This is a genomic window from Paenibacillus sp. J22P59, assembly GCF_059383895.1.
The window spans coordinates 173,015-230,685 of sequence record NZ_JBXENX010000008.1; the positions used below are offsets into that span (position 1 = coordinate 173,015).

The following is a 57,671-nucleotide window of genomic DNA, read 5'->3' on the forward strand; positions in this document are numbered from 1 at the left end:
TCTCCACGTCTCGCGTTTTAACTCATCGTAACGATTCTTCATGCTATCACTTCACCACCTGATCTAGGCCCATATTCATAAATTGCAGCAAGGAATCATTCATAAGCTTCAATTCATCGGCACTCAGGGGATGATTGCCCATCAATAAAGATTGCGTATAGAATAACTCAATACATATCTTTTGAAGGCTGGAATCATTGGAATCAATAGCCTTACGTACAATTGGGTTATTGTAGTTATAGCACAGCCTGGCGAATGGCTGTTCATATAACTCTGTTCTAATCACTTGGACGATATCGGCGAACAATGAATTAGCTGTTTCTTCACTTTCCTCCGCCAGCTTAAAAAAGTTAACTTCTTGGTTCGTATTATACAGAACAGGCAAATCTGCGGGCTCGAACCATCTTACTAAGCTACGGCATTGATAACGTTCTAGCAGCTTGTCAGAGAAATCAAGGAAGGGCTGGACCTCCTTCTGCTCGATCTGATTTAATTTCTCGAAACGATTAGAGAATTCCAGAATATCCACAACGTTGAGAGTCACATGCTCTATTACTGTGGAAACCTTGCGGACAAGCTCAAAATCGTGAACATATCCTCCATTAATAACCATTAGATTCTGGGATTTAGCCACTCTGGCAATCTGTCTAAATTCATCGAGGTTGGAAGTAAGCATAATAGAGCTGTGGCTATTGCTTATATCCTCCATACTCATATCCCCAAAAGAGGTCTCAAAACTAAGATGACGGATAAAGAGCTCATACAAATCATCATCTTCAACGGCCATTGCTTTAATAGAAGCATAATGAACGAGAATAATCCGCTTTAACAGCTCTGAGTTGTTCTCTGCTAGTGAAATAAGATATCGTTTGATGCATTCTCCTAGTTCTTCTCTTACTGTGTAGAATAAATCATTTTCTTGGAAGGACTCCCTTGATGCGGTCGGCCGTAAACTATTGGTGTTGATAATACCGCTCACAAAAAAAGCCCATGAAGGCAATATGTTATTCATCTTGTCTGAAAGCAGCATGTTCTTTAGATACACTTTATGCTTCTTTTCATCCTGCAAGCTGACGGAATAAGGAAGGATGTAAGCAACTCCTTCTATTCCTCCTAGAGAAGAGTGAAGTGGAATAATATCCATCACTTTATTATAGGTAGACTGCTCCAAATATTGCACAGCAGCTTCTTTATCTAATTTCCATGGAGGCAGGGACTCATTAATTCGCTGCTCGTAATTTTCCTCCTTCAAATAGATGGGCGTCTCTAGAAATTGTCCGAATTTCTCCAGCAGTCCTTCTACTTGATAGAACTCGAAATATTCTTCGTATTCCGGCTTCGCTTTTATATATACCGTTGTGCCAATGGACACTTCTTTTTCCAGCTTTTTTATATGGTAAGTTCCGTCCGGTCGGCCTCTCCACTCTAGTGAATCGCCCTCCAGCGCGGAGCGAGTAATCAACACAATCTCATCGCTAACTACGAAGCAGGATAAGAGGCCCACGCCGAATTGACCTATAAAATCATCTGACGAATCCAGGTCTTCTTTTTTGGTTGTACTTCCGATTCGTGCCAAAAACTGTTCGATCTCCAATGCTGTTAAACCACATCCATTATCCTGGAATGATAATGTATTAGAAGAGAATATCTCCACTGATACTTTCCCATCGAAAGAATGACCCAGCCTCTTCCTAGCCGTGATCGCATCCACTCCATTCTGAAGCAGCTCTCTAATAAAGACGCCTGGATCAGAATAAAGATGGTTAGATAATAGGTCAATAATTCCCTGCAAATTCACTTGAAAATTGTTATTATTCGTCATCATATCCCTCATCAATTCATTATTTAATATTTAAAATAGGATAATACTAACATTCGACATACTTTATTTTTATCCTGTTAAGTATTATTTACTTTTGGTTAATTATAGGATAATGAATGGAATTTATAATAAAAAAAGCCCCCCATATCGGAGAGCAGACAAATTCATGCCTCATGCTATTGTATATAAATCATTATATCTTTTTCACAAATTCGGATTTCAATTTCATGGCACCGAAGCCGTCGATTTTGCAATCAATATCGTGATCGCCATCTACCAGACGGATACTTTTTACTTTTGTGCCTATTTTCAAGACAGAAGAGCTTCCTTTTACTTTAAGGTCCTTGATAATTGTTACAGAATCACCATCATTCAGGATATTTCCGTTGGCATCCTTAACAACCTTCGTATCTTCGCTATCATCAGCTGCTGATTCCAAACTCCACTCATGTGCACATTCCGGGCACACCAACAGATTATTATCTTCGTACGTATATTCTGAGTTACATTGCGGGCAATTCGGCAAGCTAGACATAACAGCATGTCCTCCATTCATTATTTAGAAAAGCATATATAGGAATTATGCCTATCTACTATATGACAATTGTTCCAGAGCTGTAAAGCTTTGAACGCGCTCTGGCAAGCATCTCCTCTGTAAAAAAGGACTGCCTCAGCACCGAATCTGGCGCCGCAACAGTCCTTCTTCCTTCACCAATAGCTTATTTCATATCATCGCTAAGATTGTTGCTCCATTTCTCGCTTCCATCCTCATTACGGGAGGATTCATGCGAGACCGTTGCTTCCTGTACCTCTCCAAAGCCCCAATGGCTCTCTGGCATATCAGGGAATAATGGCGCAAGTCCTAGTAACGGACCACGGTACAGCATACGGTTAATCATCGTAACAGCTTCTACCCGAATAATATTATTGTCCGGCTTGAAAGAGCCATTCGTATAACCGGTTAGGAATTTGCCATTATACAAAGATTCAATTATATTACCTGCCCAGTGGCCTGTAGTATCCGTGAAGTGAGCATTGGCAGGCTTGCTAACCTCCAGATCGAGGAACCTTGCCATAACGGCAGCTAGCTCGGCGCGTGTTATCGGTTCATCCGGACGGAACAGTCCATCCTTCCCTCCACCGAAATAACCATGCTTCGTTGCTATCTTGATATAATTGGTTGCCCAGTGACCAGGACGAATATCCTTGTAAGGCAGCTTGTAATCAACTTCAACGTTCTCTGTCAGACGCGCTACAATCGCAGCTACCTCAGCACGAGTCATAGATTGGTTCGGCTTGAACTCTTTGTCCGGGTAACCAAGAATATAACGATAATGCTTGAGTTCGCCGAAGCGATCTGAGAATACATTAACCTTCACTGTTGAAGTTACGCTCTTGCCCGCAGTAACGAATCCACCCGGAATATCGTAGATCTTCTCAGCTGTATCAATCAGTGGCCATTTCACAACGAGCTTGAATTGGCCTGCTTGTCCAGCGGTCAGATTCGAGACTTTCCATACGATTGTATTTCCTGTCACGATACCGCCTGCCGCATCTATAACTTCTGCGCCTGCAGGAAGAGTGACTTTAATTTCCCCTGAAGCTAAAGGCTGGCTGGACTCATTCTTATACGTAACGGTAATCTGAGATTCGCCGCCTTCCTTCACTTTGTTCTTATCCAAAGCAAGATTCAGCGCGATATTCGATTCTGGAACCGGAGTAGATCCTCCTCCTCCTGTCTGAATCGGAGATAATGCCAGATCATGTCTCACAATATCCCATTCAACGGACAAGGTCGGACTCGTATAGCTCTGATAGCCTGTCTTCGTTACGACGATATAATAATCCGTTTCTGGATAGACCATATAGGCATAGAGGCCGCTAACGTCGCTAAGCTGTTCGGGACTAGCGTTGTTATTAGGAGCAAACCCAACGAGTTCCGGCAATGTTACTGTTGCTCCCGGAGTTAGGCCCTTTCCAATATTTCTTGCTGTATTCGCATAATGAAGAACGACTTTAGCGCCTTCAATCGGTTGATGAGTTACTGCATCTGTAATTGTTCCGTACGGGTCAACAAGCACCTCGCTAATGTTCAGCTCACCAGAAGCTGTCACATTCACCTGAGTGCGGTTAAGAACAATTGCTTTGCCTGGCTCCATTTCGTAACGAACCTCTAGCTCGTATTTGCCCACGGCTAGTCCATCTGCATGGAATATGCCGCCATCCTTCAACGCAAAGGCAGTCGATACGCCATTGCTAGATACGTAAGTGCCATCTTCTTTTTTCAAATAAACGCTCGCGTTGCTCAGAATCTTATTATTGAACAAAAAGGATTGCCCATTAGGCAGCTTGAACAGTACAAGGCCGGTAATGGTCTTCTCGGAATCAAAGCTCTCTTGCCCGGCGCCTGTAACCTTGTCGACCTTAGCTGTCTGTTTGTAAGTAACAGGTGTAGCTACTCCGCCAATATTGACCGACTGGGTAACTTCCAGCTGATACTCATCATCTCCCTTTGGCACAATAACAGTATAAGATCCATCCCATGAGGTAATAACCGTCTCGTCAAAATCAACACCTGGTGTAATAACACCATCACCATCAAGATCAAGCGTGACTCTTACGGTAGCATTAGCTACTGGTGTATTGGTCTCACCCTTTGTGATAACTCCATGAATCACAGCAGGCATGAACGTAATACTAACATCATCCTGTGCATGTAAGCCCAGAGTAACATCATGAGCGGTTGCTGTAAGAATAATCGTCTGCTCACTCACCCCTGTGATTTGAGCGGATTGATACGTTACAGTTGCTTTACCCTGCGCATCAGTTATTGCATGGCTAGGGTTCCCCGGTCCTATGAATCGGCCTGTACCAGGAGGAGCAGTAAAGACAACCTCAACCCCTGCAACTGGAGCGCCATTCTCATCAAGCAGCAAGGCAGTTAGATCCGTCGTGGAATGACCGTCGCCTAATAGTTTCTCTGGATTGGCCGTTAAGGACAGATTAGCGCCTGCTACCTTGAAGTGGTTATCCGTTAATCGAGATGCTGCTTCCGTCTGCAGAAGATTACCCGCTCCATTCAGAGCGACATAGGTAACCGTATAGGAGCCTGTTGCTGTGCTTGATGGCAGGATGAAGTCCGATTTCCCCCATACCTTATAGCCATCCGTTGCCCAAGTAGCTGTATTCTGTAACGTTAATGCTACCTCCACACCAGCTACCGTTGCTTTTACCTCATTCGCCGCTTGAGAGCTTATCGCGGATAAAGGAAGCGCTTCGCCAGGAATAGCACGTACAATTGTGGAATCACCTTGATTCTTATTGCCTGCCCATCCGTCGAGCGCCTTATGAATATGAATCGTAATCTCAACGGGATTGCTGACAATGCCTTCAGCGTCTTTTATCGTATAAGTGAAGCTGTCTGTTCCGAGCTGGAAGTCAGCATTCGGTGTATACGTCCAAGTTAGCCCTGAAGGATCAGCAGGATCTTGCAAGAGAACACCCTTCAAAGGATCAGCAGCAATGCTGTTATAAGTAGAGTCTGTAACTGTACCTCCGCCATTGCCTCCAAGGACAATCGTAATAGAGGAGACGCCTTCTTCTTCATTGATTGTGGACGGTTCAGCAGTTGGAAGCTGCTTGTACGTTAGGATTACATTAGCTGGACTGTTCGAGAAGTGCATCCCGTCAAATCCATACCAAGGGAAGGTAACGACACTGTCCTCTGGCAAGCTCGAAGCAGGCTCGAATTGCAAGCTGTTCAGTTCAGCTGCTGTAAGGATAGCTGTACCGCCTGGTGTAATATATACTTTCTGTGAACCTGACAGATAGCCCAGACTACCGCTAGCAGCAAAGCCTGCTGGCAATGTAATTTTCACTTGGGATAAAGCATCTGAATCTGGATCAACATAAGCCGGAGCTGCTGCAAAGTTATTTGCGGTAAAGCTGATCGGTGAGCCCACGATACCCGTTCTTGTTATATCTCCTACAACAGGCGGGTTGTTAATTGTAATGGTCACCGTCTTATCGACAAGAGCATATTGCAAGCCATCAGAGCCGTTCCAGTCAAACGTAACCTTACCCGTTACTCCTGGAACTGGAACGAACTTCAGGCTGCTTAGATCAGCAACGGCAATCTCTTGCCCTGTCGTAACGTCTGTTTCTCCACCTTCACTATCTACCAGAACAAGCTTGCCCTTGGCTGGATCCGGCAGTGTATTAATCTGAACCTTCGCCATCGTTTCATTACCTGGATCTACATAACTAGGAATGAAATCGTTAACCCCAGTGAATGGGAAGTTCAGTTCGCCCGCTTTCATATAGACATGAATATCCTGTACTTCTGGAGAGCTATTAATCGTCACCTTGGCATCCTCGGGAGCGAATAATTGCCCATTATTGCCGTTCCATAAGAAATCTACCGTACCATCGAAGCCACCCGCTACAGGGACGAAAGCCAATTGGTCCAGCTCAGCCACTGGGATGAGCTGCCCAGCATTAACTGGAACTCCATTAAGCTCCAACGCTCCTTTGGCTGCGTCTGGAAGGGTAGTAACTCTCACAGCTTGCAGCTGCTCTCCGTTTGGCGCATTGCCATTGACCTTCAAAAATTTATTCTTGAAATCATTCTTCGTGAACGAAGTCGGAGCCGCGCGGAAGCCCGATTTGGTGATATCCTCCACAATCGGATCCAGCGTAGAGAAGGTTACAATATGCTCCGCCATTCCTGGATTTGTATTATTCTCCGACTCTACTCCGTTGCCACGGTCATCAAATAGAATAATATTAACCGAATATTCTTTGGATGGATTAATGCCTGCATCACTAAGAACAATTTTGTTCCAATCTATCTGCTGCCCTTCTTCGGGATTAGTGAATAGCTTCTTATCCAAGCCGATATTTCTTTCCACGACTTGTCCATTCACGGTCGTTTTTTCAATTACGTTCACTTCCATAGAGAAATCATTGCCCGATAACTTAGGAATAAAGCTTGTGTCGATTGTTACCTTGCCTGCTTCGACCTTTAGCTCAGCCTTAGTGATTTCTCCGGTATTCCGACCTCCTCCATCAATAAGAAGCTGACCCCAATCCACTTTCATACTCCAGTTGGTGTTCGCTCCTGCGCTTCGAACATCCTGATAATAATGGTGAATAGTCACACCAACGTAATTATCGCCTAGCGCAATTCGGTTAAACTCTTCTGGCTTAAATGTCAGAACGGAGGTATTCCACAGTTCGTTTTTACCTGACAACGCGCCCAGATAGGCTTCTTCTTTGATCTCTTTTTTATAGTCTTGTCCATTCACGCCCACCATGGAAGCCTTGATCTTATCCTCCCAAGTAGCCTTCACGGTTGACCAAGGCGTATAGGCTGCACCAAGTGCAATATCAGCTGGATTGGAGGAAAAATAAACACGATCCCACTCCCCATTCGCTGGCGATGTTATCGGTTGGTTATATTCATCCACATCAAACGAACGAATGAGAAATTGCGCACTCTTCGTTGGAAGCTGATCGACATTCTCAATCTTGAATTCTACCGGATATCTGGCATAGTTATCTGCTGTCACTTTATTCTGGTTCTTGATGCTAACATCCATATCATCATCTGCTGGAGTAGAACCTGCGCCGCCACCCCAATTATCTATGTCCGTAAAATAGGTGCCTCCACCTCCTGCTGCTCCTGCTTGTACCACCGGAGGCCCTACAATCCATTGACCACTAGCTATGATAACAGCCAGCATGAGCATAGCTATTCTTTTCCCCCAGCTTGCTGTCCTCCTTGCATGCACGCTCGAACTCTTCTCTCCCATGATGTTCTCCCCTTTGCAAAAACTATCTTTCATTAATAAGCACATAGTCCTAGTATATCAGTGAGCAATGTACAAATTCTGAACAAATAGCGACTCTATACCTATAAAATCCATAAAAACACGATTATTCTTCAAAGACTGCTAGTATTTTTGTCATATTGGCGTAACATCCAGTCAATAGAATAAGAGTCATTACCGTCTATACATGCTATATAGGGAGGAACAAAGCCGTGTACAATAAAACAATATTAGTTGCTGCAAGCGTGAAGAACCGTATGAAAAGCTGATAACATGCGCATTTTAGTAAGGAATTGCACATGACATTCCTAATTAAGGAGCTCGTTATGAACATATTAATCGCGGATGATGAGCCCTACATGCTCAAGATTCTACAAGCTTATTTGGAGAAGGAAGCCTTTACAACCTTTCTAGCACAGGATGGAGAGGAAGCGCTCCATCTTTTTTATACGAATAAAATCAATTTGGCTATTATCGACTGGATGATGCCTAAGCTTAACGGCATACAAGTGTGCAAAGAGATCAAACAACAAAGTAAAACAACGAAGGTGCTGCTGCTAACCGCCAAGGGTGAAGCTGAGGATGAATTCATTGCCTTGCAATCAGGTGCGGACGAATATATCAGCAAGCCCTTTGACCCGCGCATATTAATTCTAAGAGTAAAAAAACTATTGCAGCTTGAGAGTCAGGTTCATATTGGCGAGCTTATTATTGATATGGAGGGACAACGCATTTTCAGGAATAAACAGGATATACAGGCCACGAATAAAGAGTTCCACTTAATGAAATATTTGATTGCGAATAAAGGAATCATTATTTCGCGAAAAGCGTTGCTGGATCATGTATGGGGCTTCGATTATATAGGGGAAGAACGAACGGTCGATACGCATATTCGCAGACTACGAGCGAAAATTGGGGATTCGATCATTACAACTCATAGAGGGATGGGCTATAGTCTGGATGAAGCGCATGAATAAGCTGAATAAAAAGCTGATCCTGCGACTTTCGCTCGTTTTTTTGCTTGTCGTTATTTTTTCTTTTATCATGAATACGTTCTTCTTGCCCAAATATTTGCTGTATCAAAAAAAGCATGAGCTGGCCAGGCTGACTGAGCAGCTTGAGACGATGGATACCCAGCATTTAATCCGGGATGTGGAGTTCCTTGAGAATGAGCATGGCGTGACGATCGTATATACGAGCTCGAATAGAAATATTAACGAATTAAATGACGTAATCATTACCCTTTTGAATAAAAAAGGCATTACGCTCAGCAAGTTCTGGATCACCGATGAGAGCATGAATAGGCTTAACGAAAACAAAGTCGTCAGAAAAATATATAATCAGCAAAAGCTCAAGTCGAGCTTTCTCGTTACTTTCATGAAGAAAGAGGATAACGTTTTTGTTATTGGTGAATCCATCTCGCATTCCACAGAAACATTAGCCATCGTTAATCATTTCAATCTCTATATTTATGCTGGTGAGCTGCTGCTCCTCATTCTGCTGTCAGGGCTCTTCACTAGGCATATCGTCCAGCCGCTTGCCAAGATTCAAGAAGCAGCCGATGGAATAGCCAAGCTGTCCTTCACCAAGGTGCATATTAAGACGAACGATGAGATTGAATCTCTGGCCAGCAGCATCAATCAGATGAGCGATAAATTAGAGCAAGCCCATCAAGCCTTCGAAAGCAAAAATCAAAATTTGAGGACGTTCATCGCCAATATTTCACATGAATTAAAGACACCGCTCGCCCTGATCAAAGCCTATTCGACCGGAATAAAGGACGGCATGGATGATGGCACTTATCTCGATGTGATTCAGGAGCAGACGGATGAGATTACGAATTTAGTGAATCAATTGCTTGAGCTGTCCAAGCTTCAGACGGAGTCCTATAAGCTAGGGCCCTTTGATTTCAAGCTGCTGCTCTATAGAACGCTGCAGAAATATCGTATTGCTATAGAGCAGCAGGGTATTGCCCTCATTGTAGATGATAGCTTGCTCCTCGATTCCCGAGTATGGGCAGATGAACACAAAATAGAGATGGTTCTTAATAATTTCATCTCCAATGCAATGAAGTATACAACGAACGGACAGATTCGCATTTCACTGGAAAATAAAGCTGGCAGCGTTGCCTTCACCATTACTAATGGAGCTCCAGACGGAGTGAATTGGGAGAACATATGGGAGCCATTCTTCGTGCTGGAGAGCTCTCGCAACAAGCAGCTTAGCGGTACAGGATTAGGCCTGTCGATTGTTAGAACGATCTTGCACAAGCACAGCTCTCCCTTCGGCTTCCATGCGCATGAAGGCGAAATCACCTTCTATTTCTCCTTGCCTATAGCTCCAGAGAACCTGCTGTCACATTGACGTAACATACGGGTACTATGATGATTCTATCGCAATCATCCCTAATACCCGGAGGTCGCCATGCTCTCAACACCTATGAGTCGACGCAAATTTTTGAAAAAGAGTGTGCAGTGGAGCTGCGCGCTAGTTGGCGCAGCCAGTTTATCCGGTGTCTACTCCCGCTATATCGAGCCCTATTGGATTGAAGTGACTGCGGTTGAGGTCGCGATTCGCAGCCTGCCCCTTTCCTTCGATCAGCTTCGAATCGTTCATTTCAGTGACCTGCATCTCGGGTTTCACTCATCGCCAGAGCTTCTAGCCGAGCTGGTGGAGCAAGTTAAGCAGAGCAAGCCCGATCTGATCTGCTTTACGGGCGATCTGCTGGATCACTCAACAAGCTATATTACAGAAGCGATAGATGTATTATCCAAGCTGCAAGCCCCATTCGGGCAATATGCCGTGCTAGGCAACCATGACGCATTCGGCAATCGCAAGGCAGTAACTCGCGGCTTGTCGCAAGCCGGCTTCCATGTCCTCCATAACGAGCATATCGCCCTCAGCAGGGGAACAGATCAGATTTATGTTGCTGGAATAGATGATCCTTGGGTAGGCAAGCCCGATATTGCACAAGCCTTACTTCACATACCGGATGAGGCTTGTACGATTCTGCTGGCACATGAGCCCGATTTCGCAGATGAATACAGCAGGCTCCCAATAGATCTGCAATTATCCGGCCACAGCCATGGAGGCCAAGTGCGAGTCCCCTTCCTCGGAGCCTTATATACACCGCCCCATGGCAGCAAATACTCTCATGGCTTGTATCGAATTTCACACAGCCGGCTGCAAGTCTACACCAATCGCGGCATTGGCATGACTCGAATGCCGGTACGCTTTAACTGTCGCCCCGAGCTTACGGTCATTACCTTGAAGAGGCAGGCAGAGTAAGCTCTTTCCCCTCTGCCTGCTTATTGGCACAAAAAAAAGCAATAAACGACGATATTCCCGTTTATTGCTTTTTTATAACTTAGCGGTATAGTACTTTATCTACATTGTATTTGGCTTTAAGCTCATTAATAATGTAGGTCTCATAGATTTCTCTATGCACGGGATCTTCGATCACGCATACATCGATCTTGGTTACTTCGTCTCTGTACTCTTTGATTACGGATACAGAATCCTCAAAGTGCTTCTTGATTCTTGGTCTTAGCTTCCTTGCCTTGCCCACGAAGAGCAGCTCATGCTTCTTGTTATAGAACATGAAGATACCACCCTTGTCTCTCGGAATCAGGTGGAAATCAGTGAATCCATAAATGTTGCTTAGCTGCGGCGCCACTTGCTTGTCAATGCTAACATCCGGCGTTGGAATCGTTATGTTTATCATTAAAGGTCACTTCCCTTATCTATCTATATAGGTGTACATATTATCACAAAACGCCATGTGTTGAAAGGGCTGGGAGCACCGCCATCATTGTGCTGGCAGTGGCAGTTGCCCCATCCCTGTTCGAGCCTCAATCTCATCAATAAAGCATTGCAGCGTATTGGTTACCTGCGAATCCTTGCGCCTTATGAAGATCGTTGTGACCTCACGATACGGCTCCGGCAAGCTATGGGCAAATACTGTACCATTAGCAACCAGCTCCATAACCGAGGATTCAGGCAGGATCGTAATGCCGATCCCTGCCGCGACACTGCCAATAATGGTCCCAAAGGTGCCGAATTCCATGATTTGCTTGGGGACGATCCCCTCGACCTTCATCCAGCTTTCCAGTCTTCCGCGATAGCCGCATCCTTTTTTGTACAGTAAAAGAGGCCTTGTCGTTATATCCTCCATCGAAAAGGTATCCCCTTTGGTTACAAGAACTAGCCTTTCTTGTATAACCTCGATCTGTTCGATGAGAGGATGGCGGATCGGTCCTGTGACAAATGCTCCATCCAGCTTCATATCTATAACCTCTTGCAGCAAGTGATCCGTTACTCCGGCTGCCAATGACAATTCAACATTCGGGTATTTGCTGTGGTAGGCGGACAATATAGCAGGAAGGGCGATTACCGTCTCCACAATCCCAATCTGAAGAATGCCAGAAGGGTTCGAATGATTGTGAAAGGCGCTCTTTAGCTCCTCCATCTTCAATATAATTTCCCTGGAATGCTCAAGCAGCCGTTTTCCTTCTGTATTCAGAATCATTCCCCGCTTGTGCCGATAAAATAAGGGCGTCTCCAGCTCTTTCTCCAGCAGCTTAATTCTTGCGGTTACGTTCGATTGCACGTAGTTAAGCTCCAATGCGGCTTTACTGATGCTTCCATGTGCAGCAACGCTCTGAAAAATCTTCAAGTCCTTGAACTCCAATGCGCCCGCCCCTCTGCTCGTTATTCTATTATCATTATAAATGATGATAAACTTTATTTACATTCATTTTACTAAATTGTTTCAACCCCCTATTATGGGCTATATACAACAACTCGGCAGATTATGGTTAGGGAGAGAGCATCAGATGCTAAGCAAACAAATCTTCAAAGGGTCACTGCTATGCCTTATTGCAAGTATGTCTTGGGGGGCGATGTTTCCTGTAGCACATGTCGCGATGCAGCAAATTGACCCCTTTTACTTTTCATTTATTCGCTATTTGGTCGTTGGCATTATTCTCAGCGTACTGCTGTGGATAAAAGAGGGGAAATCGGCTTTTCGCTTAGAGGGAAGAGGCAAATCATTGTTGTTCTTTGGGACAATGGCCTTTACCGTCTATAATATGTGCGTCTTCTTCGGCCAGCAGCTAATGGGCGAGCCAGGCACTGTCGCCGCCTCAATCATGGAGGTGCTCATGCCGATGATTTCTATTATGGTTCTGTGGATCACACATAAGAAAGCGCCCAAAAGCTACACCCTTACGAGTACAGCAATCGCGCTTATCGGTGCACTACTGGTCATTACCAACGGTAAACTAGCTTTCTTCATGATGGCAGGGCAGCATCTTTTCCCACTGCTGTTGATTTTTATTGGCGTTGTAGGATGGGTCGTGTATTCGATGGGAGGAAGTCGATTCAGAGATTGGTCGATTCTCCGCTATTCCACTTTAACCTGTCTGCTCGGCAGCGCCGTCTCTTTTGTCATTGTGGCGCTAGGCTCCAGCTCTGGGGTTATGCCTGTACCAACTTGGGACACCCTACTGTCGATCAAGTACGAGATGTCCTTCATGATCCTGCTGCCAGGGCTGGCAGCCTTGCTCAGCTGGAATATGGGGATCAAGCTGCTATCACCGCTTAATGGAATTTTATTTATTAATTTTGTTCCGATTACTACCTTCCTGGTCATGGCTGCTCAGGGCTATGCCATCAGTTACTATGAGTGCTTCGGAACGCTGCTCATCATATTCGCACTTATTCGGAACAATGTATATCAGCGGAGAGCAGATCGTGAGCTAGGTTCAAAATTGCACAAAGTAGCTGCCGATCCTAAAGGCAAAATTGTGGAAGCAACCCCATGAATAAATGAAAACAAGGCTCACCGTTAATCCGGTGGGCCTTATCAAAATTCAGTTTATGAATGAGTGCATGTAAATCACCATTGATATGTAAAGCTTGAACAATCCTTATGCCCACTGCTAGTCATTCCTAACTTGTCTATTTCTTTTCAACCGCCTGACTGTATAGTAGACCAGAACTCCAAGCAGCATTACGGCTAATCCTTCAGCGGCTCCCCATAATGGGCCTGCTGCTAAACCAAATGTAACCTTATGCTCGAGATGATCCACGGATTGATAGGTCTCAATCATATCTGGCACATACGTCGTGGTAAGATACATGCCTCGCACCATTTGAACTGCATAATAAAGCACAACAAACAGCAATCCTACAATTAATGCTTTGATAAAGGGTTTCCTTATTCCCATCCCTAACCTCCGTCTACTTTATTTATCCTTATATTACCATGTTTAGGAGGCGGAACAATATCCGGTCCTACAAAATAATTATATTAAGAAAAAAGAAGCATCATTGAACCACAGCGGTTCCCGATGCTTCTTGGTCATTCAGTAATTGAACGTAAGACTATTCACCTCTTAATGGGCTACTACCGTATGATCAACATGCCTGATATGCTTGTAATTGAGCCCCACGAACACTATCGAGAGAAGGACAAATCCTGCAGCTACATAGAAGGGAAGATGGGAATTAAAGATCTCTGACAGCTTACCGGCCATGAACGGCGATACGGCTGCCCCTAAAAACCGCAGGAAGCTATAGGCAGCTGATGCTGTAGACCGTTCCACCGGAGACGCATCCATCACCGCTGTCGTAATCAAGGTATTGCTGTTGCCCAATATCGCACCAGCGAAGATTACTGCGGAGATAACAACCCATTGTGTTGATGTGAAGATCCCCATAACGACAAGGTCGAGAACGAATAAAGCTAGCATGAAGCACATTGCCTTAATCGTTCCGAACCATTTCTGAAGCTTGGGAGCCATAAAAACCGAGGTTATCGCCAGCAATATCCCCCAGCCCAAGAATACAAAGCCCATTCCTTGTGGCTTCAATCCCATTACGAATGGCGCATAAGCCATAATGGTGAAGAAACCGATGTTGTACAGTGCCGCTACAATACCTAGCACCAGGAGTGAACGATGCTGCTTAATCGCCCGGAATGGATCGAGTAAAGAGGTTTTTGCTTTTGCCTTATTGTTGCTACTTGGTTTCGGCATGGTTATCGTAAGAATAACGCTCGCCAGTACCATTAATCCAGCTACTGCAAAAAACGGCACCTTCCATGAAATCGAGCCTAATGTCCCTCCGAGCAGCGGTCCAATGGACATGCCAATTCCTACTGCCGCTTCATATAAAATAATCGCCTTTGCGGTACCGCTGTTTGAGAGCGATACGATCGCAGTCAAGGCGGTCGCCACGAACAGCGCGTTGCCAAGACCCCAACCTGCACGCAGCCCAACCAGTGTCCAGATATCTCCTGCGAAGCCGCCTAATAAAGCTACGACTGCAATAATACTTATGCCAACAATAAGAGTCCACTTAATGCCAAGCCGTGATGATACCAGACCAGTAATGAGCATGGCTACAGCCATAACTGCGTTATAGCTTGTGAATAATAAGCTTACTTCACTGGGAGAAGCATGCAATTGTTCGGATAGCTCGCGGAGAATCGGATTAACAAGCCCCATGCCCATAAAAGCAATAATACAGGCAACAAAAACAACCCATACTGCCATGGGCTGCTTCTGCTGCTTGGTTAAGTCGTTCATAATAGACCTTTGAAAGAATTGCGAATGACATCCCCGCGGCTGATAACGCCCACTAATACACCGTTTCGTTCAACTGGCAGTTTTTTGATTTGTTTCTCTCCTAATATAGCTGCAATGTTCTCCACATCTTCGTCCCATCCTATTTTATATACCTTTTTCTTAGCAATGGTCATGACATTCTTATCAAGGATTTTACGGCTTCTTTCTTCGTAATCATCATCATCGCCTTTGATCACATCTACATAATAGAAGGTATCCACAATGAAATCCTTGTGCTTGCCAATATAACGCATAATATCTCCATCGCTGACGTAGGCGATAATTTCATTCCGCTCATTCACGACAGGCAGACCGCTGATCCGGTATTTAATGAATTTTTCAAGGATAGACCGTATTGTATCTGTCTCCTTCACCTTCACTACTTCACTAATCATGATCTCATGTGCTTTCATAATATCCATCATCCCCCTATGCTCCATTTGATATTCCTTTGAATAAGTTGTACTATGAAAGTATCTAATTGTATTATACAACTAATTAGCGAGTTGTCAACGCAACTATTATCACTACTTTTGATCGCTTCAAAACCACCTGTGCGTATGTTACCATAAGGCTTACAAAATACTGATAAGAATGAGGTAGTAACCCTATGAATGAAAATTCATTAGAAACGATTGAATTTGAATTAGCTCTCCTAATACGTCGTCTCACATCCATTACCACCTCCAAAAAAGTCGAAAATCTTGATCGCTCCGCCTATCTTCTTCTACGGCAAATTGCCTCCCATGGCTCTGCCGGCGTCAAAGCTTTGTCGGATGAATTCCGATTGGACATCTCTACAGTCAGCCGACAAGCAGCAGCCTTGGAGCAGAAGGGCTATGTCGAGAGAATCCCTGATCCGTCAGATCGAAGAGCTTACTCCCTGCAGATCACTGAGCTTGGAACAACTGAATTAATCAACAATAAGAATGCCCGAATAGCAAGGATAGGTGCGCTTCTTAAGGACTGGCCTGAGGAGGATGCCGAACAATTCGGTCAGCTTATGAAAAAATTCAATCGTACTTTTCTCTAGACTTATCATGCTCTTATCTCCCGTGTAAACAGAGGCGCTCCATTACATGAGCTTGCTTTTCTTACTTACGCCTCCATAGTGAAAGACTGTCTAAAAAGTCAATTTTGGAGCATCCAGCCTTATCGAGATAAAGCTTTACGCAATAAAAAAGAACCATCACATCCACAACAAAAGTGGATGTGATGGTTCTCTTCAATTCGAAGCTAACCCAACAATTTGTGGACAGCCCCATCTATTCGGCTACAGGATCGTCTGTAGACTGGTTATGATTATTAAGCCCGTTATCCTCCAATACAGCGAATTTATCGCCATATTCCTTGATGATATGGGTCTCCCCCCAATTGCATAGCGCATCCAAAATGGATTTCAAGCTCCAGCCATACGGACTAAGCTCATATTCTACTTTCGGCGGCACTTGGTTATAGCTGATCCGATTCACTATGCCATCTTGCTCTAATTCCCTTAACTGCTGCGTCAGCATCTTCTGCGTGATGGCAGGCATACTGCGTTTCAAATCACTGGTTCGTTTCTTACCATGTGTTAAGTGGCATAAAATAACGCATTTCCATTTGCCCCCGATAACCTCCAGAGTCGCTTCCACCGAAATATTATATTTCTTTTTTACGACAGCCATAGCTATCCTCCCCCTGCATTCACAGCAATTTTTATACCCCTATATTACTTTTTAGTGCCTATAGCACTTTAAAGTACGTACTGTTCATTTGCGTTCAAAAAATTCATAATAGCATTTGCCGGCCGGCAATACTAGAGCGATAGGAGTCAGACCATGGCATTAGACAAGAAAAGAAGTACTTTGGCACTCCTAGCGTTAGCTATCAGCGCCTTTGCGATTGGGACAACCGAGTTCATCAGTGTAGGGCTGCTTCCCCTTATTGCTGAAGACTTCCATATAGCGGTCACAACTGCTGCATTAACCGTTACTTTATATGCGCTGGGGGTCACGATTGGAGCTCCGCTCTTAACATCGTTGACATCCACGGTTCCACGAAAAACTTTATTGTTCTGGATTATGATCTTGTTTATTATTGGCAATGGTCTCGCAGCAACAGCGAGCGGGGTTGGCATTCTCCTTGCAGCCCGGGTTATATCTGCGTTCTCACATGGTGTATTCATGTCGATTGGCTCCACGATCGCCGCCGATCTCGTGCCTGAGAACCGCAGGGCAAGTGCAATAGCGATTATGTTCTCGGGACTCACAGTTGCTACAGTTACAGGTGTACCTTTAGGGACCATGATTGGACAGCAATGGGGTTGGCGGGCTGCTTTCATCGGAATCGTTGTCATCGGCATAATCGCCTTCATAGCCAATATGATATTGATTCCGACCGATCTGCGCAGAGGTGTGCGAACTCCGCTTCGTGATCAGTGGAAGCTTGTCGCTAACGGACGCTTGCTGCTTGCTTTTGCCATTACTGCAATCGGATATGGCGGTACCTTTGTCGTCTTTACTTATTTATCCCCGTTGCTTCATGAGATAACCGGATTCAAAGAAAGCAGGGTAGCCGCCATACTTTTGATCTATGGAATCGCGATTGCGATCGGCAATGTCATTGGCGGCAAAGCTGCGAACCGTAAGCCAGTATCAGCCTTATTCTACATGTTCATTGTCCAAGCCATTGTACTGCTCACCCTGACCTTTACGGCACCCTTCAAGACCGCTGGTCTCATAACAATTATTTTTATGGGGCTGCTTGCCTTCATGAATGTACCTGGCTTACAAGTCTATGTCGTGATGCTCGCAGAACGGTATGCGCCGAAGTCGGTAGACGTAGCTTCTGCGCTCAATATTGCTGCTTTTAACGCAGGAATTGCGATTGGCGCCTATTTGGGAGGTATCGTTGCCGATTCGATGGGACTGATTCATACGGCATGGGTCGGAGCATTGATGGTTCTTGTAGCTGTCTTGCTCACAGGCTGGGCACGTTATTTGGAAAGAAAAGATGAGGCACGCCTCAAACTTAATGGATAGATGGCTTTATATTTCAACAAAATACAGGAGGTTTATTCAATGACAGCACAACATATACAAGATACAACAACCTTGCACAACGGAGTACAAATGCCTTGGCTCGGACTGGGCGTATTTCAGGTAGCAGAGGGTTCTGAATTAGTCGATGCTGTAAAAACAGCTATTGCTTATGGATATCGCAGTATAGATACAGCGGCTATATACGAGAATGAGGCAGGTGTTGGACAGGGCATTCGTGAAGCTCTACTTGAGACTGGATTGAACAGAGAGGAGCTTTTCATTACTTCAAAAGTATGGAATGCCGATCTGGGATACGAATCTACCTTAGCTGCATTCGAGGCGAGCCTATCCAAGTTGGACTTGGACTATCTCGATCTATACCTCATTCACTGGCCTGTCGAAGGCAAATATACAGAAGCATGGCGAGCATTGGAGACTCTCTATAAGGAAGGGCGTGTGAAGGCAATCGGCGTGAGCAATTTTCAAATTCATCACCTGCAGCAATTAATGCAGAAGGCTGTAATTAAGCCAATGGTGAATCAAGTCGAGCTCCATCCCCGATTAACGCAGCAAGAGCTCCGAGCCTTCTGCAAGGAGTATAGCATTCAAATCGAAGCTTGGTCTCCGTTAATGCAGGGTCAACTGCTCGACCATCCTGTTTTGCAAGCGATCGCTGCCAAGCATAATAAATCTATCGCTCAGATTATTCTGCGTTGGGACTTGCAGCATGGCATCGTTACCATACCAAAGTCTACGAAGCCACAGCGTATTAGCGCAAATGCCGAGCTTTTTGATTTTGAGCTGTCACAGGAGGACCTCGCCCAGATTGATGCTTTGAATGAGAATTATCGCGTTGGGCCAGATCCCGATAACTTTGATTTCTAACACACAGCATCGTTACTTGACTTGAACAGGGACCCGCAAGAAGATACTTTGAGAAAAGTTTCCTTCTTGCGGGTTCTTCTGTATGTATAGCTTTTCCTAAAATAATAGCTTGCTTATATGCTCTGAAAACTAAATAATATGAAACAGGTCTATTCATCGGCAGCAATAATTCATTACTGATTCTAGAAAGGTTGATCAAGACATCATGGAACTCTCGCATCCTAGTCATCACCAGAAAAAAAAGAAAGAACCATTCCCCATCTCCCTGCTCTCGCTTACCGTCGGTGCATTCGCGATCGGCATGACGGAGTTTGTCATCATGGGGCTGCTGCCCAATGTGGCGGATGATCTGGATGTCAGCATTTCGTCGGCGGGGCAACTCATCACGATGTATGCACTCGGAGTAGCGGTTGGTGCGCCTATCCTGACCGTCCTGACCCATCGCATCCCGCAGAAAAAGCTGCTTATTCTGCTTATGCTTTTGTTCATTATAGGAAACGGAATTTCTGTTATTGCCCCCAACTATGCCGTTCTAATGGGCGCCCGTGTCATAACTGCATTGACTCACGGAACCTTCTTCGGTGTTGGCGCTGTTATTGCTTCCAACCTGGTAAAGCCGGACAAGCGTGCGGGAGCCGTATCTATTATGATGGCTGGCCTAACCATTGCGAATATTATTGGGGTACCTCTGGGAACCTTCATCGGTCAACAGCTTGGGTGGCGATCTGCATTCGGTGCGATTGTGCTCATGGGAATTATCGCACTGATCGGTATACTGATGTTCATACCGCAGCTTCGGCAAGAGCAATCGGTTAGCATAACCAAGCAAATTACGGCTCTCATCAAGCCAAAGCTTCTTCTGTTTCTACTAGTAGGTGCCCTTGGCAATGCAGGTCTGTTCGCCGTATTTACTTATATTACACCGCTGCTTGTACAAGTATCTGGTTTTGCTGAGCATAGTGTAACCTGGATTCTGGTCCTTTTCGGCTGCGGAGTAACCCTTGGCAACATTGTCGGCGGCAAATTAGCAGACTGGAAATTGATGCCCTCAATACTTGGTGTCTATTTCGCAACAAGCGTCATTCTGACTATTCTAACCTTTACGATCCATAGCCCGGCAGCATCCGTCATTACTATTTTCCTATGGGGAGCGGCTTCCTTCGCCGTTATGCCGGGTCTGCAAGTGCGCATTATGAGCTTGGCAAAGACGGCTCCTGCACTCGCCTCCACCTCCAGCCACTCTGCCGGCAATCTAGGCAATGCCTCTGGTGCTTTCATTGGTGGATGGGTCATTACTCATCTGTCTCTAACCGCGCTCCCTTGGGTAGGTGCTGTGCTGGTCGGTCTTGGTCTGCTCTTGGCGATTGCCTGCTATATCAGTGAGCGCAGATCTGCTCTGAACGATTACTAAATGCAAATAAAGCGGGCGTGGGTGTTAGAATGCAGCAGCAATATGCTGATCCTAACGCTCACGCCCGCTCTTGTGTTTAACTGCAAGCTAATTACTCCACTTCGCCCGCTGCTTCCCACTTCGCTATCTCCTCATGGACCCGCGGCGCCACCTCTGTACCGAGCAGCTCTATAGCTCTCATAACGTCCTCATGAGGCATCGTACCAAGCGGTACATGCAGCATGAAGCGTGTAATGCCCACATGCTTACGCAAATTAATGATTTTCTGGGCAACGGTCTGCGGGTCGCCTACATACAGCGCTCCTTCAATACTCCGTGCAGCATCATAGCTCGAACGATCATAATGCCCCCAGCCCCGCTCCCGGCCAAGCACATTCATAACCGCCTGAGTGGAAGGGAAAAACTTATCGGCAGCAAGCTGAGTCGTCTCCGCGATAAAGCCATGCGAATGCGATGCTACAGGCAGCTTGGTTGCGTCATGACCCGCATGAGCGGCCGCTTTCTTATACAGCTGCACAAGCGGCGCGAATTGGATTGGGCTCCCTCCAATAATAGCGAGAACAAGCGGCAGACCGAGCAAGCCTGCACGGATAACCGATTCGGAATTGCCTCCGCTGCCAATCCACACAGGCAATGGATTCTGAACCGGGCGCGGATATACCCCCAAGTTATTAATAGATGCCCGATGCTCGCCGCTCCAGGTTACTTTCTCAGACTCACGTATCTTTAATAGCAGTTCAAGCTTCTCATCGAACAGTTTATCGTAGTCATTCAGATTATAGCCAAACAAAGGGAAGGATTCGATAAAAGAACCTCTGCCCGCCATAATTTCTGCACGCCCATTAGAGATGCCATCGAGCGTGGCAAAATCCTGAAATACACGAACCGGATCGGCAGAAGAAAGTACAGTAACTGCACTGGTTAATCGTATCCGCTTCGTCTGTGATGCAGCCGCAGCTAACAGCACCGCGGGAGAAGAAGCTGCAAAATCCTCACGATGATGCTCCCCCACACCGAATATATCTAACCCCACTTGATCTGCCAGAACAATCTCCTCAACCACTTCACGCAACCGCTGTGCATGACTCATGACCTCGCCAGTCTGGACATCGGGCGATGTTTCTACAAACGTACTTATTCCTAGTTCCACTTGAAGTCCCTCCTACTTATAATGATGTTCCTACCTGCAGTCTCTTGTAAGCAGAACAACTTGTGTTCACAACCAATATTTATATTCTGTTCTTTTCTATAAGCTTTTTCAAGCGAGATGACTGATTAGTGCACAAGAAAGCACCTATTCCTCCATAATTAACGGAAGGAATGGTGCTTGTTTGCAGCATATTAGCTGTTAAATAGAGATTTACCGATGGTTTTATCATGTCAAATCAGCTTGCGGCCCTTGCCATAAGGAATGCATAACGGTGTTCCGAAGATCGGATCTGCTGTTACTTGGCATTCCATATCGAATACGTCACGGATGAGCTGTTCATTCACGATACTCTCCGGCTCGCCTTGCGCATAGATATCCCCTTCTTTGACGGCCACGATATGATGGGCATAACGGCAGGCGAGATTAATATCATGCAGTACCATAACGATGGTTCGGCTCTCCTGCTCGTTCAAGTCATACAGCAAATCAAGAATATCAATCTGATGCGTCATATCCAAGTAGGTTGTAGGCTCGTCGAGCAGAACTGTTGCCGTATTCTGTGCGAGCGTCATCGCAATCCAGGCCCGTTGGCGCTGCCCGCCAGAGAGTGCATCTACTGACCGGTCTGCCAACTCGTCCATATGTGTAACCTTCAGAGCTTTCTTCACCATAATCTCGTCCTCATGAGACCATTGCTGAAGAAAGCTCTGATAAGGATAACGGCCTTGCTTAACGAGCTGCTGCACGGTCAGCCCTTCTGGGGCAATCGGACCTTGCGGCAGAATAGCGAGGCGGCGTGCTACCTCCTTGCTAGGCAGCTTCGCTATATCGCTGCCATCCAGAACAATGGAGCCCTCCTGAGGCTTCAATAAACGCGCCAATGAACGAAGCAAGGTTGATTTGCCGCAACCATTGCTGCCGATAAACACCGTTATTTTGCCTGGCGGGATAAGGACATCGAGATTCGAGAAAATAGGTTTTTTTCCATAGGATAACGTAAGGCCCTTCGCCTCTAAAACAGACATGTGATTCACTCCCTTTATGAGCTGCGATGACGGTACAGTAAGTAGATAAAGAACGGCGCTCCAATTGCGGCAGTGAATACACCTGCGGGAATATCGAGCGGGATGAAGGCGACTCTTGCGACAAGATCAGATAGCAGCAAGACAAGCGAGCCGATAAGAGCAGATACCGGAATGACGCCGCCATAGGCTGGTCCTACGAGTCTGCGGGCAATATGCGGTGCCATAAGACCAATGAAATTAATAGCCCCGCCAATAGCCACTGCTGCGCCTGCAAGGGCAACGCTGATGAGGAGCAGAATTGTCCTTTTGACATTCACAGAGCTCCCCACACTTGTAGCAACCTCATCTCCAAGCTCTTGAACATTCAGATGTCTGGCGTATACAAGGCAAATAGGCAATAACACTACAATCCACGGCAGAAGAGTCAGGACATCACGCTCCCATGAAACCCCATAGATACTGCCTGTCATAAAAGTAAATGCTTTGACGGCCACAGCTGTCGGCGTGAAAGATGCCGTAAGAATTAACATATAGGTTACAGCAGTTAATGCCGTTGCCATACCGATACCGATGAGTACAAGTCGAAGAGGTGTAATTCCTCGGCGATAAGCAAATAAATAGATCAGGAAGGCAGCAGCGAAGGCTCCTGCTATTGAACTAATAGGCATGTAACGAATACTCAAATGGGAAAAATACAAAATGAAAATAACCGTACCCAGCGAGGCGCCGCCAGTAATCCCGATGATATCAGGAGAGGTAAGCGGATTCCGTACGATGCCTTGCAGCAAGGCTCCGGATACCGCAAGCGCCGCACCGACCATTACGGCAATAAGAACGCGCGGCATTCTTAACGAGAATATAATCATGGCGTCTGATGATTCACCAATACCCAGTAGAGTACGAATAACGGCAACTGGACTGATAAATGTACTGCCCAGCCCCACGCAGACGATTACCGCAGCCACATTGGCAGCCAGCAATAGCAAGATCATAATGAAGGTTCTGCGACTAATTTGAAAAGAATAACGACGTCCCCGAACTGTCAAACCGTTCTTCATGTTACGCCCGCCCCCCTCTTCTGGCAATATAGACGAAGAAAGGCACACCAATAATAGCGGTCATAACGCCAACGGGCACTTCCTTGGGAAATGAAATATATCTTGAGCCTATGTCGGCAGCCAGCAGTAGAATTGCACCCAGCACAGCGCAGTATGGAATGACCCATCGATGGTCTATGCCCACCAAATAGCGTGTTAAATGGGGAATAATAATGCCAACGAAAGCAATAGGTCCTGCTATAGATACAGAGCCGCCTGCAAGCAAGACAATAATTGCACCCGCAGCCAGCTTAATATAGATCGTCTTCTGTCCAAGCCCTGTAGCGACATCCTCGCCTAATGTGAGCAGATTCATATGTCTGGCCAGAACCACAGCAGCCAGCAGAGCGATTCCCATATATGGAGCAGCCGTTGTGAATATACCCATATCGCGTCCAGCGACCGAGCCGACAAACCAATACAAAACTTGATCGAAGGTTTGTCCCCCTGTCAGCAACACCCCTAGTGATAGCGAAGAAAAAAAGGCTGTCATAGCAGCTCCGGCGAGCGTCACTTTAAGCGGCGTCAATCCGTCACTTCCAATTGAGCCAAGTACATAGACGAGTGCAGTTGTGAATGCTGCACCGACAAAAGCAAGCGCCGCATACCCTGAAAGACTGCTGGCTCCGAAGAAGGCTGAGCCAACCACGACGAAAAAAGCTGCTCCGGCATTAATGCCGAACAAGCTTGGAGAAGCCAATGGATTGCGTGTAACTCCTTGCATTAGGCAACCTGCAACAGCTAGAGCAGCTCCTGCAATTGCGGCTATAAGTGCTCTCGGCATTCTTGTCGTCTGGATAATGAGATGCTCTTGGGAGCCATTGAAATGTGTATAGGATTCAGCAATAGTATGCCAGCTGATTGTCGTTACTCCAAAAGCAATACTGGCTATCATTCCAGCAATGACAAGTATAATTCCAATCAGTAATCCCATAACCTTCTGAGAGCGCGTTGTAAGTAGCGTATTCATGGTGGCCTCTTCCCTCTTGTTCTAAGGTGTAAACTATTTCTGTACGATTTCAATCGACACTAAGTCATTCTAGAAGATCATGCAAAGCATGTCAATGATTGCGATAATCATTATCACTAAAGGGATTGACTTTAAGATTTGAGCAATGGTATAGTTCCCATATACTAAATGAGAATCATTTTCACATCAGAGAGGAAGAACGACCACATGTTATTTGTCTTCAAGAAGAAATTTACTTGGACAGCATCATCTATTTTGCTTGCATTAGCAGTCATCTTGTCTGGATGCGGTCAATCAGGCTCCAACAACAATTCGAACACTGCTAACCCAGCCGAATCATCTGCACCTCAATCAGATGAAGCGCGTCAGATTACACAGGCTATGGGAGTTACAGATATTAAGGGTACACCTGCAAGGGTAGTTGTACTTACGAATGAAGGAACTGAGGCTGTACTGGCACTTGGCATGAAGCCTGTGGGAGCCGTGAAATCTTGGACAGGCAATCCATGGTATGAGCATATTGCCGCAGATATGGAAGGTGTTACAGTCGTAGGTGATGAGAGCCAGCCTAACTTGGAGCTTATCGCGAGCCTGAAGCCTGACCTTATTATTGGTAATAAATTACGCCAGGAAAAAGTATACGACCAGCTAAAGGCCATCGCGCCAACGGTCTTCTCCGAGACACTGCGTGGTGAATGGCAGTCGAACTTCTTGCTCTATGCAGATGCTTTGGGCAAAAAAGCGGAAGGCGACAAAATCATCGCTGATTACGAGGCTCGTACTGCTGATTTCAAAGAAAAAGCAGGCGATAAGCTTAACCAAAAAGTTTCTGTCGTTCGTTTCATGGCAGGAAAAACGCGGATTTACTTAGAAGATACTTTTACAGGCGTTGCCTTCTCGAAGCTAGGCATTACTCGCCCGGACAATCAGAAATATACGGATACATTCGTTGAAGAGATTACCAAAGAACGTCTTCCAGAGGTAGATGCAGACCTGCTATTCTACTTCACTTACGACACTGGAGATGGCAAAGGAACACAAATGGAAGAGGAAATGCTGAAGGATCCACTCTGGCAAAGCCTCGATGTCGTCAAGAACGGCAAAGCGCTTAGAGTAAGCGATGCGGTATGGAATACAGCTGGCGGTGTACTTGCAGCTAACCTTATGCTCGATGAAATTTATAAAATCTACGAAATTCAAGAATAGACCAGCAAACCATTAGGAGCGTGCTCCTGATGGTTTTTTTATACGGTATTACATAGTCTAGCTTCTCTTAAATATATGTTTATAAATTCAAAGCAAAAACCTTATTGTAAAATTTGTCTTGTATATATATGCCTAATTTTATATGATAATATTGTCGATTTTTTTCAGATCCTGTCATATACTCTCTTTATGTTCCTTGAGTTCCAGTTCAGGATGCTTCATGTTCTAGCAGTACATACATCAATAGGGGGATTTAGTATGGTAAGTCAGAGAAGCATTGGAATGTCCGTTCTTCTAACAATCATTACTTGTGGTTTCTATGGAATCTATTGGTTTATTGTTTTGACCAATGATGTTGGTACGCTGACCAAAGACGATTCATTCACAGGAGGCAAACACTTCCTTCTAACTTTGGTAACCTGTGGAGTGTGGAGCTTTATTTGGGCTTATCAGGTAGGCAAGCATATCGCAGAAGCACAAAGACAGCGTGGCCGTGCGGTAACCGATAATTCCGTTCTTTACCTTGTACTTACATTTTTCGGTCTGGGTATCGTAGCGTATGCTTTGGTTCAATCGGATGTTAATAGACTTGCATTTTAATCCCAAGAGGCACCCCAAGCTAGTGTGGGGTGCCTCCCTTGTCGTAGGAGGGTTATTATACCTGAAGGTATGGCTGCCCGTTACGAAGATCGGCATTCCTTGTGTTTTTCATGAATTGACAGGACTTTATTGTCCAGGGTGTGGGATTACGAGGGCCACTCTTGCGCTTCTAAGGCTAGATGTTATTGAGGCATTTCGTTATAATCCTCTTTTATTTATTCTAATGCCTCTGTATACAATCTACCTCATCACATCAAGGAAGAAGCTGCTGCGTATTAGCAACACGACGATGGTGGTCATGTTGAGCATTACTCTACTATTTGGAGTACTAAGAAATATTCCGATATTCAATTTTCTTGCTCCAACATAGAGGTTTGTCGGCGAATAATACTATAAACTATATCCTTATGGTCATACAGTTGGATATAGTTTTTTTTGACATAGCCTACTTATAATGACTGGCGATCTGCTCCCCGAGGCTTCTAATCTTATCCGCGACATAGGCGGGCTCAAGTACATGTACATCAGGCCCATATCCTAATATCATGCCGTACATCCAATGGTTATCCGCGTAGCTGGCTCTGACTAGCAGCGACCCATCCTCCTCTGTCTGAATATGCTCCAATCCAAAGGCCTCCTCTACCCGCACTCTTAATCGTGAGCGAAAACATAACAGGAGCTGAACAACAGGGCCCGTCTCCTGATTGCCCCACCTTGCATCCAGCTCTTCCATTCGAATGCCCCGATTAATGAATTGCTCTAAATGTACTCTTAAGCTGCTTACCCGCGAGAGGCGAAACGTTCTAAAATCATTGCGCAGCCTGCAATAGGCGTACAAATACCAAGCATATCCCTTCCACGCCAGTCCAATCGGCTCGACCTCCCGCTGCTCTCCAACACCTTCCGTATTGGTATATAGGAAGGAGGCAACCAATCGGTTTTTGGAAGCATGTCGAAGTGAGGCCAGAATGGTCTTATCCTTAATGCCGCTGCCGTGCCACAGATTGGTATCAAAAATAAGTGTCTCTCCTGCCTCTTCCAATTGGTTTTGCTCGGACCTAGCTACCAATGCCTTAATCTTGGTCAGCAGATTGTCCATTTCCTGATCAGCAAGCGATGCCTGTACACCCTTTAGTGCCACCAGAATCGACTGAAGATCATCGAACGTAACGATTTGCCGATCAATACGGTACTGCTCCATAATTTCATAGCCCCCATCGTTACCCGTGTAGGAGACAATAGGAATTCCCGCAGTATTAATAGTGTCCAAGTCGCGATAGATCGTCCTCAGCGAAACCTCGAACCGATCAGCAAGCGTTTGGGCATTAACCCTTCGTTGGCTTAATAGGACCATCGTAATTCCCAGCAATCGTTGTACCTTCAAGACAGGCTCTCCTTTCTTGCTGCATACTAATCTCATGATTAGCGATGTTCGTGCCTGCTTCCGTAAAATCAGTTAATAATAAATGATTAAAGGCAGGTCGCCAATCCCCTCCTGCCCTGCCTTTCATTGAAAAATTCTACTTTCCACTAGGATTTGTGGAAAATTCATAATCAGCAATCATCATATAGCCGACACCATCATTTTTATCTATGTTCATTGAAAGTGAATATGTATTTTCTTTAATAAGAGCGTCTTCAAAGGAGTCTCTAACTTCATATCCATTCGTTGTCTTTTCCATAATATAAATCACTGTAATAGTAGAATCGCCCAAATCACGCTTCTTTTCATCTAATCCATAATTATTAAAAACCAACTCTTCGCTATCGCCAAATCCAACCCCTCTTGCTGTTTTAAATTTTTTGAAGTTGTTTGTATTATCCGTAATCATTAATCCATTAACCAAATTTTCTTTATAATGTATTTCTATGCCTGGATACACATAAATCCCTATGTAATCCTTCGTATCTATCGGCTCGCCTAAGGCAGCTTCAACATCCCCCTTACTCATTCCCATCCGAATTTCAACCTTATTCTCATCATCATACATGGATAAATCAGACTCTTGAAAAACTCCGGGCTCGAAGTCCTTTACTTGCTGCTGCTCTGAAGATGGCTTCGCGCTGCTGCAGGCTGTTAACGTCAACACTAACAATAAAACTAAAACTCTAATCATAATGCTCCCCCATTAAATATAATTTCCTATATAATAGGATAACTTTATCATATAAGGGAACTACTGAATAGAATAGCCGTTAAACACACAAAAAAAGTGCATCTCCTTATTTCCATCGGATTAAGCAGAAGCTTGTCCAATAGTTATTAGGAGATGCACTTTATTGTTAGAAACTAAAACTAAGCTTTGTTGGAAGAACCGAATTCACGGATTTTGCCGATAACAGTTGCTTTGATTGCGTCACGACCAGGAGCCAAGAATTTACGCGGATCAAACACTTCTAGGTCAGAAGTAAGGATCTCACGAGCTACTTTTGTAAAGGAAATTTGGTTCTCAGTGTTTACGTTGATTTTTGCAGTACCCAAGGAAATGGATTTTTTGATTTGATCTGTAGGGATACCTGTACCACCGTGAAGAACCAATGGCAGAGAAATCGTTTTGCAGATCTCTTCCATTTCTTTGAAGCCGAGGTTAGGCTCGCCTTTGTAAGGGCCATGAACAGAACCAAGAGCTGGAGCCAGGCAATCAATGCCTGTAAGCTTAACAAGCTCAGCGCACTCTTTAGGGTCTGCATAGATAACGCCATCAGCAATAACATCATCTTCTTGTCCGCCAACTGTACCAAGCTCAGCTTCTACAGAAACGCCTTTGCTGTGTGCATATTCAACCACTTCTTTAGTAATTTTAACATTCTCTTCAAAAGAGTGATGCGAAGCATCGATCATAACGGATGAGAAGCCAGCTTCAATCGCTTCTTTACATTTTTCAAAGCTAGAACCATGATCCAGATGGATAGCAACTGGTACAGTAATTTTCATTTCTTCAATAAGGGAATTAACGATTGCCGTAACAACCTTGAATCCGCCCATGTAACGAGCTGCACCTTCAGATACACCAAGAATAACCGGGGATTGCTCTGCTTGTGCAGCGCCTAGAATCGCTTGAGTCCACTCCAGGTTATTAATGTTAAATTGACCAACAGCGTAACCTTCTTTTAGTGCTTTGTTCAACATATCTTTCATTGAAACTAATGCCATTATAAAATCCTCCTAATTATGCTCATTTTCTGTTGATGCTTTCTTTGAAAAAACGATAGCGAGAATGGCAGCCAATAGAAATGCTCCGCTACAGAAGAGTAATATGTCACTTATGACAATATTTATTAGACCGCTCAAACCTTCTATATGTTTTATCATAAACGCTTTGCAGCGGTTCTGCAATTAGAGAACGGATACTTTATTGCTCATAAACAAAGAAATAGTTGATAATTTTGAATTTTCCACGAAAATTAACGCTTCCTTTAACTAAGCAGGAACATATTAACAAATTAATTCGGATTGAAAAAATAGACTCCAACGTTCGCATAAGAGATTTTTTATCGCTCTACATGCAATTATTTATACTATTCCCTTCGTTCACTGATTTAATCATTAGGAAAATTCGATATACAAAAGCACCCCAAACTGAAGTTTGAGGTGCTTTCTATTTTCTCATATATATTGCTGTGATGCCTGCGTACTAACCGCCTCTAGATACTGTATGCAAAGTGATACACATTATCTGTAGCCGTCACCGAAGTGCCTGCGACCTGAACCGCTACCGATGTATAGTCAAAATAATGGGTAAAATAAATCGGCATCGACTGCACAATGCTTCCGGTTGATGCTGGCAGAGTAACGGTAATACTAAAAGCTCCGTTCTGATCCGTATAAGCAGTGCCTGCACGAGTACGATTCCCGCTGCTCTCCGTCCAGTTCGGATTCAGCCAGACCATGTTGACAGGAGCATTAGCGACAGGCAAATTGGTGCTTGTCCTAACTACCCCGCTCACTGTGAAGCTGCTGTATTGATTTACTCGATAATGCACACCGGCATGAGCATAATTGGGATAATCATTAGGCCCATTCGCAGAAGAATTATAACCCGTAATTTGAATGCTTCCAGCACGCAGCACAGGCTGGATGGTTAAGGTATACAAATGGCTTGCGGAAAATTGATTGGTTGTGGACACCTTCACGTAGTAGGTTCCCGTATTTAACGCAACATTGTTATTGGTATGCGGGAGAAGCACCAATTTATTGCCCGTCTGAACCCCGTAAACCTCGGCTTTGTAACCATAACCCTGCGAGGTGCTGTCGAGCTTGATATTCAATGCATCGTAATTGCGGCTCGAAGGAACCGTAATCTGATACCAATCATTATCAATGCTTGAATGGATGGAGCGTGAGCTGAGGGATGAGCCGCCCGTAGCGAAGGCAAAGCTATAAGCCTTAAAAGCATTCTCATCAGGCTCATATCCATCATAGCTGTTGCTTACATCAACTGTCAGGTAAAAAGGGAGACTGCTGCTAGAGCCCGTCTTGGCATACACTCTAAGCGCGTACGCTTTTGAAGTGGAGATCGCATTGCGCGTTCCTACATTCTCGGAAATTGTAGCAGAGCCAGATGGATAACTATTGAAATAAGTGCCGTATATCGAGTAGTCGAGCTCAGCAGGATTGAGGTTGCCCGTAGCCATGTCGAATTCGTATAAATATAAATCATAATCAAGCAGTGCAGAGGCTGGTCCATTCAATTGAGCCTGCAAGAGCTCACCAGGCTGCAAATAGATAGGATATAAAAACTGTGCCCCGCCCGCTGTTGTAATCGTGCCAGAATACGTAGAAGAGGTAACTGTAGCTGCTGTTGCTAAACCTGCTTTGAACGCAGGAACGTTTACCCTTTGTAATGAGGATTGACTTGGAGCCTTTAAGCTAATCTCTTCATCAACTGCCTGAACCGCCGATGCAAGGCTATCAGGCTCGTCCACCCGCGTTAAGTGATTAATAATGTCGCCATTATTCGGTACTAGCTGCACTGTCGGCTCACTATTCACTTGATCCGCTCCAGCACCCGTGCTCTGACTTGCATTAGTCGTCATAACGAAAGTAAACAGGAGCATCGTGCTAAGCATAACCGCAATTGCCTTTCTGAACCTCTTCATACTGAAATCCCCTCTCAAATGGTTTAAGGAATTCCGTTATCCCTAGAATAAGCAAGGGAGATTTCTTAGCTGTATGACTTTATCTTAAGGCAAAGCTGTCCGAATTGGAATATGGTTGTATAAATATATTTTTATGTAAATAACTCCCCTGCTCATCCACCGTTATTTGCTTAACTGGCATTTGCATATATCTGCTTTATCGTAGCCCATTACATATAAATAAGTCGTTAAAGCATGATAGCAAGGGATGGAGTGTTTAATGGGAAACGACGCAGAGTTAATCTCTATGCCCGGCTCAAGATGGCGGTAACCGGCCACTTCTACAGGTACTTTGGGCACAATATCAGGATGGTTGAAAATGCGGGTATTATTTATGTTCATCTGCTGGAACGCCTGAACAAACTCACTGTCGCCCACACGAGGCGAAGCAAATGTCACTAATTCTACAGCAATCTGTTTGCTGCCTGCAACAAAGGCGTGCAAGGTCGCCAAGGAGCTTCCCAGGCTATGGCCAGCAACGATCAGCTTCGTTCCAGCGGGCAGTTGATCAAGCTGCGAGATGAGCGATTGGGCTGGAAGGCTTGTATCGGCATATTCGACCATCATGCTGCGGTATAGATTCGTGAAGCCTTTTTCAGTCTTCCCACTATTAGGAACTTCGTTGAACGACTCTAACTCGAACTCAAAATCGGACAGCCAGTCAAGTGCACTCTCCGTACCGCGAATAATTACAGCCTGCTGCAGAGGGTTATCCAATGATCTGGCAATATAACCTGCAAATTCTCTTTCTTTCAGCGTCTCTAAGTGAGGCACCATCGTAAGATTGGCGACCAACTCCCAATTGGATGGAAAATCGGATGGAATAGCTGGTGACAGCGGATTTTGTGCATACATTTCATAAGCAACCTCTACGAATTTCCCCCAATAAATGAACGGCTCCATATTCAACTGACTATCCATTGCTACATCCCCTTTGTTGTTATACATTTACATACAATCATTTCTGCTCTGCCAATTACATTTCCTGCTAAGAAGAGCCTTGGTTAGCCTTTCATTACAAAAAAAACATCGAGCAGACATTTGTCCGATCGACGCTTTTACTCGCAGATTTATTAATTAGCTTTAGCCTTAGGCATTCTCTTGCCCATTTCAATAAGAAGCTGCTCTGGTGAACAATTGAGTGTTTTCACAGGAATATTAACCGCAGTCCCGATGTTTCCTTTATTGATTTTAATTAATAGTTTTTTGTATCCCTTTGTTCTATTAATAACCATCATGGGATCATTGGTCTCAATGCCTAGAAATACATGTCCGTTCAATGCAGCCCATTGATAACTATCAATTTCTTCCCAGCGGACCAGTCCAGCACCCAAATAACTGGAGTTGTCATATATTCCTTCATCATTAATAAGTACTGCAGGTTTGCGTACAAGAAAGAGATAAGAATAGTACACCAGAAACACACCAAAAATCACAAGCAAAACCGTTCCTATAATCCACAGCACCAGAGCATCACTATCATTAGTGGAAGCTAAATATAAGAAAAGACCGCCAAGCCCCACAAAAAGGAGGGATACGAATAAAATAGTTATAATTCTGCTTCGTTTCTGATAAATAATATATGGTTCCATTATAATTTCCTTTCATTGAAGCTTCTATAAGGTATAGTTTAATAAACCATATTATATATAATTAAACAATAATTTAATAGTGAAATTTTGTATTTTCTAATCATTTACTCCTCTCTGTATTCAGCAATAGGCGCAGGCTTGCCGAATAAGTAGCCCTGAAACAACTGATAGCCGATGTTCCTCAACCATTCAAAGTCCTCTCTTGTCTCAATGCCTTCCGCTAACGGAACGGATTGAATTTCGATAGCCTTATTCAAAAAGTTCTCAGCCACCTGCTGTTTTTCTGTATCACCAGAGACGCCTTGAACATATTTCATATCCAGCTTCATGTAATGAGGCCTAAGCTCCGTTAACATCTCTATGGTGCTGTGACCCTCCCCAACGTCGTCTAGAGCGTACTGAAACCCTCGTTCCTTATAATAAGTCAATATTTTCTTCAGATGCGCAAGATCATCTACCTTCTCCGTTTCTACAACTTCAAATACGAATAGACCAGGATCTACACCCAATTGGTTAGCTAATTGAACGGTAGATTTCAAGCAGAACTCTGGAGAGTAAATAGAAGTAGGTATAAAGTTAATAAACGTTTTTTGGTTTAAGGGAGCCGCATATTTTACCGCTGTCATCCTGCACAACCGATCCAGTGCATATAATCGGCCGCGGCTTCTTGCAGCTGTAAAGATGGCATTGGGATATAAAACCGACCCATCTTCTTTTCTAAATCTCGCTAGAGCCTCATAAGCATAGAGCTCCTCATTGGAAGTGACGATTGGTTGGAAGTGGCATGTAACTAATTCCTTCAATATAACTTCATCAATCCATTGCATTTCGAGAATGGCAGCAGTCTCCGATAGCTGTCCCCATTCTCCACCTTTAACTCGAAAGGTAATGCTCTCCGGATCCATATGATCGTTACAGAAATCCAGAAAATCCTTCACTCCCGATTCCTTCATAACCAGTCTGTTGTCAATCGCGTTATGTAATAGTTGTCTTCTATTTAAATGTTGAATGACCTCGGGCAGAACGTTGAGGTTATGCTCCCCATTTACATTGAACTCAAATTTCAATTCTTCTATTATACAATTGTTACAATCCACCTTATCTGCCTCCTGGAGTCTGAATGATCATGCAGCATTATTAGATGACACGCAAAAGAGAGCGGATCATTGATTCATGCTGTGCATTCTTCAATGATCCGCTCTCTTATTTTAGGTGATTCGATGCTATATGCCTAGCCCCTCACCGCTCGAGCCTCTACTTTGTCGCCAGCAGCTTCAAGGCTGCCGTAATGAATACCTTCATGCCGATCAGAAGCGAAGCTTCATCAATCGTGAATTGTGGGTGATGATGAGGATACGTGATTCCCTTCTCCTTATTGCCAGCCCCAATATTGAAGTAGGTGCCCGGCGCTAAGTGCAGATACGCAGAGAAGTCATCCGCCGACATGCTTGGTTTGATGGTGTATAGAGCTTCCTCTCCGTACAGTTCCTTAATGGACTCCGCAACCGTCTGCGAGACCGCCTCATTATTAATAAGAGGGCGATAGCCATAATCATAACGGAATTCATAGGTAGCTCCATGAGCTTGCGTAATGCCTTCGATAATTTGCTCCATCCGCTTCGGCAATTGCTCACGAAGGGCTGGGTCTATACAACGTACCGTACCGCACAGCTCCGCACTTCCCGGAATGACATTATGCGTGTGTCCGCCAATAAATTTAGTCACCGATACGACTAGTGGGTCCATAGGGTTAAAGTGTCGAGAAGCCAAATGCTGCAGGTTCGTAATCAGCTGTGCTCCTATTGCAATTGAATCAATCGTCATATGAGGCTCAGCCGCATGTCCGCCCTTGCCATTCACTGTAATATAGAATGTATCCGGGGAAGCCAGCATCGGACCTGCCACAACGCCAACCTTGCCTACCTCGACTGGAGATTGGAGATGCGCACCAATAACAGTATCTACACCTTCCATGACACCCGCAGCGATCATCTCCTCAGCGCCGCCGGGAGGAAGCTCCTCTGCATGCTGAAAAATAAATCGTATTTCTCCCTCAAGCGTATCATAATGCTCGGCCATTACCTTGGCTACGCCGAGGACGATTGCTGTATGTCCATCATGCCCGCAAGCATGCATGACACCAGGGTTATCCGATACAAAGGATAGTCCCGTATTCTCTTCGATCGGCAGGGCATCAATATCTGCTCGAATAGCGAGCACTTTGCCGGGCTTCTGTCCAATCAGCCTTGCCATTACACTAGTAGGAGTCGGACGAGAAACCTCCAAGCCGCCGATGGCTCGAAGTGTTTCTTCTATATATAGAGCTGTTTTACTTTCGTGAAAAGAAAGCTCAGGATGCTGATGCAAGTAACGTCTCCACGCAATTACTTGATCCTGCACAGCCTCCGCCTGATTAAGCAAATGTTGTACGACAGTCATTGAAGGACCCTCCCTCTTCATCTAGCTTGCGCTATATTCCGATTTGTTGCGTTCAATCTGTCCCATATGCTTCTGAACATGATTGCAAATAAACTTGTCAATAATATGAGTGATAGAAATCTGCTCCTCATTCTTCATGCCGTATCTCTCCCACTGTTCTTCCGTGAGTGTCTTTAAGAGAAGGGCATTATAGCGAGTAAGCGCATCATAAGCATCCAATATTTCTGCCAGTGGAGTGTCGTTAAATTGCTGGACATTGACCCATTCTTCATGAGCGAATGTCACAATCGCCGTCACTGGCTCTGAAGTAATTTTGCGAATACGATAGGAATTAACGATATTGGAATCCATCAAGTGACCAATAATTTCTTGAATGCTCCATTTATCTGGACCGGGCTTCCACGTTATTAATTGCTCGGACAGTCCTTCGACGCTTTGTCTAACCTTTACGGCTGTCTGCTCATAATTGTGAATCGAGCTTTGTCTGGCTGTACTCATTGGGATAAGCCTCCTCTAGCTAAGTGCTGCTATTTCAATGCTTCTTCGATAAAGGAATTATCGAATACCTTGGCAATATCGACTTTATTCTTAATTGTGCCTGCATCGAGCAAAATATCTGCAGTTGATTGCATAGCCGCTTGAACGTCTTCCGTAACTGGTGTGTTGATGTAGTTCGTATAGTTCACGAGTGTTTTCACCAAATCCAAGTCCATTTTTTTCTGTTCCGCTAAGATTGCTGCCGCTTCATCTTTATTCGCATTAACCCAATCGACTGTCTTCTGGTATACCTTCAAGTAGGCAGTCGTCAGATCAGGATGCTCTGCAATAAATTTATCGCGTCCGATCATTACGGCTGGAGCTACGATGTTCATTGTTTCTACACTTTCGACGATCCGTGCACGGTTGGCTTTTACTTCCGTTGTTACGAATGGGTCCCAAGTTGCCCATGCATCAATGCTTCCTGTCTGGAACGCTGAATTAGCTTCATCTGGCTGGAGCTGCACAATTTTGAGATCCGATTCCTTCATGTTGTTCTTCTCCAGAGCCTTGATCAGGAAGATATGCGCCGATGAGCCTTTAGCGACAGCAACCTGCTTGCCTTTCAGATCCGCAATCGACTTAATCGGGCTATCTGTCTTCACAATGACGCTGTTCTGGTTGCCCTGTACGCCAGTTGTAGAGATAACGGTGAATGGGCTGTTTGCCGCCTTTCCTGTTACGACTGTACCATCACCGATAAACGAGAAATCTACGCGATTGGATACGACTCCCTCCAGAAGTGGAACACTGCTCTGGAACTCCTGCCATTGTACTTCTGCATTCAGCTTGGCGAACTCTTCTTCGAACCAGCCTTTTTCCTTGGCGATGGAGAGTAGATTCAATCCTCCATTAAGTGCAATATTAACCGTTACCTTTTTATTATCATCCGACTTCTTATTCCCGTTGCCGCAAGCAGTCAGTGCCACAGCTACGATCATAACGAGCAATAGCAGACCGAATCGGGTTGTTTTCTTTGTTGCTGATATACGCATTGTCAGGTCCCCTTATCGTACTAGATTTATTTGCATTGTATTATTTCCGAGTAATCTAGTAAAGTATATATGAATTATAGTAACATAACCTTAGGTTATATGTGGGGGTGTTTACATGAATATGGAGCAATTTGAATATGTTTCCGCTATTGCGCGAACAGGATCAATCTCTATCGCTGCTGAACAGCTGCATGTGAGCCAAGCAGCCATCAGCAAAGCCATATCCAAGCTGGAGCTGGAGCTAGGGTTCAAGCTGTTTACCCGCTCGCGGCTAGGTACAGAGGCTACACCACGAGGGAAAATCATTATCGAGAAAATATACGACATTCTAGTCAAAGTCGAAGAAATCAAAGAAGAAGCACAAATAGAGAGCAGGATGATCGAAGGAGAGGTACGCTTCTCTGTTGGTCCAAATTTCATGGCGGTACTGACCAAGTCCATTATTTCCTTCAAGCAGGACTACCCTAATGTCCGGCTTGCGATTTCCAGCAAAAGTACAGAAGAGGTTATTCAGGACTTGAAGGAGGATCGGACTGATCTGGGGCTGATCTACTTCCATGACCAGAAGGAAGAGCAAGTAAAGGACTTGACCATGCACAAAATGCTGGATTCGAGAATTGTGGTGTGCGTAGGAAGAGGAACACCGCTCGCCTCCAGAAAGAGCGTCTCCCCACAAGAGCTGCTCGCCTATTCATTCGTCAATATTGACGGCGTATTCTCGAATTGGTACATGGAGGATTTCATGCGCAAGTATGGCGCCGTCAATTTCATCTTCACCTCCAACAATATTGAACTGCTAAGAAGAACCATAGCCGAGGGCGTTGCTATCGGGATGTTCATCGAATACAGCATGCTGAATGATCCTCTCATTCTTAGCGGTGAAATTGTTATCGTCCCTATTATTAATCACGAGCCGAATACGATTTCGCTAGGCTGGGCGCGTTCTACACACAAGCATTTCTCCATTGCGCAGAAGGAATTTTTGAAGTATCTGATGCGTGAATATTTGAATCCAAATTTGAAGCATTGACCTTTATTTCTCGCGTATCCCTGTATTGACAACCAACTTCTTCTTCTGCTAGTATTCATCCTAAATTCTACAGCGGTGTACACGAATCGTTACAGGAGGACATCAACATGACATCAGCGGCACTAAAAATGGAGCAGTTGAGCAAAACCTTTCATACCGAAAATCAGGCTACTCATGTTCTCGATAACATTGAATTTACGCTGATGGAGCAAGAGTTTGTCTCCATTATTGGACCTAGCGGCTGCGGCAAAAGCACCCTGCTCAAAATCGCCGCTGGCCTTGATGTGCAGTACGAAGGACGTGTGCGGCTGCATGGTGAAGATATCGTTGGTCCGAGCAAAGAAAAAGGCTTTATTTTTCAAGAGCATCGTTTATTCCCGTGGGCAACCGTTGAAAAAAATATTGCTTCCGACCTCCCCCTGAAGGACAAGGATGTTCGAGCGCAAGTAGATGAGATGATCCAGCTAGTTCGATTAACCGGATTCGAGAAGGCTTATCCCAAGCAGCTATCAGGAGGCATGTCGCAGCGAGTCGCTATTGCGCGCGCGCTGCTCCGCAAGCCCAAGGTGCTGCTATTAGACGAGCCGTTTGGTGCGCTTGATGCGTTTACCCGCAATCATATGCAGGAATCATTGCTAGATATTTGGCGAGCGAATCGCACGTCCATGCTGCTTGTCACGCATGATATTGACGAGGCGATCTTCTTGTCCAACCGCGTTGTCGTTATGGATGCAAGGCCTGGCCGTATAAAGGCCATCATTCCTATTGATTTGCCTTACCCAAGAAATCGGGTTAGCGCGCCGTTCCAGGAACTGCGCAATGAAGTGATCCGCGCGCTCGGTCATGAGGAACACAAAGTCGATACTTGGTCTATCTAACATCATCGGAAAGGGTTGTTCCCTCATGTTCAAACAGGAAAAAGCAAAGCGGCTTGCCTTGGGCGGGCTTATTCCAATAATCGTACTCGTGATCTGGCAATTGGCATCGACGCTCGAATGGATTTCACCACAGCTGTTCCCATCGCCAGCTTCTATCTTCCGCAACTTTTATGACATCATTGTGTCAGGCGAGCTCCTCCCTCATCTAGGAATTAGTGTGATGCGGGCTATGCTCGGCTTTGCAATCGGCGGCGGATCAGGGCTCTTGATTGGACTTTTAGTCGGATTATTTAAGCGCTCCGAGCAGCTGCTCGACCCTTCTATTCAAATGCTGCGCACTGTGCCGCTGCTCGCTATTACGCCTTTATTTATTTTGTGGTTCGGCTTCGGTGAGCTTTCCAAAGTATTGCTCATCTCGATGGGAGCGTTCTTCCCTTTGTATGTCAATGCGTTTCTTGGCGTACGCAATGTCGATGCCAAGCTATTTGATGTAGCGCGTGTACTGGAATTCAGCCGCATGCATCAGGTGACAAAGGTGATTCTGCCAGGCGCTATGCCCAACATATTATTAGGCGTTCGCCTCTCCTTAAGTACGTCATGGCTCTGCCTAGTTGTAGCGGAATTAATGGGAGCAGATCAGGGCATCGGCTATCTCATTCAGGATGCGCGTGCTTATATGCGGACCGAGATCGTATTTGTAGGCATTTTCATCTTTGCCATCGTCGGCAAGCTGACCGATTCCTTGGTTCGAATTCTGGAGACTAAACTGCTCAAGTGGCAGGATAGCTACCGTGGATGAGTAATCTAAATGTACAAAAAGCCTATGCTGCCGCATTGCTATATGCGATCATCATTGGCTTTTCTCTTATATTCGTAAAGCTCGCCCTGGTCTCTGCTCATCCGATGGATTTGCTCGCTCATCGCTTTACAGCATCTTTTGCTGGCGCTATTGCCATTGTCCTGATTAAGCGGTCCAGACCGCAGCTGTCAGGCAAAGCTATGCTCGCTTTGCTGCCATTGGCTGTTTTTTTTCCATCCTTATATTTTGCACTGCAAGCGTTCGGCTTATTATATATTCCGTCCTCGGAAGCAGGCATTATCCAAGCGACTATCCCTTTAATGACAATGCTGCTCGCCTCCTATTGGATTAAGGAAGCCTCTACAATCGGGCAAAAAATAGGGATTATGCTGTCCGTATCAGGCGTCATCTACATGATCGCAGCAAAAGGCATCCACATGAACGAAGGCGCTCTAAAGGGAGCCCTGCTCATCCTATTGTCCTCACTCTCGTTTGCTATCTATAACGTGTATGGACGCAGGCTTGCCCAACAGTACAGTGCAATGGACATGACCTTTTTCATCATGGCAGTCAGCTTTGTTGTGTTCAATGGCTTAGCAATCGGCCGTCATGCTGTAGAGGGAACGCTGCCATCATTCATTACGCCATTGTCCGACCCAACCTATGCAGTATCCGTTCTCTATCTTGGTGTACTAAGCTCCCTCGTCACCTCGCTATTAACCAATTATGCGCTGACGTATATGGAAGCATCCAAAATGAGCGTATTTGTTAATCTAGCCACCTTAATTACCGTTATTGCCGGTATTGTCGTGCTTGGTGAGCAGCTGCTGCTCGCTCATATCGTCGGAGGATTGATTATTCTCATCGGTGTCATTATCGTTAATTGCACACGGAAATCCCTTTCAAAACAATCCTGAATACAGGGAAGAGACGTCTAAGAACAGGCTGCTGTTCGACGTCTCTTTTTGCTGTATCTATACAATGCAGAGATTGCAGAGCTACCCGCTGTCCCGTTATAATTTACTAATTATAGGAATTGGAGTTAGGTCAGCCTGAGAGAATTGTAATTCGGGAGGCAACGATGGTGGAACAAAATATTCCGTATCAACGGATGTGTAATCTACGCATAGCTGGCGGCAGACTCAACAGCCCCGAGCAGGTCGTCCAGCAGCTAGGAGCTTTGCAGGCTCAGGACTACCAGCAGGCCTTATGGGCAATCGGTATACGCATGCAGTCGACCACTATTACAGCTATTGAGCAAAGTATAGCAGACCGCCAAATTCTGCTCACTTGGCCCATGCGCGGAACCATTCATTTTGTACCTCCGAAGGATGCACGATGGATGTTAAAGTTCATGGGGCTGCGTATTCTGGAACAGAGTCAGCGCAGATTCGAACAATTGGAGCTTAACGAGAAGATCATGGAGCGCTGTCAGCAGCTTATCGTTGATGCCTTGCAGGGGGACAAGCAGATTGCAAGGCCTGATCTGATGCAGCTGCTGGAGAACGACGGGATTAGCACAAAAGATCAACGGGGCTATCATGTACTATGGCGCCTTGCGCAGAGCGGCGTGATCTGTATGGGGCCTAGAGAGGGCAAGCAACAAACATTCGCGTTGCTGGATGAGTGGGTGCCTGCCTCTAAGGAATTGTCCATGAGTGAAGCAATCGCTCTGCTGGCTGAACGTTATTTTACCAGCCATGGCCCTGCAACCGTACATGATTTCGCATGGTGGGCGGGAATCAAGCTATCGGATGCACGACAGGGCGTCGAAGCTATTCGTTCTCGATTGCTATTGGATAAGATAAATGGACAGGATTATTGGGGACCCCAGCATTCCTGCGAGAATTCATCAGACGAAAGTACCGCTGTCTATTTGCTGCCCGGCTTCGATGAATATCTGCTCGGCTACAAAGACCGAAGTATGGTAGTGCCACCCGAATATGCTCACCGTATTGTACCCGGCAATAACGGTGTATTCATGCCGATTATCGTCATCGACGGGCAAGTTGTCGGCACATGGAAACGAACCATTAAGAAAAAAGCCATCGATATGGCATTCAACCTATTCACTCCCCAGAAAGACAAAGAAGCGAGTATCCTCGAAGCCGCGATGCAATATTGCCAGTTCATGGAGCTGCCCATCGGTGCAATAGCTTTTCAAGTTGCTGACTAATCTATATAAAGAAAAATCCCTTATGAGCCGTCATATGCCCAGAAGGGATTTCTTTGTATGCTCCTTAATCAAAACCTCTAGGACTATAGCTTGATTCATTGCCTAAACAAGCCAAATCACTATCACAGCACACGGAATGAGGAAATACAGCAGTTTTGTTAGGATACCGTTCTTGGCATAAGGGATGGAAGAAACCATAAGGACCGCAGCCAGTAGGAAGAACAAGCATAATCCGATTTGCGTGATAGTTGCATTAACCCCTAAGGCGTGCAGCAGCGCAAAGGCAATGACGAACCAGCTGGCGCAAACCGTTGTCGGAACACCGATAAAGCAGGCCGTCTTATCGGTCTCTTGCATGCCCGAAATGTTGAAATAAGCGAGCCGCCACACCCCCGCCCCTAGATAGAGCATTAGAAAAGGCAAAGACCATAGGATCGTCCCTTGAAGCAACCAGAAAAACAATGGCGGATACAGGCAAAAATTAATCGCATCAGCCAGACTGTCCAATTGCTCGCCCAAGGGTGACGATTGACCGGAACGGCGGGCGACAAGCCCGTCTATACGATCTAGTAGAATAGCGATAGCATAACAAGTAAATGCCCAGGCCACTGCATTTTCATTAAGCAGAATAAAGCTCGCGAAGCCAATAAAAATAGAGAGAGTTGTCAATCCATTTGGAAGATTCACAAATTGTAAGACAGGGAAATTTCTTATACCCCTCATCATGGAAGCTCCTTTCCGCGGAGAAATAAATTGTATTTATTTGCAAATAATCTATAATTATACCATGCACTTGTAAATAAATCATCGGTTAATAGGGGGCCTAATCATGTCCAAGTCCACACAAGAAATTCGCACAACATTGCCGATTTTGTTGCACTTGTCCATGGATCGGGCAGATACAGCTGCGGTTGGAGGCAAGGCAGCACGATTAATGGAATTGCATAGCCTTGGCTATCCTGTGCCTCATGGTTTTGTGCTGTCTGTACAGGCATTCCAGCAGTACTGTGAATTTAATCATCTCCAGCCAGATGATCCTGAATTAGATATGACTGACCAGAAGGAGCGTATTCTGCTTGGCGATTTTCCCGAGGCACTCAAGCTTGCTATTGATGAGGCTTTAACCTTGTATCCTTTTAATAGCTATGCGGTTCGCTCCTCATCCGTCTCCGAAGACGGTACGGAATATTCGATGGCGGGGCAATTTCTTACTTCCCTTAACGTAAGCTCTCATGAGGTATATGATCGCATCAAGGATTGCTGGGCCAGTATGTTCAGTGAAGCAGTAGCTGCCTATACCAGCAAAAGAAATACAGAGCATTTGCCTCAGATGGGGGTCATTATTCAGGAGCAGCAATGTCCTCAATATGCAGGCGTTCTCTTTACGATGAATCCGCTTAGCCAAGATACCGATCACCTCATTATCGAATGGGTAGAAGGGCTTGGCGATCAGCTCGTCTCTGGTGAGGTGACCCCCCACCGTTTGCTTGTATCCCGCATGACCGGACAAATCGCTCATCAGGTGGGCGATACTCTATTGGCTCAGGCGATGAGTCGCTTAGTACAGATGGCACTCAAAATCGAACAGGACTACCAATTTCCGATAGATATAGAATGGTGCATCGTGGATCAAGAAGTGATTATGCTGCAAGTCCGCCCCATTACAGGCTTGAAGGGCAAACATATGGTGCTGTGGACGAACGTCAATATGGTAGAAAACTTCCCTTCCGTTGTTACGCCATTCACATGGTCAATCGTCGATCAATTCTATCAGCATTATTCGAGACATTTGCTACGGCTGTTCGGCTGGACCGATCGGCAGTTAGCTCCAATTCGATCTGTCACAGATCACACAACTGGCATTCATGCAGGGCGTATCTATTACAATTTGAGCAATTGGTATGAGGCTGCTTATTTATTGCCGATCGGCCCGCTGCTGAAAACCTTGTTGGATAACTTCATTGGTCAGCATGTGCCATTCCAGTATGAGCCGCGATCCAAGCAGTCTGAGAAGCTAACAGGTAAGTCGAAATGGCTTCGCTACGGCTCCTTTGCCTATTCGTTCATCAAGCTATGGTCAAGCGCATCAAGGAAGGTCCAACAGTATGAATCTGCCTTCTACGAGCAAAGGAAAGTATGGCGCTCAGAAGGGTATGAACAGCAATCCTTAGACCAGTTGCTCAATGGACTAGACAGCTTAATGAACCGTTTTGTGAAGCAATATTATGATCGACCAGCGATTGTCGACTTACTTGCCGCCGTATTCCCGGGGGGATTGAAGCTATTAATCAAGCGTTGGCTCAAGGATACGGGGATCAATACCGATCTTGCCGCTGTTCACGTGATGCAGACCGATGATATTCGCAGCTTGGAGCCTACCAAGCTCATTGAAGAGCAGGCCACCATGATTGGAGCTCAGCCAAGCCTGCAGCTACTGCTGAATGAAGGCAGGTATGAGGAGCTGGAGCAGCAGCTTCAGGGGCCATCTCGTACAAAGTTTCTGTTATTTATGGATCAATTCGGCGGAAGATGCTATCACGATTGCACGATTGTCTCTCCTACTTTTGAAGAAAGACATGATCTCTACTGGGAATTGGTGAGGAAATATCAGGATGCTGCGAAACAAGAGGAGTCTTCACATAAGCCTCCTGCCCATTCCACCGATTGGGTAGCGCGAATCAATCAATCCTTATCGCTGGGGAAACGAATGGTGTTTCGCATGATGCTGCATCATACGCATCAAGCCATTCGATTCCGGGAGAAGAGCCGTATTATTCGCAGTTTATTATTCGGTGAGATTCGGCAGATTGTTCGGCAGATCGGCAATCGGCTTGTAGAGAAAGGCCATTTGCAACAAAGCGATGATGTATTTTATTTGCGGTGGAATGAGCTTGAAGAGATTGTGTATGGCAAATTTCAATTTCCCGAAACGATTCCCCAGCTTATTCTTCTGCGTCAGGAAGCTCATAAGAACAATGAAGAGATCGAGCCGCCAAGCTTATTCCTGCGTGAGCTAGGGGGCTATTATCAAGCCCATGAATCCCCTGCTTCCTATCCGGCCCATTCGGACTCCCAGTCCCAATTAGTCGGCATTGCCGTATCCGGGGGAAGAGTGAGGGGAAGAGCTCGTATCATTATTGACCCTGTACGTGATCAGCGCTTACAGCCCGGCGATATCCTAGTCACAAAAAGCACGGACCCGGGGTGGACTCCCTTGTTCAAAATTGCAGGAGGGCTGATTTTGGAGAAAGGCGGTATGTTGTCTCACGGGGCAATTGTTGCCCGCGAATTCGGCATTCCAGCCATTACGGCTGTGGAGAGAGCTACGACATTGATTACAGACGGCGATATGCTGATCATTAATGGGGACACGGGCGAAATTGAATGGATTGAACGCGTATCCGAGAAGGCTGCAGTATGATTCATGTATGGCGTTTTATCATAGAGAGGTACCCGCTCCAAGTTACCCTGCCCTTGTCTATCATTATCGCCGTAGGGATAATGCCCAAGCTGCAAGGCGATTGGCAAGCCTATACCTCTGCTATAGGGATCGTCTGGCTTGCACTATTTGTCCTAAGAGCAGCAGATGATCTTCATTCTATTCCAATAGATCGAATGAAAAGCCCGCATCGAGGCTTAGTCACGGGGTACATCCATGCCTTCCCGCTTCGCTGCGCCTGTGCACTTGCCCTGCTGTTGATTATGCTCCTAGCTATGGCTAACCTTACAGTTCTTATGAGCATTGGCATTATAGCCGTCTATTACTGGCTATGGCATAAGGTAAGCTATCGCTTCCCAATAGTTGCCCGCCCTTTCTTATCGAACCTTATCTTCCTTGCTCTCCCGGTCCTTGCAGCAACAGCCCAATCCGGAGAGGTGACTATGGCCTCAATCAGCTGTGCCGGGTTCCTTTATTTCGCTGTTGTTGCGCATGAATATTCACATAATGTCGGCGTACAGGAGCCTGAGCCGCTGCCAACCTATCAGAATCGTATTGGCGCACGGAATACGGCCGTTGCTGCCTGTATTCTATTTATCCTTTCGTTCATATGCGGAATAGGAATGATCCGTTATCTAGCAGAGGGAAGCGGATTCGCGATTGCACTTATCCTTCATACGGCGGTAACGATGTATTTCATGATCAAGCTAATCCGTCGACCTCTGGCTTTAGCAGCACGGAAGTTTTATATACTCGGATTTACTTTTTTTATTGTACCTTTAGGGGCACGTATTATTGAGAGAATAATCAACGGATAACAACCATGATAACGGGACTAGTTAAAAAAGATGACCTAGAGAGGTTTGAGATCCAATGATATTAGCGATGCAGCTGCTACTTTTTATAATACCTGTCATATTGGGTGGAGTAACGAACATGGTATTTGTGAAACTGCCACTGGTTCGCAAATATCGTTCACCCATCGATGGCGGCAAGCATTGGCGGGATGGCAAACGGATTTTTGGCGATAACAAAACATGGCACGGCTTTATCGGGATGATTGTATTTACCGCATTCTGGTTCGGCATGATGGGAGTATTGGCTGGGCAGTGGACATGGTTCAAGGAGAACTCCCTGCTGCCTTGGGATCAATACCATACTCCCTATACCGAATGGCTCTATGGCGCGATATGGGGATTTTTTTACGTATTATTCGAGCTGCCCAATAGCTTCATAAAGCGGCGGCTGAATATTCCTCCTGGTGAGAATATAAGAGGATTAACCGGCATTACCTTCAAGCTGATTGACCAAGTCGATTCGGCAATTGGTTGTATACTGGCGACTTTGATTTTCTATCCTCTGACAGGCTGGGAAATGCTGTGGCTGCTGATTATTTCTACAGGCGTTCACTATGTAGTGAACTTGCTGCTGTTCGTCGTAGGACTAAAAAAACAAGCGGGATAATACCTTGAACAGGTATCCCGCTTGTTTTTTTTCTATACTTTATTCTTTGCCTTTGAGGTCATCTCTATAATATAGCGAGATAAATTGGTATAGATTCTCTCCATATAAGGGAGATGCAGCAAGTTATTCGTAATTAAATAAAGATTAAATCGAACGCTGGCAAGCTCCAAGGCATTCCATAACGCTACCTGCTCAAAGCCCTCCTTATCCAAATTCAGACCGGTGGCCCTTTCCAAGCTTCTGCGATAATCATCCAGATAAAGCTCCCATTCCTGCATGGAGCTGTCCGGTGACAGGGTGTACGTGAGGAATTCAATACAATCATGCTGCGGATTCTGATAACGTGCCAGCTCCCAATCATACACGACCAGGCGCTTCGTATCAGGATGAACGCGAATGCCCAGATTTCTTGGGTTGAAATCATTATGCGTTAACGTTTGATGATATTGCTTCATCTGCTGAATGTGTACAGGGAGGCTTTGAATGAATTGGCGCAGCATTTGATAGAGCTGAGGAGAAATGAGCTCAGGGAAGCGTTCGTAGTTATAGTCGGTCAAGGCGAGCAGCACTTCTACAGCTTCTCCATAGCTCGTCTCATCAAGTCGTTCCACTTGCATGGCATCAGGTATCTTGTCAGCCTGATTCATATAGGCCGAGTGCATATCCGCCAAATCCCCTAACACGAGCCTAATATGCTCTCCATCCCAAGCATCAATCGTCTCAATGGCATTCATATGGCTGCATGCTGACAAATCCTCCATTAGAATAGCATAAGCTTCCTTCTCATCATTACGAAGTACCCCATAAACGTGAGGGCAGTAGTAGAGTAATAAGGGAGCGGCATATTGATAGATGGAGATTTCCCGTAAATGAGCCCCTTCGAATCCAAAAATATGCATCTGTGATTCAAATAACCCAGACAATCGATCATCCCCTGATAATTTGGCCACTCCAAAGCCCAGATCCATGATGGCGCTATCATTGGATTTTACTTTTAGGACAACAGGAAGAGTGTGCTGTGAAGCTTCCTGCGTAAGCTGGAGCTGGTAGCGATGCAGCCCTTGAAAATGAGAGGCTTGTTTCTTCAGCATGTTCGTTACCACACTTGATTCCGTATTCAAGGATATCGCCTCGAATGACGTCACTTTTCCATAATCCTTCCCTATAAGCGATTGGAACAATCGAGAAGTAATTTCTTTTCTCTGAATCCCTATCTGGGAGGACCTTCTGCCCAGCTTCTCATGCGCTTTGACAAACTCATTCGATACAACTGCAGAAGTCGTTGAGATATCCAGAGCAAGACATGCAGAAGCGATGATTTCCGCTAGCTTATACACCTTTCCATGCCCATAACAGCCCATCATATCGAGGCATTCGCGCTGTGTAGGAAGGCTTGTCCCCCCACCTACAGTTCCAATCACCAATGAAGGCAGCTGAATATGAAACGAAATGCCGTCTGATTCAGGGCGAGGCTTAAAGATCCCGCAGCTGGATTCATGAACACAAGCAATATCCTGGCCTGTAGCGGTGAACATGCCTGCAATTACATTAGCGAAGTTAGCATTAAAGCCAATCATTCCCGTCTTCAAGCCAGCTGCCTCTATGGCATACCAGCATTGCATATATTGTTCTGTCGACAGCCGCATCGTTTGTTGAAATACGGCTTCCGGTATATGGACAGAGGCCATCACCTCAATGCCTCTGCCGTCCATGAAGCTTCGCATATTAACCTTCTTATCCCCGGACATATTGCCTTCAATTATGAATCTAATATACTTCGCCTCTGCCATAGATTTCACTTGATCCTCAATCCATTCGCAAGCGATATACGTGCAGGAGGTCGTCATATTCTGCCCAGCGGCATCGCCTGTCTCATAATAAAATTGGACATGCAAGGTCTCTGCAAAGGGATGGGTCTGAATTCTGGTCAGCTTGGCAATCGAAGATGCGCTCTCTGCTTTCGCCTTAATAAGCTCGTAATGCTCCCTAATCCAATTCGCAAGAAAAAGCGCACCGACCTGATCACCACAAAAAAACACGGGTGCCCGCACCATCGTCTGCCGCAAAACGTGAACCTCCACTCCTCCAGCGGCGTTGCACACCTTGGCACCTCGCGATATCGAACTAATAAGTGCTCCTTCAGTCGTGGCGATTGGAAGGGGAAAATAGCCATTGGCATAGGTCCCATCAATCAGCAAAGGCCCTGCAATTCCCAGGGGTATCTGCACGGTACCAATATAATTCTCAATATTTCCTGCAAGAGCAGAAGGATTATCACGGAATATAGATTGCTTTATATGGCTATGCTTCTTACCGGTAGATTGTTCCAGCCATTGTTGACGGGCTTCGGTCGCTTCTTGGGTGTAATGCTTGCGTCCGATAAAAGAAGGCAATGATTTGGCAGCTTCGGCGCTTTGCAGAGGTGAATGGCCAAGAATAACGATATGAAAATCTTGCTGGAATTGCTCATAAGCGGCGGGATTCATTTCGTTTACATCAAAACATAAGGAATGCCCTTTATGTGCAAGTTGAGAAACGGTAAGCTCGTGAAGATAATGATCGCTCTCACCGCTAAGCAACTTAATGCGAGGCAGTCTATCTCCTATTCGCAGAGAAAGCAGGTGCTTAGTTACAATGCGAAAGCCACAGTTCCAGTAGTGAGATATAGCTCCTTCATAATAATGACCTTGATGTTCAAAGTATAATTGAGGCATGCGATTGTTATGAAATTGATGATAACCTGGTTGATAATCGGACATGATCATAATCCCCCTCTCAAAACTATAATTACTACTATCCTAGCTTTCGCTTTCACCTCTCCCCAATGGTCATGATCTCTTTTTTATCATGGACTTATATAATCATGCTAATTTATCCAATTATAAACCATTTTTCCTGATTCTGAACTAAAAAATAAAGGAATCCTAATTCTTAAATTAGATCAAATAAAACTTTTTAGTATGCTGTCACAAATTCCGAGGTTGAATTGTCTTAACTATAAGAACAGCAACCAAATGGAGGAATCATAATGAAACTAAGAATGAACCACCGCACAGCTAATCCCGCAGGCTTCCAAGCATTGCTTAAATTAGAAGATGCGGCGAAAAAAATGGGACTTGATCCTGTACTGAACGAGTTAATCAAAATCAGAGCTTCACAGCTCAATGGCTGTGCTTATTGCATCGATATGCATGCCAGCAACCTGCGAAATATGGGCGAAACCGAGCAACGCTTGAACTTGATCGTCGTATGGCGAGAAGCACCTATGTTCACCGGTAGGGAAAGAGCCGCTCTTGCCCTGACCGAGGCGGTCACACTTATTTCCCAAGCGGGCGTACCACAAGCTGTCTACGACGAGGTGCGCGAGCATTTCAGTGAAGATGAAATCGTCGCGCTGCTCATGGCGATTAACGCAATCAACTGTTGGAACCGCATGGCGATCTCGACGAGCATGTTCCCGGGCTGCTTCGACAGCTAAGCAGGTACAAAGACAAGCCACCCTCAGGCAGGGTGGCTTTGTTGCTCAATCAACGATAAAATCAAACTATATAATAAGGGTCGGGGGGCTATGAATCATGCCATCAGAATCGAATGGAATGCCTTTGCAAATTGAAGAGCTGTATCGTGAACACAAGCCCCTCCTTACTTCCATTGCTTACAGGATGCTTGGCTCCATGACCGAGGCTGAGGATGCGGTACAAGATGTATTTGTCTCCGTCACCAAGCTCGGCGAGATTAAGATCGCCTATCCCAAGGCCTATCTCGTCAAACTGATTACGAATCGCATCCTTAATATAATGAAAGCTGCCCCTCGCAATCGGGAGCATTACCCTGGGCCATGGCTTCCAGAGCCTGTAATCGACCTCGGCTCAAAGGACGACCTGCAGGAGCATGTGCTTCGTAGGGAACGGCTTGGCTATGCCTTACTCGTTCTATTACAGACCTGCACGCCGCCGGAACGCGCCGTATTCGTCCTGAGAGAGTCACTCGGCTATGATTACACCGATATCGCAGCTATGCTGAATAAATCCGAAGCTGCCTGCCGCAAAATCTATAGCCGGGCCGCTGCGAAGGTCGGGCAGCGTCCTCGTACTGAAAGCGAAAGCGCCCTTGATGAATCTATCGAGCAGTTCGTGCAATCCTTCGCCCAAGCGATCAATACCGGAAGATTCGAGCCATTCATCCGTCTCCTCACAGAGGACGCAGTCATGCTAAGTGACGGAGGCGGTGTCGTACGCGCTGCGCTTAATCCGATCTATGGCCGTGATCGAATTGCCGCTTTTTTTACTGGCATTTCCGGCAAAGGCTCACTTACAGGCCAACTGCGTCATGCTTGGATAAGTGGACAACGAGGATTGGTCCTGCTGCGTGAGAGCAGACCCCCAATGGCATTCCTAATAGAGCCAGATGATCATTATGCTGCTATTCGCGCCATTTACCTCGTCTCCAACCCGGAGAAGCTGACAAGGATCACGGAATGAAAGCCAGCCCCTTAGCTCGGAGCTGGCTTTCATCCTATTTCGCATTTTATAGTTCTATACCAATTCTACGGTTTGATTAAGATCATTCTCATCAGAATCTTTTCCCGTCAGCTTGTTCCATAAACGCTTTACCACTTTAGTTTTATTGCCCGTTTCCCAGTATTCTGCTGTCTCAGCCTTTATTTTGATCAAGACCAGCCTTGGATCGTCGTAAGAGCCGCCGAAGAATCGGGCATAAGAATCATTCCACAGCTCTTTCAGTTTGGCTCTATCCTCCACCAATTCAGCCTCGCCGCGAACCGATAGATAGGATTTATCCACGTAGGCTACATTCACACTGGAATTCTGAAGCAGCTCTTGATATACGCTTGTTTCTTTTGTAGTCATGAACCATAGGTCACCATCAAACTCGACTTCTTGGGTGCTCATTGGCCGGGATACTAAGCCTTGATTGCTTATGGTGGTGAGCATCGCAACGTCGATCCCCTTGATTAACTCTCTAACCGTTTCGATAGCCTCTTGGTTTGCCTCGTACGTATTCAGCATATTCTCACCTCATTGGTTTATTTACTAATTCAATTGCTGCACATTGTGCTTAGCATCGAATCGTATTCTCTATTTATTAAACAGAATGAAGGAGGAATAAACCTGTTTCAGCTGCTTTCAACCAGTAGCTGAGGGCTGCTATTATTTCTCTGGTTGTAATGTTATTATTAAAATGTAAGTTGGTTTCACTTATAAATATGGAGGAGGAATGCCGGATGAAAAAAAGATCGCTTAAATTCTTATCGTCTGGTATTGGCTATTCGACTGCTGTTTTTTTCTAGAATTGATTATGCACAGGATAAGTCTGTCCATAATCAAGGAAATTAAAATACAGTGAAAATACAGCATGTATGTATGTATTTTCGATTTATAAGGAGAATGAACGAGGATGAACTTAAATAATCAGGTAATTAAAAGATATAATCCGGACAATATAGCGAAGCCCGTAGGCCATTACAGCCACGTAACAAAAATAGATAGAAACGCTGAACAGTATGTGTTCTCTGGCCAAGTTGGTGTAGATCAGAACGGTACTATCCCTGCTGATTTCAATGAACAAGTAACCCATACAATGGCTAATATTGTTGCCATTCTTTCTTCCCAAGAGCTGACTCCTGATCATGTTATCAAAATCAATATTTGGGCTACAGAAGAAATCGACTGGGAGCATTTCTACACAATTTGGAACAACGTATTCGGCGATTCACCTCCGTCCATGACGATTGCTTATGTTAAGGGATTGGGCTTGCCAGAATTAAAAATTGAATTGGATGTTTGGGCAGCAGGCTAACGTTCAGTTAAGAGCCCTCTCCACGAAAAAACGAGCGTTGGAAGCAATTCCAGGCTCGTTTTTTTATGCTTAACGGTATAGCTGCCACTCGCACCTCATGATAAGCTGACCGTCGATTAATTCAGCGGTTAACCCCCCATCCATCTTCACCATCAAGCTTTTGGCGATATATAATCCCAGCCCTGTTCCTTTGCTTGATCTGGAACGGTCTGCCGTATAGAACCGGTCGAACAGGCTGTTCAAATCGCTTAACGATAAATGCAGAGCCTCGTTGCGAATGGATAATGCCACTGTTGATTGGAGCCTCTCCATATGAATCCAGATCGGCCCATCAGAATGATGAATTGCATTCATAATTAAATTCTCAACTACACGTTTAATGGCAGACTCATCCGCGGTCAGAACGATCTTTTCTCCCGCAAGCTCTATAATAGGCTCTCTATGGTGTTCATTAAATCGGTCATAGAAGCCGAGTAAAATATCAGAGACTAGAGCCGTCATTTCCACCCGCTCCATCTTCAATTCGTGATCCATTGATTCAATAACAGACAGCTCGAAAAATTCACTCAGCAATTCCTGTAATCTTTTCGTTCGACTTTTGGCAATCGCCACATATTCTCGCTTCTCCTCTGCGGTTAATTGATCCGATTCCAGAAGCTGAATATACCCGAGGACAGAGGTTAGCGGCGTACGCAGATCATGCGAAATACTGGAGATGCTCTGCCTCAGCTCATATTCCGTTCGTCTTCTAAGCGCTTTGGCATCCGTGACCACATCCATAAGGCGATTGATCTCATCAGCGAGCTGTTCAATATCGTTCTCAAAAAATCGAAGATCGATCTTTTTCTCATTTGCTCCCTGATTATAGGCCGACAATTGCCTATGAATTCGTCTCAATTCTTTCTTTACGTTATATAAGCGAATGAGTGCAGCAGCAGCTATAATTGCTGCAGCCACGATAATATATATCAATCTAATCTCACCCGCTTCTCTCGTTACTTAATTTCTTTGCGACGATACACCCATGCGCCGAGCACTCCAAAACAAATGAAGGTAACCACCGGAATTAACACCATACGAATTAACAGGCCGCCGCCCGGAGCAACCGTTCCTATGTCATATAACAGCTTGAACACGGTATAGCCGTAGATCGTCTCAACCCATGAAATATACTGCCCCACTACGGCAAAGAGGATGTCGATGAACAAGAAGAAGACCATTGTAACAGCAATCGTTTTGCCGGCTTCCGCCATAAGCGTAGCGATCAAGTTGGCAATGGCAGCAAATGCCGTAGCGTAAAGAATAATGAAGCCGAATGTCCTTAATAAATAGACAGGCATCTCTTCACCCGGCAGCTCTCCAATACCGGACATTATCGTGGCGAAAGCAAAGTTAATCAGCGGAAAAAGGAGGCCCAATATAGCCGTACCCAGCGCATACACGAGCTGCTTCGCTATAATAATGCTTCCTCTTCTATTGCCGCTGGAAGCGATGCTTTTCATAACGCCGTTCGTGTATTCGCTAGATATAAAGAAGCCTGCAAGCACACAGAGCGCTATAATCATCATATAATTGCCCGACATCCCGCTTATCCACATCTCGATGCCAGTCGCCGGAGATTCTCCATCCATTCTGTGGTCAACATATTGAAAGATAGACCAAAATAAAGACAGCGCAGAAATAATGAATAGAAGTGCCCGGAATGAACGGTCCTTGCGGAGCTTATACCATTCGGATTGGATGAGATTATTCATTCTGCTCCCCTCCAATCCTTCTCGTAAAGTACGCTTCCAGATCTTCACCAATTGGCATGAACTGCTCGATAATGAGCCCCGCAGCTGTTAGCGCTACGGAAACCTTGCCTGGATGATCGACGAATTCGTATAGCTTGATCGTACCGTCCGGCATCACCTTATAGTTAGCAGCTCCCAGCTCCTTCTCGATAACAGCAGCCGCTTTCCCCGCATCATTCACCTTAATATGCAGATAGTGCTGGCATTTGCCGTTAAGCTCTTCAGCAGACAACTGCTCCAGCAGCCTGCCCTTATGAATAATGCCGTAGTGCGTAGCCAGCAGATGAAGCTCACTTAGAATATGGCTGGATATGAGAATGGTAATTCCGTTTTCCCGATTAAGCTTCCTTAATAGCTCCCTCATTTCAATAACCCCCATGGGGTCCAGACCATTCGTCGGTTCATCCAAGATCAGGAACTCCGGGTCTCCCAGAAGGGCAATCGCTAGTCCAAGACGCTGTTTCATCCCGAGCGAGAAGTTCTTCGCACTCTTCCTGCCCGTATCTTGCAGGCCGACCAGCTTCAGCGTTTTCTCGATGCAGGCTTTCCCGGGAATTCCTCTTAGAAGCCTATGAGTCTCCAAATTCTCTCTAGCCGTCATATTCGGATACAGAGCCGGACTCTCAATGATTGAGCCAATTCGCTTCCTTGCTTCGCTCAGCTCCTGCTCATCCTTCTTGCCGAATAATTCGATAGAACCCTCTGTTGGAAAAGCCAATCCGCTAACGATACGGATCAAAGTAGATTTTCCTGCGCCGTTCTGGCCGATAAAGCCATAAATGGCACCTTTTTTAATAGAAATATTCACTCGATCAAGCGCATGGTCTTTCTTATAGGTCTTCATTAAATTACTGGACCGCAGTACATATGGACTCAATGTCTCACGACCTCTCTATGTGATAGCTTCATTATCAGAGGCAAGACATAAGTGATCATAAAGCGATTATTAAGAAAACCTTAAGCTGTTATTTAAGCCGATAGCCCATGCCCCATAATGTCTCGATATACTCCTCATCGGGGTTGGCTTTGGCGAGCTTGTTTCTTAGATTGCTGATATGTACGTTAATCGTATTGTCATCACCGACGAAGTTATCCTCCCACACGCTCTCGAATAAATTCACCTTGGAGAATACTTTCTTCGGATAGGATAGGAACAGGTTCAGAATAGCAAACTCCCTTGCCGTAAGAATGACCTCTTGATGGTTGATCGTCACAGCCTTCGTGTCCTTATCCAAGCTAATGTCTTTGTACTTGAGTTGATTGCTATGGTTATGGTTGACCAACCGACTATATCTTCTTAGATGGGAGTCAATTCTTGCGGATACCTCTTCGATATCAAAGGGCTTGGTTATGTAATCATCGGCGCCTATACGCAGAGTTGCGACTTTTGTCTGCTGTTCTTCTTTAGCTGAAATAACGATAACAGGGGTCGAACCCTGTTCATTTATTTTCATGAGAAGCTCCTCGCCTGTCAGGCCGGGAAGCATCAAATCAAGCAGCACCATAGCCCACTCCTGCCGTTCCAAATATATCATCGCTTCCGTTCCGGAAAACGCAGCTTGAGGGAAATAACCGCTTTTCTTTAAAATTTTGCACAGCAGCTGATTGATATCATTATCATCTTCAACCACGAGAATATGTATAGGCTTATCCACTAATCTCACCTTCTACCTGAGTGTTCTCCCTACTCTACTCGAAACTGTTCAGCAAATCCAAGGCTTCCTCATGATTAGGCTCACGCTCTAATAACCTTCTTGTGTAATGCAAGCCCTCTTCGTTTAATTCTAGCTCCAAGCAACAGATGGCTAGACAATAGAATACGGAGGAAATGAGCTTATCTTGGCCTGAATGCAGGGATATTTCTAAAAAGCGCTTTGAATCTTCGTACATTCCCATCTCGAACAGCAGCAAGCCAGCATGAAGTGCCAGGTCATCGCGCTGCTCCATCTCGTAGTACGAGGACCACATGAGCTGTATGCCTCTTGAAATATCCTGCAATTCCTCATCGTTCGCATCAGGCAGCAGGCTAGTGATTCCCTTCGTGCTCTGAATGAAAAATTCTGCATCATAACCGCCCAGACGCCAAAAGCTCAAAATTTGCTGCAGCTCCATGCTGTCCAGCTTGCTGTCTACCCATTCCTTCATATTAAAAAAATCATCCGGGCCAAAACGCTCTATAGATCTGCGATAAGCTAATCGGGTATGGGGGTAGTCCATTGGTATATCCACATGGATAATGCAGCCCACATTAATATTTCTGTAATGATGGGGAGGGAATAACGCCATGGCTCCCTTGTTCTCAAACACATGCTGCAACGCATGATAGTTTGCTGTTAAGGAGAAGCTTCCATGTAAAACCAATGCGGGCGGTTCTGAGAATTTCCAATTATCCAGCAAGTGATCGCCTTTGTCTGCGGTCAGCAATACAAACCCTGCCTGTGACAATTGGTTCAGACGCTCTAAGCAGTTCAACCCGATAACAGGGAATAGAATATGGGAATCCTCTAGTTCTTCCTGATAAATAGCGATGACATCACGGTAAGGATACGCTTCTTCTTCGTACTCAGGCGCCCGCCGATGCTCATAATGCAGAGATAGTTGACCCAGCACCTCTGATGGTTTTAGTGAATCTCTATGTTCAGGATATTCGATCAAAACATCAGCTTCATAAATTTGACCATCGCCCACATAAAGTAGCTCTTGTGGAATGCTGTCAAAGAAATAATTCGCAACAATAATGAACGGCTGCCTCAGATCACCTTGACTAATGGTCGTACCCGATACCACCAGGTTTAAAGCGGTATCCTGAACTGCATCAAACTGTGCGAAATCCAGTATTCCCTCGGAAATAAAAGATTGTAGGGCAGGATGCTTCTGCCATGCTACAACATTGCTGATCGCCAGGTCTGTCATCACATAGCG

Annotated in this window: 54 protein-coding genes (2 of these 54 running past the window's edge); 22 read left to right on the forward strand and 32 right to left on the reverse strand. The window is 45.4% G+C overall.

Translation table 11 applies throughout. The features are described 5' to 3' along the window. The 4 genes from AC50YO_RS15635 to AC50YO_RS15650 form a co-directional block, all read right to left on the reverse strand. Window positions 1-42: the 5' portion of a hypothetical protein gene (locus AC50YO_RS15635; protein WP_494848407.1), read on the reverse strand. Its footprint begins 1,017 nt before the window's first position; 42 of the gene's 1,059 nt are visible here — the first part of the coding sequence; it begins with the start codon at window positions 40-42; the stop codon falls past the left edge of the window. A gap of 4 nt (window positions 43-46) precedes the next feature. After that, complete coding sequence (locus tag AC50YO_RS15640) at window positions 47-1,822, reverse strand: HSP90 family protein (protein WP_494848409.1); 1,776 nt, start codon at window positions 1,820-1,822, stop codon at window positions 47-49. Window positions 1,823-2,015: 193 nt separating this feature from the next. Then, window positions 2,016-2,357 (reverse strand): zinc ribbon domain-containing protein YjdM, encoded by a 342-nt coding sequence (locus AC50YO_RS15645; protein ID WP_494848410.1) that lies wholly within the window; start codon window positions 2,355-2,357, stop codon window positions 2,016-2,018. Window positions 2,358-2,541: 184 nt separating this feature from the next. Continuing rightward, on the reverse strand, window positions 2,542-7,635 hold the full coding sequence (locus AC50YO_RS15650; protein WP_494848411.1) for an S-layer homology domain-containing protein: 5,094 nt from the start codon (window positions 7,633-7,635) through the stop codon (window positions 2,542-2,544). A gap of 344 nt (window positions 7,636-7,979) precedes the next feature. On the opposite strand from AC50YO_RS15650, the gene AC50YO_RS15655 reads away from it, so the two are divergent. The 3 genes from AC50YO_RS15655 (at window position 7,980) to AC50YO_RS15665 (ending at window position 10,941) form a co-directional block, all read left to right on the forward strand. Next, window positions 7,980-8,630 carry a response regulator transcription factor gene (locus AC50YO_RS15655; RefSeq protein WP_494848412.1) on the forward strand — a complete coding sequence of 217 codons (651 nt, stop codon included), beginning with the start codon at window positions 7,980-7,982 and terminating at the stop codon, window positions 8,628-8,630. Continuing rightward, window positions 8,623-10,017: a sensor histidine kinase gene (locus AC50YO_RS15660; protein WP_494848414.1), complete on the forward strand. Its 1,395-nt coding sequence runs from the start codon at window positions 8,623-8,625 to the stop codon at window positions 10,015-10,017. The genes AC50YO_RS15655 and AC50YO_RS15660 overlap by 8 nt, the downstream gene beginning before the upstream one ends. Window positions 10,018-10,092: 75 nt before the next feature. Continuing rightward, entirely contained in the window at window positions 10,093-10,941 is an 849-nt protein-coding gene (locus tag AC50YO_RS15665) for a metallophosphoesterase (protein ID WP_494848416.1), read from the forward strand. 79 nt (window positions 10,942-11,020) lie between these two features. On the opposite strand, the gene AC50YO_RS15670 is transcribed toward AC50YO_RS15665, so the two are convergent. Both AC50YO_RS15670 and AC50YO_RS15675 read right to left on the reverse strand, forming a co-directional pair. After that, complete coding sequence (locus tag AC50YO_RS15670; protein ID WP_494848417.1) at window positions 11,021-11,377, reverse strand: nucleotide excision repair endonuclease; 357 nt, start codon at window positions 11,375-11,377, stop codon at window positions 11,021-11,023. Window positions 11,378-11,461: 84 nt separating this feature from the next. Further along, entirely contained in the window at window positions 11,462-12,343 is an 882-nt protein-coding gene (locus AC50YO_RS15675) for a LysR family transcriptional regulator (RefSeq protein ID WP_494848419.1), read from the reverse strand. A gap of 145 nt (window positions 12,344-12,488) precedes the next feature. On the opposite strand from AC50YO_RS15675, the gene AC50YO_RS15680 reads away from it, so the two are divergent. Continuing rightward, entirely contained in the window at window positions 12,489-13,478 is a 990-nt protein-coding gene (locus AC50YO_RS15680; RefSeq protein ID WP_494848421.1) for a DMT family transporter, read from the forward strand. A 117-nt stretch (window positions 13,479-13,595) separates the two neighbouring features. Here the strand turns inward: AC50YO_RS15680 and AC50YO_RS15685 are convergent, their stop codons facing one another. The 3 genes from AC50YO_RS15685 to AC50YO_RS15695 all read right to left on the reverse strand — a co-directional run bounded on the left by AC50YO_RS15685 (window position 13,596) and on the right by AC50YO_RS15695 (window position 15,697). Further along, window positions 13,596-13,883 carry a hypothetical protein gene (locus AC50YO_RS15685; RefSeq protein ID WP_494848423.1) on the reverse strand — a complete coding sequence of 96 codons (288 nt, stop codon included), beginning with the start codon at window positions 13,881-13,883 and terminating at the stop codon, window positions 13,596-13,598. Window positions 13,884-14,051: 168 nt separating this feature from the next. Next, window positions 14,052-15,245 carry an MFS transporter gene (locus AC50YO_RS15690; RefSeq protein ID WP_494848424.1) on the reverse strand — a complete coding sequence of 398 codons (1,194 nt, stop codon included), beginning with the start codon at window positions 15,243-15,245 and terminating at the stop codon, window positions 14,052-14,054. Continuing rightward, complete coding sequence (locus AC50YO_RS15695; RefSeq protein WP_494848715.1) at window positions 15,242-15,697, reverse strand: CBS domain-containing protein; 456 nt, start codon at window positions 15,695-15,697, stop codon at window positions 15,242-15,244. Before AC50YO_RS15695 ends, AC50YO_RS15690 begins: the two co-directional genes overlap by 4 nt. Before the next feature lie 197 nt (window positions 15,698-15,894). On the opposite strand from AC50YO_RS15695, the gene AC50YO_RS15700 reads away from it, so the two are divergent. Next, a complete protein-coding gene (locus tag AC50YO_RS15700) occupies window positions 15,895-16,317 on the forward strand; it encodes a MarR family winged helix-turn-helix transcriptional regulator (protein WP_494848426.1) in 423 nt (140 codons plus the stop codon). Between the two features lie 232 nt (window positions 16,318-16,549). On the opposite strand, the gene AC50YO_RS15705 is transcribed toward AC50YO_RS15700, so the two are convergent. Continuing rightward, window positions 16,550-16,951 carry a winged helix-turn-helix transcriptional regulator gene (locus tag AC50YO_RS15705; protein ID WP_494848428.1) on the reverse strand — a complete coding sequence of 134 codons (402 nt, stop codon included), beginning with the start codon at window positions 16,949-16,951 and terminating at the stop codon, window positions 16,550-16,552. Window positions 16,952-17,104: 153 nt separating this feature from the next. On the opposite strand from AC50YO_RS15705, the gene AC50YO_RS15710 reads away from it, so the two are divergent. From AC50YO_RS15710 to AC50YO_RS15720, 3 genes are all read left to right on the forward strand, one after another. Further along, window positions 17,105-18,307 carry an MFS transporter gene (locus AC50YO_RS15710; protein WP_494848430.1) on the forward strand — a complete coding sequence of 401 codons (1,203 nt, stop codon included), beginning with the start codon at window positions 17,105-17,107 and terminating at the stop codon, window positions 18,305-18,307. Window positions 18,308-18,346: 39 nt separating this feature from the next. Further along, the gene (locus AC50YO_RS15715; RefSeq protein WP_494848432.1) at window positions 18,347-19,192 is read left to right on the forward strand and encodes an aldo/keto reductase; all 846 of its coding nucleotides are present in this window, start codon (window positions 18,347-18,349) and stop codon (window positions 19,190-19,192) included. 205 nt (window positions 19,193-19,397) lie between these two features. Further along, window positions 19,398-20,603 (forward strand): MFS transporter, encoded by a 1,206-nt coding sequence (locus AC50YO_RS15720; protein ID WP_494848434.1) that lies wholly within the window; start codon window positions 19,398-19,400, stop codon window positions 20,601-20,603. A gap of 91 nt (window positions 20,604-20,694) precedes the next feature. Here the strand turns inward: AC50YO_RS15720 and AC50YO_RS15725 are convergent, their stop codons facing one another. The 4 genes from AC50YO_RS15725 to AC50YO_RS15740 form a co-directional block, all read right to left on the reverse strand. Then, window positions 20,695-21,753 (reverse strand): LLM class flavin-dependent oxidoreductase, encoded by a 1,059-nt coding sequence (locus tag AC50YO_RS15725; protein ID WP_494848436.1) that lies wholly within the window; start codon window positions 21,751-21,753, stop codon window positions 20,695-20,697. Window positions 21,754-21,983: 230 nt separating this feature from the next. After that, window positions 21,984-22,778: an ABC transporter ATP-binding protein gene (locus AC50YO_RS15730; RefSeq protein ID WP_494848437.1), complete on the reverse strand. Its 795-nt coding sequence runs from the start codon at window positions 22,776-22,778 to the stop codon at window positions 21,984-21,986. A gap of 14 nt (window positions 22,779-22,792) precedes the next feature. After that, window positions 22,793-23,836 carry a FecCD family ABC transporter permease gene (locus AC50YO_RS15735; RefSeq protein ID WP_494848439.1) on the reverse strand — a complete coding sequence of 348 codons (1,044 nt, stop codon included), beginning with the start codon at window positions 23,834-23,836 and terminating at the stop codon, window positions 22,793-22,795. A 1-nt stretch (window position 23,837) separates the two neighbouring features. Further along, window positions 23,838-24,845, reverse strand: coding sequence for a FecCD family ABC transporter permease (locus AC50YO_RS15740; protein ID WP_494848441.1), 1,008 nt, complete (start codon window positions 24,843-24,845; stop codon window positions 23,838-23,840). Window positions 24,846-25,052: 207 nt separating this feature from the next. On the opposite strand from AC50YO_RS15740, the gene AC50YO_RS15745 reads away from it, so the two are divergent. From AC50YO_RS15745 to AC50YO_RS15755, 3 genes are all read left to right on the forward strand, one after another. Then, a complete protein-coding gene (locus AC50YO_RS15745; protein ID WP_494848442.1) occupies window positions 25,053-26,051 on the forward strand; it encodes an ABC transporter substrate-binding protein in 999 nt (332 codons plus the stop codon). A 258-nt stretch (window positions 26,052-26,309) separates the two neighbouring features. Continuing rightward, window positions 26,310-26,651, forward strand: coding sequence for a DUF4234 domain-containing protein (locus AC50YO_RS15750; protein WP_494848444.1), 342 nt, complete (start codon window positions 26,310-26,312; stop codon window positions 26,649-26,651). Then, window positions 26,629-27,021 (forward strand): DUF2752 domain-containing protein, encoded by a 393-nt coding sequence (locus tag AC50YO_RS15755; RefSeq protein WP_494848446.1) that lies wholly within the window; start codon window positions 26,629-26,631, stop codon window positions 27,019-27,021. Before AC50YO_RS15750 ends, AC50YO_RS15755 begins: the two co-directional genes overlap by 23 nt. A 75-nt stretch (window positions 27,022-27,096) precedes the next feature. Here AC50YO_RS15755 and AC50YO_RS15760 read toward each other — a convergent pair whose 3' ends face one another. The 10 genes from AC50YO_RS15760 to AC50YO_RS15805 form a co-directional block, all read right to left on the reverse strand. Then, on the reverse strand, window positions 27,097-28,035 hold the full coding sequence (locus AC50YO_RS15760) for a helix-turn-helix transcriptional regulator (protein WP_494848448.1): 939 nt from the start codon (window positions 28,033-28,035) through the stop codon (window positions 27,097-27,099). A 136-nt stretch (window positions 28,036-28,171) separates the two neighbouring features. Further along, on the reverse strand, window positions 28,172-28,768 hold the full coding sequence (locus tag AC50YO_RS15765) for a hypothetical protein (RefSeq protein ID WP_494848449.1): 597 nt from the start codon (window positions 28,766-28,768) through the stop codon (window positions 28,172-28,174). Window positions 28,769-28,947: 179 nt separating this feature from the next. After that, window positions 28,948-29,805 carry a class II fructose-bisphosphate aldolase gene (locus AC50YO_RS15770; RefSeq protein WP_494848451.1) on the reverse strand — a complete coding sequence of 286 codons (858 nt, stop codon included), beginning with the start codon at window positions 29,803-29,805 and terminating at the stop codon, window positions 28,948-28,950. A 491-nt stretch (window positions 29,806-30,296) separates the two neighbouring features. Then, window positions 30,297-31,751: a hypothetical protein gene (locus AC50YO_RS15775; protein ID WP_494848453.1), complete on the reverse strand. Its 1,455-nt coding sequence runs from the start codon at window positions 31,749-31,751 to the stop codon at window positions 30,297-30,299. Window positions 31,752-31,913: 162 nt separating this feature from the next. Beyond that, a complete protein-coding gene (locus tag AC50YO_RS15780) occupies window positions 31,914-32,711 on the reverse strand; it encodes a lipase family protein (protein WP_494848455.1) in 798 nt (265 codons plus the stop codon). Window positions 32,712-32,863: 152 nt separating this feature from the next. Beyond that, window positions 32,864-33,382 carry an STM3941 family protein gene (locus tag AC50YO_RS15785; protein ID WP_494848456.1) on the reverse strand — a complete coding sequence of 173 codons (519 nt, stop codon included), beginning with the start codon at window positions 33,380-33,382 and terminating at the stop codon, window positions 32,864-32,866. 104 nt (window positions 33,383-33,486) lie between these two features. Next, window positions 33,487-34,479 (reverse strand): EAL domain-containing protein, encoded by a 993-nt coding sequence (locus tag AC50YO_RS15790; protein WP_494848457.1) that lies wholly within the window; start codon window positions 34,477-34,479, stop codon window positions 33,487-33,489. Window positions 34,480-34,636: 157 nt separating this feature from the next. Next, the gene (locus tag AC50YO_RS15795; protein WP_494848459.1) at window positions 34,637-35,821 is read right to left on the reverse strand and encodes an amidohydrolase; all 1,185 of its coding nucleotides are present in this window, start codon (window positions 35,819-35,821) and stop codon (window positions 34,637-34,639) included. Window positions 35,822-35,842: 21 nt separating this feature from the next. Next, entirely contained in the window at window positions 35,843-36,319 is a 477-nt protein-coding gene (locus tag AC50YO_RS15800) for a DinB family protein (protein WP_494848461.1), read from the reverse strand. 29 nt (window positions 36,320-36,348) lie between these two features. Further along, a complete protein-coding gene (locus AC50YO_RS15805) occupies window positions 36,349-37,353 on the reverse strand; it encodes an ABC transporter substrate-binding protein (protein WP_494848463.1) in 1,005 nt (334 codons plus the stop codon). A 115-nt stretch (window positions 37,354-37,468) separates the two neighbouring features. On the opposite strand from AC50YO_RS15805, the gene AC50YO_RS15810 reads away from it, so the two are divergent. The 5 genes from AC50YO_RS15810 to AC50YO_RS15830 all read left to right on the forward strand — a co-directional run bounded on the left by AC50YO_RS15810 (window position 37,469) and on the right by AC50YO_RS15830 (window position 42,236). After that, a complete protein-coding gene (locus tag AC50YO_RS15810; RefSeq protein WP_494848464.1) occupies window positions 37,469-38,383 on the forward strand; it encodes a LysR family transcriptional regulator in 915 nt (304 codons plus the stop codon). 107 nt (window positions 38,384-38,490) lie between these two features. Further along, window positions 38,491-39,261, forward strand: coding sequence for an ABC transporter ATP-binding protein (locus AC50YO_RS15815; protein WP_494848466.1), 771 nt, complete (start codon window positions 38,491-38,493; stop codon window positions 39,259-39,261). After that, entirely contained in the window at window positions 39,227-40,060 is an 834-nt protein-coding gene (locus AC50YO_RS15820) for an ABC transporter permease (RefSeq protein ID WP_494848468.1), read from the forward strand. The genes AC50YO_RS15815 and AC50YO_RS15820 overlap by 35 nt, the downstream gene beginning before the upstream one ends. Then, entirely contained in the window at window positions 40,057-40,977 is a 921-nt protein-coding gene (locus AC50YO_RS15825) for a DMT family transporter (protein ID WP_494848470.1), read from the forward strand. The genes AC50YO_RS15820 and AC50YO_RS15825 overlap by 4 nt, the downstream gene beginning before the upstream one ends. Window positions 40,978-41,141: 164 nt before the next feature. Continuing rightward, on the forward strand, window positions 41,142-42,236 hold the full coding sequence (locus AC50YO_RS15830; RefSeq protein ID WP_494848472.1) for a winged helix DNA-binding domain-containing protein: 1,095 nt from the start codon (window positions 41,142-41,144) through the stop codon (window positions 42,234-42,236). Between the two features lie 102 nt (window positions 42,237-42,338). On the opposite strand, the gene AC50YO_RS15835 is transcribed toward AC50YO_RS15830, so the two are convergent. Beyond that, complete coding sequence (locus AC50YO_RS15835; RefSeq protein WP_494848474.1) at window positions 42,339-42,923, reverse strand: CDP-alcohol phosphatidyltransferase family protein; 585 nt, start codon at window positions 42,921-42,923, stop codon at window positions 42,339-42,341. A 142-nt stretch (window positions 42,924-43,065) separates the two neighbouring features. Between AC50YO_RS15835 and AC50YO_RS15840 the strand changes: the two genes are divergently transcribed. The 3 genes from AC50YO_RS15840 (at window position 43,066) to AC50YO_RS15850 (ending at window position 47,139) form a co-directional block, all read left to right on the forward strand. Beyond that, window positions 43,066-45,657 carry a PEP/pyruvate-binding domain-containing protein gene (locus AC50YO_RS15840; RefSeq protein ID WP_494848476.1) on the forward strand — a complete coding sequence of 864 codons (2,592 nt, stop codon included), beginning with the start codon at window positions 43,066-43,068 and terminating at the stop codon, window positions 45,655-45,657. After that, window positions 45,654-46,493: a hypothetical protein gene (locus AC50YO_RS15845; RefSeq protein WP_494848478.1), complete on the forward strand. Its 840-nt coding sequence runs from the start codon at window positions 45,654-45,656 to the stop codon at window positions 46,491-46,493. Before AC50YO_RS15840 ends, AC50YO_RS15845 begins: the two co-directional genes overlap by 4 nt. 118 nt (window positions 46,494-46,611) lie before the next feature. Continuing rightward, entirely contained in the window at window positions 46,612-47,139 is a 528-nt protein-coding gene (locus AC50YO_RS15850) for a CDP-archaeol synthase (RefSeq protein ID WP_494848479.1), read from the forward strand. Between the two features lie 32 nt (window positions 47,140-47,171). On the opposite strand, the gene AC50YO_RS15855 is transcribed toward AC50YO_RS15850, so the two are convergent. Then, complete coding sequence (locus AC50YO_RS15855; protein WP_494848481.1) at window positions 47,172-49,898, reverse strand: hydroxymethylglutaryl-coenzyme A reductase family protein; 2,727 nt, start codon at window positions 49,896-49,898, stop codon at window positions 47,172-47,174. 269 nt (window positions 49,899-50,167) lie between these two features. On the opposite strand from AC50YO_RS15855, the gene AC50YO_RS15860 reads away from it, so the two are divergent. Together AC50YO_RS15860 and AC50YO_RS15865 are read left to right on the forward strand one after the other, a co-directional pair. Beyond that, window positions 50,168-50,617: a carboxymuconolactone decarboxylase family protein gene (locus tag AC50YO_RS15860; protein ID WP_494848483.1), complete on the forward strand. Its 450-nt coding sequence runs from the start codon at window positions 50,168-50,170 to the stop codon at window positions 50,615-50,617. Between the two features lie 97 nt (window positions 50,618-50,714). Beyond that, window positions 50,715-51,620, forward strand: coding sequence for a sigma-70 family RNA polymerase sigma factor (locus AC50YO_RS15865; protein ID WP_494848485.1), 906 nt, complete (start codon window positions 50,715-50,717; stop codon window positions 51,618-51,620). A 54-nt stretch (window positions 51,621-51,674) separates the two neighbouring features. Here the strand turns inward: AC50YO_RS15865 and AC50YO_RS15870 are convergent, their stop codons facing one another. Further along, window positions 51,675-52,166 carry a pyridoxamine 5'-phosphate oxidase family protein gene (locus AC50YO_RS15870; protein ID WP_494848486.1) on the reverse strand — a complete coding sequence of 164 codons (492 nt, stop codon included), beginning with the start codon at window positions 52,164-52,166 and terminating at the stop codon, window positions 51,675-51,677. A gap of 388 nt (window positions 52,167-52,554) precedes the next feature. Here AC50YO_RS15870 and AC50YO_RS15875 point away from each other — a divergent pair, with 388 nt between their 5' ends. Beyond that, window positions 52,555-52,956: a RidA family protein gene (locus AC50YO_RS15875; protein WP_494848488.1), complete on the forward strand. Its 402-nt coding sequence runs from the start codon at window positions 52,555-52,557 to the stop codon at window positions 52,954-52,956. A 69-nt stretch (window positions 52,957-53,025) separates the two neighbouring features. Here AC50YO_RS15875 and AC50YO_RS15880 read toward each other — a convergent pair whose 3' ends face one another. The 5 genes from AC50YO_RS15880 to AC50YO_RS15900 all read right to left on the reverse strand — a co-directional run. Further along, complete coding sequence (locus AC50YO_RS15880) at window positions 53,026-53,913, reverse strand: sensor histidine kinase (RefSeq protein ID WP_494848489.1); 888 nt, start codon at window positions 53,911-53,913, stop codon at window positions 53,026-53,028. A 38-nt stretch (window positions 53,914-53,951) separates the two neighbouring features. Next, window positions 53,952-54,710, reverse strand: coding sequence for an ABC transporter permease (locus tag AC50YO_RS15885; RefSeq protein ID WP_494848491.1), 759 nt, complete (start codon window positions 54,708-54,710; stop codon window positions 53,952-53,954). Then, entirely contained in the window at window positions 54,703-55,626 is a 924-nt protein-coding gene (locus AC50YO_RS15890; protein ID WP_494848493.1) for an ABC transporter ATP-binding protein, read from the reverse strand. Before AC50YO_RS15890 ends, AC50YO_RS15885 begins: the two co-directional genes overlap by 8 nt. Window positions 55,627-55,714: 88 nt before the next feature. Next, the gene (locus AC50YO_RS15895) at window positions 55,715-56,404 is read right to left on the reverse strand and encodes a response regulator transcription factor (RefSeq protein WP_494848494.1); all 690 of its coding nucleotides are present in this window, start codon (window positions 56,402-56,404) and stop codon (window positions 55,715-55,717) included. Between the two features lie 34 nt (window positions 56,405-56,438). Further along, window positions 56,439-57,671, reverse strand: partial view of a tetratricopeptide repeat protein gene (locus tag AC50YO_RS15900; RefSeq protein WP_494848496.1) — the 3' portion only. It continues 315 nt past the right edge of the window; the window shows 1,233 of its 1,548 coding nt (coding positions 316-1,548); its start codon lies off the right edge, out of view; it ends in the stop codon at window positions 56,439-56,441.

Bases quoted from the DNA above. Each gene is read 5' to 3' on its own strand.
- AC50YO_RS15640 (WP_494848409.1), bottom strand. From the start codon at position 1,822: ATGACGAATAATAACAATTTTCAAGTGAATTTGCAGGGAATTATTGAC.
- AC50YO_RS15645 (WP_494848410.1), bottom strand. From the start codon at position 2,357: ATGTCTAGCTTGCCGAATTGCCCGCAATGTAACTCAGAATATACGTAC.
- AC50YO_RS15650 (WP_494848411.1), bottom strand. From the start codon at position 7,635: ATGGGAGAGAAGAGTTCGAGCGTGCATGCAAGGAGGACAGCAAGCTGG.
- AC50YO_RS15655 (WP_494848412.1), top strand. From the start codon at position 7,980: ATGAACATATTAATCGCGGATGATGAGCCCTACATGCTCAAGATTCTA.
- AC50YO_RS15660 (WP_494848414.1), top strand. From the start codon at position 8,623: ATGAATAAGCTGAATAAAAAGCTGATCCTGCGACTTTCGCTCGTTTTT.
- AC50YO_RS15665 (WP_494848416.1), top strand. From the start codon at position 10,093: ATGAGTCGACGCAAATTTTTGAAAAAGAGTGTGCAGTGGAGCTGCGCG.
- AC50YO_RS15670 (WP_494848417.1), bottom strand. From the start codon at position 11,377: ATGATAAACATAACGATTCCAACGCCGGATGTTAGCATTGACAAGCAA.
- AC50YO_RS15680 (WP_494848421.1), top strand. From the start codon at position 12,489: ATGCTAAGCAAACAAATCTTCAAAGGGTCACTGCTATGCCTTATTGCA.
- AC50YO_RS15685 (WP_494848423.1), bottom strand. From the start codon at position 13,883: ATGGGAATAAGGAAACCCTTTATCAAAGCATTAATTGTAGGATTGCTG.
- AC50YO_RS15690 (WP_494848424.1), bottom strand. From the start codon at position 15,245: ATGAACGACTTAACCAAGCAGCAGAAGCAGCCCATGGCAGTATGGGTT.
- AC50YO_RS15695 (WP_494848715.1), bottom strand. From the start codon at position 15,697: ATGAAAGCACATGAGATCATGATTAGTGAAGTAGTGAAGGTGAAGGAG.
- AC50YO_RS15700 (WP_494848426.1), top strand. From the start codon at position 15,895: ATGAATGAAAATTCATTAGAAACGATTGAATTTGAATTAGCTCTCCTA.
- AC50YO_RS15705 (WP_494848428.1), bottom strand. From the start codon at position 16,951: ATGGCTGTCGTAAAAAAGAAATATAATATTTCGGTGGAAGCGACTCTG.
- AC50YO_RS15710 (WP_494848430.1), top strand. From the start codon at position 17,105: ATGGCATTAGACAAGAAAAGAAGTACTTTGGCACTCCTAGCGTTAGCT.
- AC50YO_RS15715 (WP_494848432.1), top strand. From the start codon at position 18,347: ATGACAGCACAACATATACAAGATACAACAACCTTGCACAACGGAGTA.
- AC50YO_RS15720 (WP_494848434.1), top strand. From the start codon at position 19,398: ATGGAACTCTCGCATCCTAGTCATCACCAGAAAAAAAAGAAAGAACCA.
- AC50YO_RS15730 (WP_494848437.1), bottom strand. From the start codon at position 22,778: ATGTCTGTTTTAGAGGCGAAGGGCCTTACGTTATCCTATGGAAAAAAA.
- AC50YO_RS15735 (WP_494848439.1), bottom strand. From the start codon at position 23,836: ATGAAGAACGGTTTGACAGTTCGGGGACGTCGTTATTCTTTTCAAATT.
- AC50YO_RS15740 (WP_494848441.1), bottom strand. From the start codon at position 24,845: ATGAATACGCTACTTACAACGCGCTCTCAGAAGGTTATGGGATTACTG.
- AC50YO_RS15745 (WP_494848442.1), top strand. From the start codon at position 25,053: ATGTTATTTGTCTTCAAGAAGAAATTTACTTGGACAGCATCATCTATT.
- AC50YO_RS15750 (WP_494848444.1), top strand. From the start codon at position 26,310: ATGGTAAGTCAGAGAAGCATTGGAATGTCCGTTCTTCTAACAATCATT.
- AC50YO_RS15755 (WP_494848446.1), top strand. From the start codon at position 26,629: ATGTTAATAGACTTGCATTTTAATCCCAAGAGGCACCCCAAGCTAGTG.
- AC50YO_RS15765 (WP_494848449.1), bottom strand. From the start codon at position 28,768: ATGATTAGAGTTTTAGTTTTATTGTTAGTGTTGACGTTAACAGCCTGC.
- AC50YO_RS15770 (WP_494848451.1), bottom strand. From the start codon at position 29,805: ATGGCATTAGTTTCAATGAAAGATATGTTGAACAAAGCACTAAAAGAA.
- AC50YO_RS15775 (WP_494848453.1), bottom strand. From the start codon at position 31,751: ATGAAGAGGTTCAGAAAGGCAATTGCGGTTATGCTTAGCACGATGCTC.
- AC50YO_RS15780 (WP_494848455.1), bottom strand. From the start codon at position 32,711: ATGGATAGTCAGTTGAATATGGAGCCGTTCATTTATTGGGGGAAATTC.
- AC50YO_RS15785 (WP_494848456.1), bottom strand. From the start codon at position 33,382: ATGGAACCATATATTATTTATCAGAAACGAAGCAGAATTATAACTATT.
- AC50YO_RS15795 (WP_494848459.1), bottom strand. From the start codon at position 35,821: ATGACTGTCGTACAACATTTGCTTAATCAGGCGGAGGCTGTGCAGGAT.
- AC50YO_RS15800 (WP_494848461.1), bottom strand. From the start codon at position 36,319: ATGAGTACAGCCAGACAAAGCTCGATTCACAATTATGAGCAGACAGCC.
- AC50YO_RS15805 (WP_494848463.1), bottom strand. From the start codon at position 37,353: ATGCGTATATCAGCAACAAAGAAAACAACCCGATTCGGTCTGCTATTG.
- AC50YO_RS15810 (WP_494848464.1), top strand. From the start codon at position 37,469: ATGAATATGGAGCAATTTGAATATGTTTCCGCTATTGCGCGAACAGGA.
- AC50YO_RS15815 (WP_494848466.1), top strand. From the start codon at position 38,491: ATGACATCAGCGGCACTAAAAATGGAGCAGTTGAGCAAAACCTTTCAT.
- AC50YO_RS15820 (WP_494848468.1), top strand. From the start codon at position 39,227: ATGAGGAACACAAAGTCGATACTTGGTCTATCTAACATCATCGGAAAG.
- AC50YO_RS15825 (WP_494848470.1), top strand. From the start codon at position 40,057: ATGAGTAATCTAAATGTACAAAAAGCCTATGCTGCCGCATTGCTATAT.
- AC50YO_RS15830 (WP_494848472.1), top strand. From the start codon at position 41,142: ATGGTGGAACAAAATATTCCGTATCAACGGATGTGTAATCTACGCATA.
- AC50YO_RS15840 (WP_494848476.1), top strand. From the start codon at position 43,066: ATGTCCAAGTCCACACAAGAAATTCGCACAACATTGCCGATTTTGTTG.
- AC50YO_RS15845 (WP_494848478.1), top strand. From the start codon at position 45,654: ATGATTCATGTATGGCGTTTTATCATAGAGAGGTACCCGCTCCAAGTT.
- AC50YO_RS15850 (WP_494848479.1), top strand. From the start codon at position 46,612: ATGGTATTTGTGAAACTGCCACTGGTTCGCAAATATCGTTCACCCATC.
- AC50YO_RS15855 (WP_494848481.1), bottom strand. From the start codon at position 49,898: ATGTCCGATTATCAACCAGGTTATCATCAATTTCATAACAATCGCATG.
- AC50YO_RS15860 (WP_494848483.1), top strand. From the start codon at position 50,168: ATGAAACTAAGAATGAACCACCGCACAGCTAATCCCGCAGGCTTCCAA.
- AC50YO_RS15865 (WP_494848485.1), top strand. From the start codon at position 50,715: ATGCCATCAGAATCGAATGGAATGCCTTTGCAAATTGAAGAGCTGTAT.
- AC50YO_RS15870 (WP_494848486.1), bottom strand. From the start codon at position 52,166: ATGCTGAATACGTACGAGGCAAACCAAGAGGCTATCGAAACGGTTAGA.
- AC50YO_RS15875 (WP_494848488.1), top strand. From the start codon at position 52,555: ATGAACTTAAATAATCAGGTAATTAAAAGATATAATCCGGACAATATA.
- AC50YO_RS15885 (WP_494848491.1), bottom strand. From the start codon at position 54,710: ATGAATAATCTCATCCAATCCGAATGGTATAAGCTCCGCAAGGACCGT.